Origin of the sequence: Phyllobacterium sp. YR531 (assembly GCF_000282595.1) — a bacterium.
Taxonomy (GTDB): Bacteria; Pseudomonadota; Alphaproteobacteria; order Rhizobiales; family Rhizobiaceae; genus Phyllobacterium.
The window spans coordinates 1-57,127 of the sequence record NZ_AKIZ01000040.1 but is presented as its reverse complement, the minus strand read 5'-3'; the positions used below and the strand labels follow the sequence as shown (position 1 = coordinate 57,127).

General features: G+C 53.2%; 58 protein-coding genes (1 of these 58 cut by a window edge). 43 read left to right on the top strand and 15 right to left on the bottom strand.

The features are described from left to right. The 3 genes from clpA to PMI41_RS23455 all read left to right on the top strand — a co-directional run. Positions 1-828 carry the final stretch of an ATP-dependent Clp protease ATP-binding subunit ClpA gene (gene clpA / locus PMI41_RS23465; protein ID WP_008129071.1) on the top strand. Its footprint begins 1,641 nt before the window's first position, so 828 of the gene's 2,469 nt are visible here — the last part of the coding sequence; its start codon lies off the left edge, out of view; it ends in the stop codon at positions 826-828. A 115-nt stretch (positions 829-943) separates the two neighbouring features. Then, positions 944-1,666, top strand: a complete 723-nt coding sequence (locus PMI41_RS23460; protein WP_040856674.1) for an AzlC family ABC transporter permease — start codon at positions 944-946, stop codon at positions 1,664-1,666. Then, positions 1,663-2,007, top strand: coding sequence for an AzlD domain-containing protein (locus PMI41_RS23455; protein WP_008129068.1), 345 nt, complete (start codon positions 1,663-1,665; stop codon positions 2,005-2,007). The genes PMI41_RS23460 and PMI41_RS23455 overlap by 4 nt, the downstream gene beginning before the upstream one ends. Here PMI41_RS23455 and PMI41_RS23450 read toward each other — a convergent pair. The 4 genes from PMI41_RS23450 to PMI41_RS23435 all read right to left on the bottom strand — a co-directional run bounded on the left by PMI41_RS23450 (position 2,002) and on the right by PMI41_RS23435 (position 4,992). After that, positions 2,002-2,433, bottom strand: a complete 432-nt coding sequence (locus tag PMI41_RS23450) for an HIT family protein (RefSeq protein WP_008129066.1) — start codon at positions 2,431-2,433, stop codon at positions 2,002-2,004. The genes PMI41_RS23455 and PMI41_RS23450 overlap by 6 nt on opposite strands. Positions 2,434-2,514: 81 nt before the next feature. After that, on the bottom strand, positions 2,515-3,699 hold the full coding sequence (locus tag PMI41_RS23445; protein ID WP_008129065.1) for a GNAT family N-acetyltransferase: 1,185 nt from the start codon (positions 3,697-3,699) through the stop codon (positions 2,515-2,517). 106 nt (positions 3,700-3,805) lie between these two features. Then, positions 3,806-4,525, bottom strand: a complete 720-nt coding sequence (locus PMI41_RS23440) for a glycerophosphodiester phosphodiesterase (protein WP_008129063.1) — start codon at positions 4,523-4,525, stop codon at positions 3,806-3,808. Positions 4,526-4,527: 2 nt separating this feature from the next. Further along, a complete protein-coding gene (locus tag PMI41_RS23435) occupies positions 4,528-4,992 on the bottom strand; it encodes a RidA family protein (protein ID WP_008129062.1) in 465 nt (154 codons plus the stop codon). 157 nt (positions 4,993-5,149) lie between these two features. On the opposite strand from PMI41_RS23435, the gene PMI41_RS23430 reads away from it, so the two are divergent. From PMI41_RS23430 to lpxB, 14 genes are all read left to right on the top strand, one after another. Then, positions 5,150-5,935, top strand: coding sequence for a cell envelope integrity EipB family protein (locus PMI41_RS23430; RefSeq protein WP_244424000.1), 786 nt, complete (start codon positions 5,150-5,152; stop codon positions 5,933-5,935). 177 nt (positions 5,936-6,112) lie between these two features. Then, the gene (rpsB, locus tag PMI41_RS23425) at positions 6,113-6,910 is read left to right on the top strand and encodes a 30S ribosomal protein S2 (RefSeq protein ID WP_040856672.1); all 798 of its coding nucleotides are present in this window, start codon (positions 6,113-6,115) and stop codon (positions 6,908-6,910) included. A gap of 218 nt (positions 6,911-7,128) precedes the next feature. Further along, positions 7,129-8,052, top strand: a complete 924-nt coding sequence (tsf, locus tag PMI41_RS23420) for a translation elongation factor Ts (protein WP_008129056.1) — start codon at positions 7,129-7,131, stop codon at positions 8,050-8,052. 98 nt (positions 8,053-8,150) lie between these two features. After that, a complete protein-coding gene (gene pyrH / locus PMI41_RS23415; RefSeq protein ID WP_008129054.1) occupies positions 8,151-8,873 on the top strand; it encodes a UMP kinase in 723 nt (240 codons plus the stop codon). A gap of 36 nt (positions 8,874-8,909) precedes the next feature. Beyond that, positions 8,910-9,470 carry a ribosome recycling factor gene (gene frr / locus PMI41_RS23410; RefSeq protein WP_008129053.1) on the top strand — a complete coding sequence of 187 codons (561 nt, stop codon included), beginning with the start codon at positions 8,910-8,912 and terminating at the stop codon, positions 9,468-9,470. A gap of 40 nt (positions 9,471-9,510) precedes the next feature. Continuing rightward, positions 9,511-10,230 carry an isoprenyl transferase gene (locus PMI41_RS23405; RefSeq protein ID WP_008129051.1) on the top strand — a complete coding sequence of 240 codons (720 nt, stop codon included), beginning with the start codon at positions 9,511-9,513 and terminating at the stop codon, positions 10,228-10,230. 17 nt (positions 10,231-10,247) lie between these two features. Next, positions 10,248-11,054, top strand: coding sequence for a phosphatidate cytidylyltransferase (locus PMI41_RS23400; RefSeq protein ID WP_040856669.1), 807 nt, complete (start codon positions 10,248-10,250; stop codon positions 11,052-11,054). Between the two features lie 59 nt (positions 11,055-11,113). Further along, positions 11,114-12,250, top strand: a complete 1,137-nt coding sequence (gene rseP / locus PMI41_RS23395) for an RIP metalloprotease RseP (RefSeq protein WP_008129047.1) — start codon at positions 11,114-11,116, stop codon at positions 12,248-12,250. Between the two features lie 230 nt (positions 12,251-12,480). After that, positions 12,481-14,886: an outer membrane protein assembly factor BamA gene (bamA, locus tag PMI41_RS23390; protein ID WP_008129042.1), complete on the top strand. Its 2,406-nt coding sequence runs from the start codon at positions 12,481-12,483 to the stop codon at positions 14,884-14,886. 54 nt (positions 14,887-14,940) lie between these two features. Continuing rightward, positions 14,941-15,996 (top strand): UDP-3-O-(3-hydroxymyristoyl)glucosamine N-acyltransferase, encoded by a 1,056-nt coding sequence (gene lpxD / locus PMI41_RS23385; RefSeq protein ID WP_008129041.1) that lies wholly within the window; start codon positions 14,941-14,943, stop codon positions 15,994-15,996. Further along, positions 15,989-16,474, top strand: coding sequence for a 3-hydroxyacyl-ACP dehydratase FabZ (gene fabZ / locus PMI41_RS23380; RefSeq protein WP_008129040.1), 486 nt, complete (start codon positions 15,989-15,991; stop codon positions 16,472-16,474). The genes lpxD and fabZ overlap by 8 nt, the downstream gene beginning before the upstream one ends. After that, entirely contained in the window at positions 16,474-17,298 is an 825-nt protein-coding gene (gene lpxA, locus PMI41_RS23375; protein WP_008129039.1) for an acyl-ACP--UDP-N-acetylglucosamine O-acyltransferase, read from the top strand. The genes fabZ and lpxA overlap by 1 nt, the downstream gene beginning before the upstream one ends. Then, positions 17,285-18,175 (top strand): UDP-2,3-diacylglucosamine diphosphatase LpxI, encoded by an 891-nt coding sequence (gene lpxI / locus PMI41_RS23370; protein WP_008129038.1) that lies wholly within the window; start codon positions 17,285-17,287, stop codon positions 18,173-18,175. The genes lpxA and lpxI overlap by 14 nt, the downstream gene beginning before the upstream one ends. Beyond that, on the top strand, positions 18,175-19,344 hold the full coding sequence (gene lpxB / locus PMI41_RS23365; protein WP_008129037.1) for a lipid-A-disaccharide synthase: 1,170 nt from the start codon (positions 18,175-18,177) through the stop codon (positions 19,342-19,344). The genes lpxI and lpxB overlap by 1 nt, the downstream gene beginning before the upstream one ends. Before the next feature lie 65 nt (positions 19,345-19,409). On the opposite strand, the gene gltA is transcribed toward lpxB, so the two are convergent. Then, positions 19,410-20,702 (bottom strand): citrate synthase, encoded by a 1,293-nt coding sequence (gene gltA / locus PMI41_RS23360; protein WP_008129035.1) that lies wholly within the window; start codon positions 20,700-20,702, stop codon positions 19,410-19,412. A gap of 147 nt (positions 20,703-20,849) precedes the next feature. Further along, positions 20,850-22,274 (bottom strand): glutamate--tRNA ligase, encoded by a 1,425-nt coding sequence (gltX, locus tag PMI41_RS23355; protein WP_008129034.1) that lies wholly within the window; start codon positions 22,272-22,274, stop codon positions 20,850-20,852. 111 nt (positions 22,275-22,385) lie between these two features. On the opposite strand from gltX, the gene PMI41_RS23350 reads away from it, so the two are divergent. Next, positions 22,386-24,815 (top strand): ComEC/Rec2 family competence protein, encoded by a 2,430-nt coding sequence (locus PMI41_RS23350; protein WP_008129033.1) that lies wholly within the window; start codon positions 22,386-22,388, stop codon positions 24,813-24,815. Positions 24,816-24,858: 43 nt separating this feature from the next. Here the strand turns inward: PMI41_RS23350 and lexA are convergent, their stop codons facing one another. Continuing rightward, complete coding sequence (gene lexA / locus PMI41_RS23345; protein WP_008129030.1) at positions 24,859-25,575, bottom strand: transcriptional repressor LexA; 717 nt, start codon at positions 25,573-25,575, stop codon at positions 24,859-24,861. A gap of 140 nt (positions 25,576-25,715) precedes the next feature. Beyond that, positions 25,716-26,738 carry a substrate-binding domain-containing protein gene (locus PMI41_RS23340; protein WP_008129028.1) on the bottom strand — a complete coding sequence of 341 codons (1,023 nt, stop codon included), beginning with the start codon at positions 26,736-26,738 and terminating at the stop codon, positions 25,716-25,718. 278 nt (positions 26,739-27,016) lie between these two features. On the opposite strand from PMI41_RS23340, the gene PMI41_RS23335 reads away from it, so the two are divergent. The 6 genes from PMI41_RS23335 (at position 27,017) to PMI41_RS23310 (ending at position 33,160) form a co-directional block, all read left to right on the top strand. Next, complete coding sequence (locus tag PMI41_RS23335) at positions 27,017-28,279, top strand: ABC transporter substrate-binding protein (protein WP_008129027.1); 1,263 nt, start codon at positions 27,017-27,019, stop codon at positions 28,277-28,279. 109 nt (positions 28,280-28,388) lie between these two features. Beyond that, positions 28,389-29,336, top strand: a complete 948-nt coding sequence (locus PMI41_RS23330; protein WP_008129026.1) for a sugar ABC transporter permease — start codon at positions 28,389-28,391, stop codon at positions 29,334-29,336. Next, positions 29,336-30,163, top strand: a complete 828-nt coding sequence (locus PMI41_RS23325; RefSeq protein ID WP_008129025.1) for a carbohydrate ABC transporter permease — start codon at positions 29,336-29,338, stop codon at positions 30,161-30,163. Before PMI41_RS23330 ends, PMI41_RS23325 begins: the two co-directional genes overlap by 1 nt. Positions 30,164-30,190: 27 nt before the next feature. Continuing rightward, positions 30,191-31,198: an ABC transporter ATP-binding protein gene (locus PMI41_RS23320; RefSeq protein WP_008129023.1), complete on the top strand. Its 1,008-nt coding sequence runs from the start codon at positions 30,191-30,193 to the stop codon at positions 31,196-31,198. Positions 31,199-31,231: 33 nt separating this feature from the next. Beyond that, the gene (locus tag PMI41_RS23315; RefSeq protein WP_008129021.1) at positions 31,232-32,014 is read left to right on the top strand and encodes a trehalose utilization protein ThuA; all 783 of its coding nucleotides are present in this window, start codon (positions 31,232-31,234) and stop codon (positions 32,012-32,014) included. Between the two features lie 87 nt (positions 32,015-32,101). Further along, positions 32,102-33,160: a Gfo/Idh/MocA family oxidoreductase gene (locus PMI41_RS23310; protein ID WP_008129020.1), complete on the top strand. Its 1,059-nt coding sequence runs from the start codon at positions 32,102-32,104 to the stop codon at positions 33,158-33,160. Here the strand turns inward: PMI41_RS23310 and glp are convergent. From glp to PMI41_RS23285, 5 genes are read right to left on the bottom strand one after another with little or no spacing between them, the layout of a single operon-like run. Further along, a complete protein-coding gene (glp, locus tag PMI41_RS23305) occupies positions 33,152-34,360 on the bottom strand; it encodes a gephyrin-like molybdotransferase Glp (RefSeq protein WP_008129018.1) in 1,209 nt (402 codons plus the stop codon). The two genes, PMI41_RS23310 and glp, sit on opposite strands and share 9 nt — an antisense overlap. After that, the gene (gene moaC / locus PMI41_RS23300) at positions 34,361-34,861 is read right to left on the bottom strand and encodes a cyclic pyranopterin monophosphate synthase MoaC (protein ID WP_008129017.1); all 501 of its coding nucleotides are present in this window, start codon (positions 34,859-34,861) and stop codon (positions 34,361-34,363) included. Next, positions 34,858-35,673 (bottom strand): indole-3-glycerol phosphate synthase TrpC, encoded by an 816-nt coding sequence (trpC, locus tag PMI41_RS23295; protein ID WP_008129016.1) that lies wholly within the window; start codon positions 35,671-35,673, stop codon positions 34,858-34,860. Before trpC ends, moaC begins: the two co-directional genes overlap by 4 nt. Before the next feature lie 2 nt (positions 35,674-35,675). Further along, entirely contained in the window at positions 35,676-36,695 is a 1,020-nt protein-coding gene (gene trpD / locus PMI41_RS23290; protein ID WP_008129014.1) for an anthranilate phosphoribosyltransferase, read from the bottom strand. A 13-nt stretch (positions 36,696-36,708) separates the two neighbouring features. Next, complete coding sequence (locus tag PMI41_RS23285) at positions 36,709-38,598, bottom strand: SurA N-terminal domain-containing protein (protein ID WP_008129012.1); 1,890 nt, start codon at positions 38,596-38,598, stop codon at positions 36,709-36,711. A 161-nt stretch (positions 38,599-38,759) separates the two neighbouring features. On the opposite strand from PMI41_RS23285, the gene tpiA reads away from it, so the two are divergent. From tpiA to PMI41_RS23190, 19 genes are all read left to right on the top strand, one after another. Continuing rightward, the gene (gene tpiA, locus PMI41_RS23280) at positions 38,760-39,524 is read left to right on the top strand and encodes a triose-phosphate isomerase (RefSeq protein WP_008129010.1); all 765 of its coding nucleotides are present in this window, start codon (positions 38,760-38,762) and stop codon (positions 39,522-39,524) included. An 88-nt stretch (positions 39,525-39,612) separates the two neighbouring features. Continuing rightward, on the top strand, positions 39,613-40,050 hold the full coding sequence (secG, locus tag PMI41_RS23275) for a preprotein translocase subunit SecG (RefSeq protein ID WP_008129008.1): 438 nt from the start codon (positions 39,613-39,615) through the stop codon (positions 40,048-40,050). Positions 40,051-40,255: 205 nt separating this feature from the next. Beyond that, complete coding sequence (locus PMI41_RS23270) at positions 40,256-40,903, top strand: L,D-transpeptidase (RefSeq protein ID WP_008129005.1); 648 nt, start codon at positions 40,256-40,258, stop codon at positions 40,901-40,903. A 146-nt stretch (positions 40,904-41,049) separates the two neighbouring features. Then, on the top strand, positions 41,050-42,678 hold the full coding sequence (locus tag PMI41_RS23265) for a CTP synthase (RefSeq protein WP_008129004.1): 1,629 nt from the start codon (positions 41,050-41,052) through the stop codon (positions 42,676-42,678). A 53-nt stretch (positions 42,679-42,731) separates the two neighbouring features. After that, a complete protein-coding gene (locus PMI41_RS23260) occupies positions 42,732-43,628 on the top strand; it encodes a VOC family protein (RefSeq protein WP_008129003.1) in 897 nt (298 codons plus the stop codon). 1 nt (position 43,629) lies between these two features. Then, the gene (kdsA, locus tag PMI41_RS23255; RefSeq protein WP_008129001.1) at positions 43,630-44,460 is read left to right on the top strand and encodes a 3-deoxy-8-phosphooctulonate synthase; all 831 of its coding nucleotides are present in this window, start codon (positions 43,630-43,632) and stop codon (positions 44,458-44,460) included. Between the two features lie 102 nt (positions 44,461-44,562). Further along, positions 44,563-44,925, top strand: a complete 363-nt coding sequence (locus PMI41_RS23250) for a PRC-barrel domain-containing protein (RefSeq protein ID WP_008128999.1) — start codon at positions 44,563-44,565, stop codon at positions 44,923-44,925. A gap of 146 nt (positions 44,926-45,071) precedes the next feature. After that, the gene (gene eno / locus PMI41_RS23245) at positions 45,072-46,349 is read left to right on the top strand and encodes a phosphopyruvate hydratase (RefSeq protein ID WP_008128998.1); all 1,278 of its coding nucleotides are present in this window, start codon (positions 45,072-45,074) and stop codon (positions 46,347-46,349) included. 209 nt (positions 46,350-46,558) lie between these two features. Beyond that, on the top strand, positions 46,559-46,891 hold the full coding sequence (locus PMI41_RS23240) for a septum formation initiator family protein (RefSeq protein WP_008128996.1): 333 nt from the start codon (positions 46,559-46,561) through the stop codon (positions 46,889-46,891). A 128-nt stretch (positions 46,892-47,019) separates the two neighbouring features. Continuing rightward, complete coding sequence (gene pdhA / locus PMI41_RS23235) at positions 47,020-48,051, top strand: pyruvate dehydrogenase (acetyl-transferring) E1 component subunit alpha (RefSeq protein ID WP_008128994.1); 1,032 nt, start codon at positions 47,020-47,022, stop codon at positions 48,049-48,051. A 13-nt stretch (positions 48,052-48,064) separates the two neighbouring features. Further along, complete coding sequence (locus tag PMI41_RS23230) at positions 48,065-49,468, top strand: pyruvate dehydrogenase complex E1 component subunit beta (RefSeq protein ID WP_008128992.1); 1,404 nt, start codon at positions 48,065-48,067, stop codon at positions 49,466-49,468. Positions 49,469-49,484: 16 nt separating this feature from the next. After that, positions 49,485-50,861 (top strand): pyruvate dehydrogenase complex dihydrolipoamide acetyltransferase, encoded by a 1,377-nt coding sequence (locus tag PMI41_RS23225; protein WP_008128990.1) that lies wholly within the window; start codon positions 49,485-49,487, stop codon positions 50,859-50,861. Positions 50,862-50,869: 8 nt separating this feature from the next. Beyond that, complete coding sequence (locus tag PMI41_RS23220) at positions 50,870-51,508, top strand: SGNH/GDSL hydrolase family protein (protein ID WP_008128989.1); 639 nt, start codon at positions 50,870-50,872, stop codon at positions 51,506-51,508. Positions 51,509-51,526: 18 nt separating this feature from the next. Continuing rightward, positions 51,527-52,972: a dihydrolipoyl dehydrogenase gene (gene lpdA / locus PMI41_RS23215; protein WP_008128986.1), complete on the top strand. Its 1,446-nt coding sequence runs from the start codon at positions 51,527-51,529 to the stop codon at positions 52,970-52,972. Positions 52,973-53,068: 96 nt separating this feature from the next. After that, positions 53,069-53,266, top strand: coding sequence for a hypothetical protein (locus tag PMI41_RS25535; protein ID WP_081497189.1), 198 nt, complete (start codon positions 53,069-53,071; stop codon positions 53,264-53,266). 15 nt (positions 53,267-53,281) lie between these two features. Further along, positions 53,282-53,563 carry a GlsB/YeaQ/YmgE family stress response membrane protein gene (locus PMI41_RS23205; protein ID WP_008128983.1) on the top strand — a complete coding sequence of 94 codons (282 nt, stop codon included), beginning with the start codon at positions 53,282-53,284 and terminating at the stop codon, positions 53,561-53,563. A gap of 8 nt (positions 53,564-53,571) precedes the next feature. Further along, positions 53,572-54,537: a lipoyl synthase gene (gene lipA / locus PMI41_RS23200; protein ID WP_008128981.1), complete on the top strand. Its 966-nt coding sequence runs from the start codon at positions 53,572-53,574 to the stop codon at positions 54,535-54,537. Between the two features lie 3 nt (positions 54,538-54,540). Next, positions 54,541-55,014 (top strand): type II toxin-antitoxin system RatA family toxin, encoded by a 474-nt coding sequence (locus tag PMI41_RS23195; protein WP_008128977.1) that lies wholly within the window; start codon positions 54,541-54,543, stop codon positions 55,012-55,014. Between the two features lie 12 nt (positions 55,015-55,026). Beyond that, the gene (locus PMI41_RS23190; protein ID WP_008128974.1) at positions 55,027-55,455 is read left to right on the top strand and encodes a GNAT family N-acetyltransferase; all 429 of its coding nucleotides are present in this window, start codon (positions 55,027-55,029) and stop codon (positions 55,453-55,455) included. Here PMI41_RS23190 and PMI41_RS23185 read toward each other — a convergent pair. Both PMI41_RS23185 and PMI41_RS23180 read right to left on the bottom strand, forming a co-directional pair. Further along, positions 55,442-55,945 (bottom strand): CinA family protein, encoded by a 504-nt coding sequence (locus tag PMI41_RS23185; protein ID WP_008128971.1) that lies wholly within the window; start codon positions 55,943-55,945, stop codon positions 55,442-55,444. The genes PMI41_RS23190 and PMI41_RS23185 overlap by 14 nt on opposite strands. Further along, the coding region (locus tag PMI41_RS23180; protein WP_008128969.1) for a bifunctional 2-C-methyl-D-erythritol 4-phosphate cytidylyltransferase/2-C-methyl-D-erythritol 2,4-cyclodiphosphate synthase at positions 55,942-57,127 on the bottom strand (1,186 nt) is incomplete at its 5' end. The genes PMI41_RS23185 and PMI41_RS23180, both read right to left, overlap by 4 nt.

Below are 57,127 nucleotides of genomic sequence, written 5' to 3'. Positions count from 1 at the left end.
GCACCTCCCGGTTATGTCGGGTTTGACCAGGGCGGCCTTTTGACTGATGGCGTCGATCAGCATCCGCATTGCGTGCTGCTGCTGGATGAAATTGAGAAGGCGCATCCGGACCTGTTCAACATCCTGTTGCAGGTTATGGATCACGGTAAGCTGACTGACCATAACGGCAAGCAGATTGATTTCCGCAACGTCATTTTGATCATGACGACGAATGCGGGCGCTTCCGATGCGGCAAAGGCAGCTATCGGGTTTGGCTCTTCGCGTCGCGAAGGCGACGACATGGAGGCCATCAACCGCCTGTTCACGCCGGAATTCCGCAACCGCCTCGATGCAATCGTTCCATTTGGTCCGCTGCCTGTTCCGGTTATTCATCAGGTGGTTCAGAAGTTTGTTATCCAGCTCGAGGCACAGCTTGCCGATCGCGGCGTGACATTTGATCTGCAGCAGGAGGCAATCGCCTGGCTGGCTGACAAAGGCTATGATGATCGCATGGGTGCACGCCCGCTGGGCCGTGTCATTCAGGAATACATCAAGAAGCCTTTGGCCGATGAGGTTCTCTTTGGGAAGCTCAGAAAGGGCGGTACCGTCAGGGTTTCTGTTGCCGAGAAGGCGGACGGAACTCGTGGTCTGGTACTCGACTACATAGCTGATGAGGTTGTGGTAAAGCCGAAGAAGGAAATTCCGGTCGAGAAAAAGCCGCTGGCACGAAAGAAGCCCGCAGCAAAGAAGCCGGTCCTTGAAAAGGCATCTGCAGGTGCGGTCAGCGATGAGCGGTCCGCTCCGGTAACGCCCAAGGCCTCGGTGCCGAAGGTGCCACGTAAGAAGTAACCAAAAGGCCACCTTCGGGTGGCCTTTTTCTTGCTGCCAATAGAGTTGCGATTAAAGCCTTTCCTGTTCAAATAGACGCATGGCTGATTCCGGAATCCCTACTGAAGAAACCCAGATGCCAGAACGCAGCCCTCTCGGCTGGTTTCTGGCTGGCGCTTCTTTGATTGGAAGCATTCCGGCGCTCATTCTCATGACTGCTCACGTGGGATTTGCCGGTTTTGCCAGTGAAAATGGCGTCACCATGCTGCAGGCGACATTCATGGTGGCTTCAATTTGGGCGCTGCCTGCCAATATCGTCTTGATCGGGGCTATTTCCGGCGGCTACTCGGTACTTGCCACGGCAATTGCAGTTGGTCTGTCGTCAATACGGCTGATGCCCATGGTTGCTGCTTTCATACCGGAAGTGCGGGGACCAAGAACCAAAAAGAGAGTTCTCATTCCACTCGCTCATTTCATCGCGATCACTGCCTGGGTGGTTGGTATGGAAAAGCTCAAACATGTGCCGCGCGACATGCGTCTGACATTTTTTGCCGGGCTGGGTATCACCCTCACTTCGGTTAACACGCTTGTTGTTGCGCTCGTTTACTGGCTGTCGGCAAGCTTCCCACCTCTTGTCTTTGCGGCCCTGTTTTTTCTGACACCCATGTACTTTCTCTCATCACTTTGGGGATCGGCGCATGATCGCTCCGTGCATGTCGCCATGGTTTCAGGGTTGCTGCTGTTTCCGCTGATCCACTATATCGCCCCTGCTTATGATCTGCTTTTGACGGGCTTTGTCGGTGGTTTGGTAACACTGGCCTATGTGCGGATAATGCGTATGCGGAGCAAACCATCATGACCTGGCAAAGTCTTTCAGACTGGTGGTGGCCATACGTCTTTATCTTGCTAGGCGGAGCTTTCCCTACCTATATATGGCGCTTCATCGGCGTATTTATCGGAGGACGTGTCAGTGAAGATTCCGAAGCACTCATTATTGTGCGTGCCGTTGCAACGTCACTCGTCGCAGGCGTTATCGCGCAGCTGATCCTTTATCCTAGCGGAGCTTTGGCCGAGTCATCCGTGTATTTGAGAATAGGCGCGGCCCTGGCCGGATTTCTCGCCTATCTCTACCTTGGTAGACGCGTCATTATCGGCGTTGTCGTCGGAGAAGCCATTTTGATCGCAGGACTGCTTTTATAGGCTTCCCAAAGCTGTCCGGATCTTTTCCGCATTGGTTGCAAGCACCGCATTGTCTTCCATCGTATTGTTATGTGGCTTGAGTGCTATCCCGTCAAAACGCGGGATGATATGAAAATGCAGGTGGAAAACCGTTTGTCCGGCAGGAGCTTCGTTGAACTGAGCGATGCTGACACCATCGGCATTGAAAGCCTTGATCACGGCTTTCGCAAGTTTCTGTACCGTTGCAACGGCTGCGGCAAGATCACTCGCGCCGACATCCAGAATATTGCGACTTGTTGATTTGGTCAGAACAAGGCAATGGCCTTTGCCCTGCGGCATCACATCCATCAATGCAAAGGTGCTGTCGTCCTCATAAATTTTATGGGAAGGAATTTCTCCGCGTAGAATTCGCGCGAATATATTGTTGTTGTCGTATTGCTGGCTCATGCTGCGCTGTCCCTACAAAGTAATGGCTGATGTTTTGATCATGCCGACATGCGGGTCAAGCATATTTCAAATGGCCTGCGCTTATTGTCCGGATTTTTTGAACGGCGCATGCTCATTCAGCACGTCACTCATGAGCGCAACGTCGGTGCGTTCATGCCGCAGAAAATCATTGACTGCGCGCCGCAACCCCTCATGGGCGATGTAATGCACCGAATTGGTAATGACCGGAAGATATCCGCGGGCCAGCTTGTGTTCGCCTTGTGCACCCGCTTCAACCACCCGCAACTTGCGTTCAATGGCGAAATCAATGGCCTGATGGTAACAGACCTCGAAATGCAGGAAGGGGTGATCTTCGATACAGCCCCAATTTCGGCCGTACAACCTGTCGGCTCCAATGAAATTGATCGCTCCAGCGATATAGCGGCCATCGCGGCGAGCCATGACCAGCATGATATCGTCAGACATACGCTCGCCGATCAACTGATAGAACTTACGGTTCAGATAGGGGCGGCCCCATTTGCGGCTGCCGGTGTCCATATAGAACGCATAGAAATCGTCCCAAATCTCTGAAGTTAGCTGGCCGCCGGTGAGCCGTTCGACCGTGATGTCGTTTGCCAGTGCCTCGCGTCGCTCTTTCTTCAATGCCTTGCGCTTGCGTGAGGCAAGGCTATCGAGGAATTCATCGTAACTTGCATAATCATCATTGATGAAGTGGAATTGCTGGTCGATGCGATGCAGAAATCCCGCCTCACTGAATGATACAAGATCTGTTTCATCAACGAAGGTCGAATGTGCCGATGAGACCTTGAGCTGTATGGCAAGCTGCTGGAGACCATTGGCAAGTGCTGCGCGCACTGCATCGCCATCCCAATCGCCATTGACCAGCAAACGCGGTCCGGTGGCGGGGGTAAAGGGTATGCTCGCCTGCAACTTCGGATAGTAACGCCCGCCGGCACGTTCAAATGCGTCCGCCCAGCCATGGTCAAATACATATTCGCCCTGGCTATGGCTTTTCAGGTAGCAGGGAACAGCGCCTACCAGCGTGCCGCACTCATCTTCAAGTCTCAGGAACTGCGGCAGCCATCCTGCTTTCGTTGCAACGCAACCTGAATCCTCAAGCGCTGAGAGGAAGGCATGGGAAATAAACGGATTATAATGGGGCTGGTCACGGGATGTTCCTGCCAGCCCTGACCATTCCAAAAGCGTGAAAGCGCCAATGCCTTCGCAGACACGCAAGGTAAAATTGCCTTGTTCGAGATTTTGCATCGGCAGGGTGTGCTTTCCGTCAGCGAAAGTGAACCGAAAGCAGCGCTCCCGGTCCCTAACCCTAAGCTAGGTAATTGATCCGCTGATACAAGAGGCCGGATGGGCCTTATGCTATGCGCGGATCAAAGCCTTCAAATGTGATCTGGTCAGCCAGAGCATCGCTTTTGGCCTTGTCGTCAGCGCTGCGGACCGTCCATGAGATAACCGGCAGATCAAGATGTGAGCGAACGAACTCCAAAAAGCGATTTTCCAGATGGTGTACATTGTAGGAAACGAAGTCGATTTCATAGGCGAGCATTGAGAAATGCGCTTCAATATCCTCATCACGCAGGCCTTCTGCCGTGAGCCCGGCTGGAATGCCGGGTGCATCCTTGCCGAACAGGCGAATAAGATGATGATCGAAAGACATGATGGCGGCCTGACCATCATAGGCGGCGAGGTCGCTGGCAACAGCTTTCACCAGCCCATCATCCCGCCCGGCAATGCCCTTCAACTCGATGACAATAGGCACGCGGCCATCAATGAGTTTTAGCGAGTCGGCCAAAGTGGGAATGCGATCTTTCGTTCCGCCTATGCGGATTTCGCCAGCCTGCTGCGCGGTCAACTCATCAATATTGCCTTTTTGACCGGCAACGCGGTCCAGTGTGCCATCGTGGAATACAACGGCCTTGCCATCGGCTGAAAGATGCACATCGCATTCGATGGCATAGCCAGCGCTTGCGGCAGCATCGAAGGCGGAAAGGGTATTTTCCCAGCGCTTGTTGTTCAGATCATGCAGACCACGATGGGCTATCGGCGTTTTCGTCAACCAGTCAATCGATGGCATGTTCAGCGAACCTCAATGATGGCTTCGATTTCAACCGGAGCATTAAGGGGCAGGGCAGCAGTACCAACTGCAGAACGTGCATGGCGCCCGGCATCACCCAGCACTGCAACAAGCAGATCGGAAGCGCCATTGGCAACAAGGTGCTGTTCCGTGAAGCTTGGGGTCGATGCGACAAATACTGTGATTTTCACGATGCGGACAATTCTTTCAAGATCGCCAAGTGCGGCCTTTGCCTGAGCCAGAATGTTGACAGCACATGCCTGCGCACAAGCCTGACCCTGCGCCACATCAAGATCCAAACCGACCAGTCCCGTGTGGACGAGCTTGCCGCCGACCAATGGCAGCTGGCCTGATGTCAGCAAAAGGTTTCCCGTTTGCATGAAGGGCACGTAATTTGCGGCTGGAGCAGCGGCAACCGGCAGGGTTATGCCGAGCTCGCCAAGGCGGGATTCGATGGGATTGCTCATGATTTGTTATCCTTGTGTTTCGGAATCGCAATTGATTGTGATGGAAGTTGCGATTTTTGCCTCGCTTCCGCCAAGAGTTTTTTTAATATGCACGTTCAAATAGTGGAGAATCTTGTCGATGCGCGTATTACCCGTCCTTATTTGCAGTCTCGGCGTCATGGTTCTGAGTGGCTCTACCATGACATTTGCTGCCGGAACTGCAACGCTGGTTCCTCATCGCGCGATTTATGATCTGAAACTGGACAATGCACAGGATTCCAGCGGCATCACAGGATTGACCGGCCGCATGGTCTATGAGTTCAACGGCTCGGACTGCGAGGGCTATACAACCAATTTCCGGTTTGTGACGCGGGTGGATATGGAAGAGCAGCCGCAAAGGGTGACAGATCAACAGACCACGACCTTTGAGACTGCAAATGGCGAGAAGTTCCGCTTCGTCAACAAGACATTCGTTGATCAGAGCCTGACGAAAGAAGTGCGCGGCGATGCATCGCTGCTGAAGGACAAGACGGAAATCTCCCTGACCAAACCTGTTGCTTCCAAGGAGGATCTTGATCTTTCGCAGTTTCCGACGCGCCACATGCAGCAATTGATCGAGAAGGCTGTCGCCGGCGAGGTTTTCTACCAGACCAAGCTTTTTGACGGCTCGGAAGATGCCAACAAAATCATGGCAACGACCGTTGTCATCGGCAAATCGGGCGTGACCGAACCGGACGATGAAATCAAACACATGGGGCCACTGGCCAAAGATGCGACCTGGCCAGTCTCGATTGCCTATTTTGACGAGAAGGAAAAGGCAGAAGGATTGCCGAGCTATCGCATCAACTTCAAGATGTATCGCAATGGCGTAACACGCGACCTGAAAATGGATTACGGCGATTTCTCCATGACCGGCAAGCTGGTAAATCTGGAGCTGTTCGATGCGCCCAAGTGCAAGAAGTAGGGCAGGGCTGAAGTCTTTTATGTCGGACGCCCTTGCGTTTGCCGCGATTATCCATTAACAGCCGCTTCATTCCACACACGGGATTTGGGTTGATATCGGGAGAAATCCGATATGGCCTCCGGTGGCGGGTTTCCCGCCTCTTCCCGTGGAGGTTCAACCGGAAAAGGAAAATACAAGATGGCATTGCCTGATTTCAGCATGCGTCAGCTCTTGGAAGCTGGCGTTCACTTCGGCCACCAGACACATCGCTGGAACCCGAAAATGGCACCATACATTTATGGTTCCCGCAACAACATTCACATTCTTGACCTTGCCCAGACCTATCCGCTGCTCAACACAGCGCTGAAGAAGGTTTCGGACACCGTTGCCCGTGGCGGCCGCGTTCTGTTCGTTGGCACCAAGCGTCAGGCTTCGGACATCATTGCCGACGCCGCTACACGTTCTGCCCAGTACTATGTCAACGCCCGCTGGCTCGGCGGCATGATGACCAACTGGAAGACGATTTCGAATTCCATTCAGCGTCTGCGCAAGCTTGACGAACTTCTTTCCGGCGAAGCACAGGGCTTCACCAAGAAGGAGCGTCTGAACCTTGACCGTGAACGCGAGAAGCTCAACCGCGCTCTCGGTGGTATCAAGAACATGGGTTCGGTTCCGGACCTGATCTTCATCATCGATACCAACAAGGAAGCGATTGCAATTCAGGAAGCCAAGCGTCTTGGTATTCCGGTTGTTGCAGTGATCGATTCCAACTGCGATCCGGACCAGATCGATTTCCCGATCCCCGGCAATGACGATGCTTCCCGCGCTATTTCGCTTTATTGCGACCTGGTTGCCAAGGCAGCTCTCGACGGCATTCTGCGCCAGCAGGGTTCGCTCGGCATCGACGTTGGTGCGCAGGAAGAAGCTCCTGTTGAGCCAGCTCTCGAAGCTTCAACAGAAGAAGCTCCTGCACAGGAAGGTGAAGCCTCAGCTTGAGGCTTCATACACCCGTCTTATCGGGTGGTTAAAAACGATTCGACTGGCGCTTGATGCGCCGCAAGGTTGGCATGCTGGTTCACCAGTATGCCTTCGTTTTTAAAGTGGTTTTGGTACAGATAGCTTCTGAAGCCACTTTATCTTTTTGTTTTCACGCAGTTTCGAACGGAAAGACGCTCCGTGTTTTCCCGGGATTGCTTTGAGAAGAGGCGATTAGAATGAGCATTACCGCAGCACAAGTAAAAGAACTTCGCGAAATCAGCGGCGCTGGCATGATGGATTGCAAGACAGCCCTGACCGAAACCAATGGTGACATGGAAGCCGCCGTCGACTGGCTGCGTGCGAAGGGTATTTCCAAGGCTGACAAGAAGGCTGGTCGTACAGCTGCCGAAGGTCTGGTTGGCGTTGCAACGAACGGCAAGAAGTCGGTTGTTGTAGAAGTGAACTCGGAAACAGACTTCGTTGCCCGCAACGATGCGTTTCAGGACATCGTTCGCAATGTTGCAAATGTTGCGCTGACGACAGACGGCTCGACCGCCGCAGTTGCTGCCGCAAGCTATCCTTCGACAGGCAAGTCTGTCGTTGACACGATCAAGGATGCCGTTGGCACAATTGGCGAAAATCTATCGTTCCGCCGCTCGACTGCGTTGAGCGTTGGTGAAGGTGTTGTCGCAACATATATCCACAATGGCGTTTCGGACGGCCTCGGCAAGCTCGGCGTTCTCGTTGCTATCGAGACTACAGGCAATGCCGATGCAGCAAATGCATTTGGTCGTCAGGTTGCAATGCATGTTGCCGCGACCAACCCGCTCGCATTGACTGCAGCCGAGGTTGATCCTGCTGCTGTTGAGCGCGAAAAGGCTGTATTCACTGAATCCGCCCGCCAGTCCGGCAAGCCAGACAACATCATCGAAAAGATGGTCGAAGGCCGCCTGCGCAAGTTCTACGAAGAAGTTGTTCTGCTTTCACAGGCTTTCGTTATCAACCCTGACCTGACTGTCGAAGCCGCGCTCAAGGATGCGGAAAAGGCAATTGGTGCGCCAGCAAAGATTACGGCATTTGCCCGCTTTGCTCTGGGTGAAGGCATCGAAAAGGAAGAAACAGACTTTGCAGCAGAAGTTGCAGCAGCTGTTAAGAAGTAATATTCGACGACTTAAACCGGAGGGCATCGCGTGACAACGCGGTGCCCTTCGTGTATCCGGAATTTGCATTCAATTTAAAATGACCCTGAGGAGGCTCCATGGCTGGTACGGCTGTCTACAAACGCGTTCTGCTGAAAGCCTCTGGTGAAGCTCTTATGGGCGACCAGGGATTTGGTATCGATGTTGCGGTGGCCGACCGCATCGCCAGCGACATTGCCGAAGCGCGGGCACTGGGTGTTGAGGTTGGTGTCGTCATCGGGGGCGGCAATATTTTCCGCGGCGTCGCGGTAGCGTCCAAAGGTGGTGATCGCGTTACCGGTGATCACATGGGCATGCTGGCCACTGTCATCAACTCGCTGGCCCTTCGTACCTCCCTTGTGAAACTTGGTATTGATACAGTGGTGCTTTCTGCCGTTGCCATGCCGGAGTTCTGCGAGACCTTTTCGCAAAGGCTTGCGACCGCCTATATGGATCAGGGCAAGGTGGTGATTTTTGCCGGTGGTACGGGCAATCCATTCTTCACAACCGATTCTGCTGCGGCGCTGCGTGCTGCCGAAATCAGCGCGGATGCCCTGTTCAAAGGGACGCAGGTTGATGGTATTTATTCAGCAGACCCGAAAAAAGACCCGAACGCAGTGCGATTTGATCATCTGACCCACAAGGATGTGCTTGATCGCGGCCTCGCTGTGATGGACACAACCGCTGTTGCCTTGGCACGCGAGAACAATATTCCGATTATCGTCTATTCAATCCACGAAAAAGGTGGTTTTGCAGAAGTGCTGCAGGGTAAAGGACGCGCAACAGTCGTGTCCGACAGCTAATTTGCCGGATCGCCCGAGAATATAGGAGCATTGAGTATGAGTGATGCACTCGATTTGAACGATTTGAAGCGCCGTATGGATGGTGCCGTGCAGGCACTGAAGCATGATCTTGGCGGTCTTCGTACAGGCCGTGCTTCGGCAAGCCTGCTTGAGCCAATTACTGTTGAAGCCTATGGCTCGCAAATGCCGCTCAATCAGGTTGCCAACATCACTGTGCCTGAATCACGAATGCTGTCCGTATCGGTCTGGGACAAGTCGATGGTCGGCAAAGTGGAGCGTGCCATTCGCGAATCCGGGCTCGGCCTCAATCCCATTACGGACGGAAACAATCTGCGCATACCTCTTCCCGAGCTTAATGAGCAGCGCCGCAAAGAACTCGTAAAGATTGCTCATCAGTATGTTGAGCAGGCTAAGGTTGCAGCACGCCATGTTCGCCGCGACGGCATGGATGAATTGAAGAAACTCGAAAAAGACGGTGACATCAGCCAGGATGATAACCGTGTACTGTCTGAGAAGGTTCAAAAGCTGACAGATGACACAATTTCCGAAATGGATAAGGTTGTCGCTGTTAAAGAAGCGGAAATCATGCAGGTTTAGAACTATAGTTTAGTTCTAACATCTATCGGAGGTTCAACCCATGTCCAACCCGCGTCACATTGCCATCATCATGGATGGAAATGGCCGTTGGGCAAAGGCTAGGGGCCTTCCGCGTGCTGCAGGGCACAAGGCTGGTGTGGAATCGTTACGCGAGACAATCCGCGCCGCCGGCAAGATGGGTATGCCCTTTCTGACGCTTTTTGCCTTTTCCTCGGAGAATTGGTCTCGGCCCCGTTCGGAGGTTTCCGATCTCATGGGGCTTTTAAAATTGTTTATTCGCCGTGATCTTGCGGATCTGCACCGCGAGAATGTTCGCGTTCGCATCATTGGCGAGCGTGAAGGATTGGCGAAAGATATTCTCGGACTTTTGAGAGAGGCCGAAACGCTTACGGAAAAGAACCAGGGCCTGACGCTGGTAATCGCCTTCAACTATGGCTCGCGCAATGAGATAACCCGTGCCGTGAAGCAACTGGTTGACGATGTTACGGCCGGGCGCGTGGATGGCAACGATATCACGCCCGAAGCCATATCGGCACGCCTCGACACTGCGGACATGCCGGACCCGGATATGATTATCCGTACCAGCGGCGAAATGCGGCTTTCCAATTTTCTGCTTTGGCAGGCGGCTTACTCGGAATTCATGTTCCTTCCGTGCTATTGGCCGGATTTCCGCCCGTCACATCTGGCCGAGGCGATAGAGACATTTCAGTCGCGAGAACGCCGTTTTGGCGGAGTAACAACACAGGAAATCGCCCTGTGATTCTTTCCGGCAATGGGCTGTCCAATCTGCAAAAGCGCATATTGAGTGCGATTGTTCTGATAGCCGTTGCCGTTATTCTCACTTGGGCGGGTGGTTTTGGTTTTGGCCTGCTTTCCAGCGCCATAGGGCTGGGCATACTGTTTGAATGGCTGTCCATGTCCAGGGACAGGACCAGCAGCCTCACGGGGGGACTGTCCTGGGCAGTCCTGATTGCAACATTGCTGGTGCTACTGTTCACGCAACATGTATTGACGATGTTCGCCATTTTGTTCGTTGGTGCTGCCGTGATTGCCGTGCTCGGAGGACGGGAATCGGGGTATTGGCCCGCTGCCGGGCTGATCTATGCAGGCTTTCCCGCCATATCGCTGACGCTGCTGCGTGGTGATACAGGGGATGGCTTTGCCGCGATCCTGTTTTTGTTTGCAGTCGTTTGGGCGACCGACATCTTTGCCTATTTCAATGGCCGGGCACTTGGGGGGCCAAAACTAGCCCCTAGGTTTTCACCCAACAAGACGTGGTCCGGCGCTATTGGCGGCACAGCGGCTGGCGTTGCCGCCGGTGTTGCCTGCGCGTCATTCATCACTCCCGGGGGCGGAGTGTCTTTGCCTTTCATAGCGCTGCTGATCTCAATCATTGCCCAAATGGGTGACCTTGGTGAATCCTGGATGAAGCGCAAGTTCGGAGCAAAGGATTCTGGCACTTTGATTCCCGGTCACGGTGGCGTGATGGACCGTGTTGATGGGCTTGTGGCTGCTGCTGCATTGCTATACGTCATCGGGGCAATTCTGGTAACGCCAGAAACGCCTTACGACATACTTTTCTAGACGGCTGAGCTTCCGGAGCCTTTGGGCTTATTGATTGAGTTGCGGGCCCGGAGGATACTTTGACAGATCTGTTGCACACGGTTTTTGGTACTCAAAGCGTGCTTGTCGGAACGATTGTGCCGTTCCTTATCGTTCTTACGGTTGTCGTTTTCGTTCACGAGATGGGTCATTATCTCGTGGGGCGATGGTGCGGTATCGGCGTGAGAGCGTTTTCAATCGGATTTGGGCCAGAACTGATCGGTTTCAATGATTCCCGGGGCACACGCTGGAAACTTTGCGCCATTCCCCTTGGCGGATATGTGAAATTTGCCGGGGATGAAGATGTAACCAGCTCTGCTGCCGCCGATGTTAAAACCATGACAGATGCGGAACGGGCGGTTGCATTCCACACGCAGCCAGTCTGGAAGCGTGCGGCAACGGTGTTTGCCGGTCCGGCGTTCAATATTTTGCTCACGGTTGCGATCTTCTCCGTATTTTTTGCGCTTTATGGAAGAATGATTTCCGATCCGACTGTTGCTGAAGTGCGCGCAGGGGGACCCGCAGCAATTGCAGGTTTCCAGCCGGGAGATCGTTTTGTCAGCGTCGATGGTGACAAGGTGGTTACCTTCGCCGACGTGCAGCGCCATGTTTCAGCAAGGGGCGGGGATGCGCTGACCTTTGTTGTTGAGCGGGCCGGTAAAGAAATTGAGCTTACCGCGACACCCGAACTTTCCGAGCAGGAAGACGCCCTTGGCAACAAGGTGAAAGTTGCAGTCATTGGCGTTGTTACCAATTTGCAGGCGGGAAATGTCCGCCGCATCGAATACGGTCCTATCGAATCGGTTGGTCAGGCCGTCCGGGAAAGCGGCTTTATCATTGCGCGCACCGGGCATTTTTTCAGCAGGTTCTTTGCCGGCCGGGAAGACAAGTGCCAATTGGGCGGTCCTGTGAAGATCGCAACCATGGCAGGTCAGGCAGCCAGTCAGGGAATCGACTGGCTGATTCAGCTGACGGCCATGTTGTCTATTGGTATAGGACTGCTTAATCTGTTCCCATTGCCCCCTCTGGATGGAGGGCATCTCGTATTTTATGCCGCCGAAGCGGTGTTGGGGAAGCCTGTAAGACCCGCGGTACAGGAGCTGTTTTTCCGTGCAGGGTTCCTTTTGGTGCTCGGATTCATGGGATTCGTTATCTTCAACGATCTCTTCGCATGCTGATGCGAAAATTAAACATTAGTGAAAATTTGAGGCGTGTTATGGCAAAACGACATGATCTGTTTACTATACGTGCCGAATGGCGTGGCATGGATGCCACTGTTATGTGGGAAGTAAACAGTTTTTAACCGTAAGCCTTGCGTGTATATAAAAACCGGCTATGACGGTGTACGAGTAATGCTTAGTCCGGGATCTCGCCCGGGTACAACGAGAAACGAAGGTTCATAAGGCCTATGGCGGCAAGTTCAAAATTTGTAGGTGCAGCGTCGGCGCTCGCCATTTCAGCAGCACTCGTCGGTTCGGGTGCGATCGTAACAACGGTCGCAGGCGTGACTGCAGCGCAGGCAGCTACTGTCAGCCGCATTGAAGTGCGTGGCAATACGCGTGTTGATGCACAGACGGTGCGTGACAATGTCGGCATTACGCCGGGCAAGTCATTTTCCAATGCGGATATCGATGCTGCTACCAAGCGCCTTTTCGCTACTGGCTTGTTCAGTGACGTGCGTATCAGCCAGTCAGGCGGTTCGCTTGTTGTCACCGTCAATGAAAATCAGGTTGTGAACCAGGTTATTTTCCAGGGCAACAAGAAGATCAAAGACCCTGCATTGCAAAATGCCGTGCAGTTGAAGCCACGCGCAGCTTTCGATCAGGCAACACTTGATGCTGATACCGAGGCAGTCCGCGCAGCCTACCGCAATGTTGGCCGTAGCGATGCAACTGTAAGTTCGCGCTTGATGGATCTTGGCGAAGGCCGCGTAAACGTTGTTTTCGACATCAATGAAGGCGACCGCACGAAGATTGCCAAAATCAACTTCGTTGGAAACCAGGCATTTGGTAATCGCCGTCTAAGCGATGTGATTTCGACCAAGAAGTCCAATCCGCTGTCATGGCTGACCCGTAACGACGTTTACAGCGAAGATCGCCTGCGTGCGGACGAAGAAGCGCTGCGTCGTTTCTATTACAATCGCGGTTATGCGGATTTCCGCGTTGTTTCCTCATCTGCCGATCTCGATCCGGCGACCAATGATTATACAATCAACATCACCGTCGAAGAAGGTGAGAAGTATACATTTGGCGGCGTGCAGATCGAAAGCTCGGTTGAAGGCGTTGATACAGCGCAGCTCAACGGTCTCGTGAAATCACGCGAAGGCGACACTTACAGCGCCAAGGAAATCGAAGATTCCATCATCAAGGTCTCCGAAAAGGTTGCCGGTCAGGGCTATGCTTTTGCGAAAGTAGAGCCTCGCGGTGATCGTAACTTCGAAAACCACACGATTTCAGTGACATATGCAATCGATCAGGGTCCTCGCGCCTATGTCGAGCGCATTGAAATCCGTGGTAACGAAAAGACCCGTGACTTTGTTGTTCGCCGCGAATTTGACGTCAGTGAAGGCGATGCGTTCAATCAGGTTCTAATTCAGCGCGCCAAGCGTCGTCTCGAGCGCCTTGAGTTCTTCCAGACTGTCAATATTTCCACTGCTCCCGGCTCGCAGCCTGATCAGGTTATTCTGGTTGTAGACGTTGTTGAGAAGCCGACAGGTGAATTCTCCATCGGCGGTGGTTATACGACTGGTGGTGAAAGCCCCGGTCCGACTGTAGAAGGCTCGATCACAGAGCGTAACTTCCTCGGTCGCGGACAGTATATCCGTATCGGTGCCGGTGGTGGTCTCGACAATAACCGTACTTACTCGCTTTCGTTTACCGAGCCTTACTTCCTCGGTCAGCGCATTTCTGCCGGTTTCGATATCTTCAAGCGCCAGTCAGGCGTGAAGGATAAGTACGATACCGATGTGACTGGTGGTACAATTCGTTTTGGTCTGCCTATTACAGAAGAATTGACTGCTGGCGTTGCATACAATCTCTCACAAGAAAAATATGAGATTGATGATGATGCAATGATGACGGATCCGAGTAATCCTAACGGGCCAAAGATTCCTGATCTTGACGAGATTTCTCAGGCTTTCGTGGATGCGGCAGAAAAAAGTCCGTGGATCAAGTCGTCAATCAGTTGGTCGCTTACCTACAACACTATTGATGACCTGAAGAATCCGCGTGATGGTATCTACGCCAAGTTCAATCAGGAATATGCTGGTATTGGTGGCGATGCGAACTTCCTGAAGACAACCGTTAAGGCGAGTTATTACAAGACACTTCTGGACGAGCTGGACGTTGTCGGTTTGGTCAACGTGGGTGCGGGCCATATCGAAGGGTTTGGCGGGGATGATCTGCGTGTGTTTGATACGTTCAAGAACACACAGGACATGATTCGCGGCTTCAAATATGCCGGCATTGGTCCTCGGGACGGAAATACGGACGACAAGAAGGGCAGTTTCCTTGGCGGCAACACCTACCTTAACGCCAGTCTCGAAACTCAGTTCCCAATTCCTGTGATTCCGGAAAGCCTCGGTATCCGTGGCGCACTCTTTGCTGACGCAGCGACGCTGTTCGGAAGTGATTTGAAGGGCGACGACGATATCGACGTAAAGGGCGAGAAGATGGAATGGCGCGCGTCTCTCGGTGCCAGCATCATGTGGGCATCGCCATTTGGACCGTTGCGCTTCGATTATGCCGTACCGGTCAAGAAAGTTGATGGCGATCAAGAGCAGAATTTCAACTTCGGCATGTCGAGCAAGTTCTGATAGATTGCTGACCTCCCGGGGGGAGCAAGTTTCCCCGGGGGAGAAAGTTAGTCGATGGCCGATCCGATCTTTTATGAGCCACTGTCAAACGTAACTATTGGTCAGATCGCGGATCTGGCCAATGGCGTTCTTGTGGACAGCTCTTTGGCCAACCGGCCCGTTTCCCGCCTGGCTTCATTGAATGATTCAGGCCCGGATGCGCTTGTTTTCATAGAGAGCAAGAAACTTGAGCTTGATCTAAGCGGGCTCAAAGCAGCTTGCGTATTGTGTACGGAAGCACTGAAACCGAGCATTCCGAAAAGCGTTGCCATTATTGTTGTGCGCCATCCACAGCAGGCTTTTGCCGCCGTTGGCCGCGCGCTCTATCCCAATGCGGTCAATGCGCATTTGTGGAGCGGGCAGACAGGCATTTCGCCCCATGCGATTGTGCACGAAACGGCAGAGATCGAGAGTGGTGTTACGATTGAGCCCGGTGCCATTATTGGCAGCCATGTTTCCATTGGGTCCAATACGGTAATTGCTGCCAATGTGGTCATTGGTAATGGCTGCAAGATCGGCCGTGATTGCTATGTCGCTCCTAGTTGCTCGGTTCAGTATGCATTTCTAGGCAATAGGGTGCTTCTGCATCCGGGTGTGCGCATCGGTCAGGACGGATTTGGTTATGTGCCGGGCAAAGCGGGTCTCGACAAGATGCCCCAGCTTGGCCGCGTTATCATTCAGGATAATGTCGAGATAGGCGCAAATACGACTGTGGATCGTGGTGCTTTGGCGGATACTGTCATTGGCGAAGGTACAAAAATTGATAATCTGGTCCAGATTGCTCACAATGTTCAAATTGGCCGTCATTGCGTTATTGCTGCGCAGTGCGGTATCTCCGGCAGCGTAATTCTTGGCGATATGACACGGCTTGGCGGCAGTGTCGGTATCAAGGATCATGTGACGATCGGGGCCAGCGTTGAAATTGCTGCAGCAAGCGGCGTTATGAATGATATTCCGGATGGTGAGAGATGGGCCGGAGCGCCCGCCCAACCGTTCAAGCAGTGGTTCCGTGAGATCGCCAGCGTACGCGCCATGACCCGGACCAAGAAGGAGAGCAGTGGAGATGAGTGATAACCTGAAAGCGGAAAGCCTCGGCGTTGCGGATATCCAGAAGCTACTGGCCAATCTGCCTCATCGCTATCCATTCCTATTGATCGACCGGATTGTTGATATTGATGCGGACAGATCAGCGACGGGCATAAAGAATGTCAGCATTAATGAGCCGCATTTTGCCGGTCATTTTCCTGAACTGCCGATCATGCCGGGCGTACTGATCATTGAGGCAATGGCGCAGACAGCTGGCGCAATCGTTCTTTTCAACAATGGTAGCGGAAAGCCTGGTCAGGTCTTCTTCATGACCATTGACAACGCCAAGTTCCGAAAGCCCGTTGTGCCGGGCGATCAGCTGAAGCTTCGTGTGACGAAGCTGAAGCAACGCGGCAACATCCATAAATATGGTTGCATCGCTGAAGTGGATGGCGTGAAGGTTGCCGAGGCGGAAGTAGCGGCAATGGTCAGTTTCCCGGACGAAGAAGTGACCGGGGCTTGATGTCGAGCATTCATCCTACCGCCATCATTGAGCAGGGCGCCAGGATTGGCGCTGGCGTCGCCATCGGCCCGTTTTGCCACATAGGGTCTGAAGCCGTTATCGGTGATAATGTTACGCTTTTGAGCCATGTCGTGATCATGGGGCTGACAACGCTTGGTGACGGATCAAAAGTCTATCCGAATGCCGTGCTTGGTGGCGATCCGCAGAACACGAAACATAAGGGTGGGCCCACCACGCTTGTGATCGGCAGAAATTGTGTTATTCGCGAAGGTGTCACGATGCATCGCGGAACGGATGGCAGCCGGGGCATGACGACTGTTGGCGATAATTGCATGTTTCTTGCTTATTCGCATGTCGCTCACGACTGCATTATCGGCGACAATGTTACGTTCTCAAACAATGTGATGATCGGCGGCCACGTCACTATTGGCAACAATGTGATCATTGGCGGTGGCGCGGGTATCCATCAGTTTGTGCGTGTTGGTCATCATGCCTTTATTGGCGGCCTTGCTGCCTTGGCCAGCGATCTGGTGCCTTACGGCATGGCAATCGGCAATCATGCTTATCTTGGCGGCTTGAATATCGTTGGTATGAAGCGTTCAGGAATGGCCCGTCCGGAAATTCATAATTTGCGTCATGCTGTGCGTATGCTGTTTGACCGCACGAAATCGATCAAAAGCCGTGCTGAAGATGTTCGCATCGCATTTCCGGAATCGCCTGCGGTGGCTGATCTGATTGACTTTATCAGCACCAACACGAAGCGCGCCTTTTGCACACCGCCACTCGATTCTGCAATCGAGATCAGTGACAGTGACGCAAGCTAGCCGCACGTCACAGGAAACAGCACAGTTGCCTATCGCGGGCCGCACCGCCATTGTCGCAGGTAACGGTTCTTTGCCGGTCGCTGTGGCAGCGAGCTTGCGTGAACAGGGCAGCAATCCGTTGATCGTAACGATCAAGGGTGAAGCCGACCCGGAGCTTTATGCGGGCGATCATGCTGAGATATCCATCGTAGAACTCGGTGGCCTGATGAAGATTCTCAAATCCGAAAACATCACCAATGTTGTGCTGGCGGGTGGTATCAAGCACCGGCCCGAGTTTCGGGCTGCGCTGAAACCCGGCAATGGTAATCTGGTCGCACTGTATCGCTTTATGAGAGCCTTTCGGCTAGGCGATGATGGTCTGCTTCGCGCGGTTGTCGCAACGATAGAATCCTATGGGTTCCGGGTGCTTGGTGCCCATGAAATCGTGCCCGATCTTCTTGCGCCTGCGCCGGGGACGATAACCCGCAAAAAGCCGACACAGGAAGGTATCGAGAACATTCAAGCTGCGCGAAAAGCAGCGGTTTTGATAGGCTCGCTCGACATAGGTCAGGCCGCTATAGCAATAGGTCGCCGTGTTGTTGCACTTGAAGGCGTAGAGGGTACTGATGCGATGTTGCAGCGTGTTGCCGACCTGCGTCAGGCAAAGCGTATAAACCGTAAGGGTGGCGTGCTCGTCAAATGTGCCAAGCCGCAGCAGGAAGTCAGGGCGGACCTGCCTGCAATTGGTGTAAGCACTGTTGAAAATGCTGTGAAAGCAGGACTCAGCGGCATTGCTGTCGAGACGGGGCGGACCTTGATTTTAGGCTATGGTGAAACCATTGCTGCTGCCAATGCAACTGGCCTATTCATCCAGACTTTCGAGCAGGAGGAAAGCTGATGACTGGCAAAACGCTGCGGTTGGCCATCATAACGGGTGAAGAATCCGGCGACCAATTGGGCGCTGATCTCGTCCGTGCACTCCGCAGTCGCTATGACGGAGAAATTACACTGACTGGTGTTGGCGGTGACCACCTTGCAGCGCTTGGTCTGGACAGCCTTTTCGACCAGCACGAGATAGCGCTTGTTGGCTTGAGTGCTATCGTACGAAAGCTTCCTCAACTCATTCGCAGAATATCGCAGCTTGCAAAGTCGATTGTTGCTGCCAAGCCGGACTGTCTGGTTATCATAGACAGTCCCGATTTTACCCACCGTGTCGCGCGCAAGGTGAGGGCGGCAGACCCCTCGATACCCATTGTGAATTATATCAGTCCTTCGGTCTGGGCATGGCGGCCGGAACGCGCCAAAGCGATGCGATCCTATATAGATCATGTTTTGGTCATCCTGCCATTTGAAGTGCAGGCTTTGAAGGATCTGGATGGTCCGGCATCGACCTATGTCGGGCACAGGCTTGTTTCCTATGCACCCTTGCTGGACGCCTCAGAGAAGAACCGGGCGCGAAATGCCGGGCTTGCCGATCGCGCGGTTAAAAACCTTTTGATCTTGCCCGGCTCACGCCGCTCGGAAATCACCAGTCTTATTGATGCTTTTGGCGAAACGGCAGAACTGCTTGTGAGCCGGGGCAATCAGATCAATGTGACCATACCGACATTGCCGCGTGTTGAATCGATGGTTCGTGAATTAACTGCAAAATGGAAGGTGCGACCCAACATTGTTGTCGGTGAAGCCGAAAGATTGCGGGCATTTGCAGAGGCCGATGCTGCGCTTGCGGCTTCGGGCACAGTATCATTGGAACTGGCATTGGCCCGTGTTCCGACGGTGCTTTCCTATAAGCCGGATTTGCTGGCGCGGACTTTCCTCGCTCCACGCATAAAAATCTGGAGCGCAGCGCTTCCTAACATCATAGCTGATGAGCCGGTGGTGCCTGAATATTTCAATGTGTTCGTTCGGGCTGGATCACTCGCACGGCAATTGGAACAATTGCTCAAGCCAGGATTGCGCCGTGACGCACAATTGCAAAGCTTCGACAAGATCGCTCAACTGATGCATACGGACAGGCCCGCGGGGGACATTGCGGCGGAAAAAGTTCTTGAACTTGTAAGGCTTTGAATATCGAACATTCAACTAAACAAAAAAGGCGCCATCAGGCGCCTTTTTTGTTTTGCAAGTTCCGCTTATTTGCGGCTCTCGACGTTTACATAGTCACGCTGCGTCGCGCCGGTATAAAGCTGGCGTGGACGGCCAATCTTCTGCAACGGGTCTTCAATCATTTCTTTCCACTGCGCGATCCAACCTACGGTACGTGCGACGGCAAACAGAACAGTAAACATCGTGGTGGGGAAGCCAAGCGCCTTCAATGTAATGCCGGAATAGAAATCGACATTAGGGTATAGCTTCTTTTCGATGAAATATTCGTCTGTTAGCGCGATTCGTTCAAGTTCCATCGCAACGTCGAGCAATGGATCATCCTTGATGCCCAGTTCTGCAAGAACTTCACGCGTTGTCTGCTGCATGATCTTGGCGCGGGGATCGTAGTTCTTGTAGACGCGGTGACCGAAGCCCATCAGGCGGAACGGATCGTTCTTGTCTTTGGCGCGTGCAATGAATTCAGGGATACGGTCAACCGTACCGATTTCACCAAGCATGTTCAGTGCAGCTTCATTGGCACCGCCATGGGCAGGCCCCCAAAGGCAGGCAATGCCAGCAGCAATACAAGCGAACGGATTTGCACCGGAAGAACCAGCAAGACGTACAGTTGACGTTGAAGCATTTTGCTCATGATCCGCATGCAGGATGAAAATACGGTCCATCGCGCGGGCAAGAACAGGATTTGGAACATAATCTTCACAAGGTACAGCAAAGCACATGTGCAGGAAGTTGGTTGCGAAATCGAGATTGTTCTTTGGATAAACGAATGGCTGGCCGATATGATACTTATACGCCATGGCAGCGAGGGTAGGGATTTTCGCGATCATGCGGATCGAAGCGACCATGCGCTGATGCGGATCGGAAATGTCTGTTGAGTCGTGATAGAACGCGGACAGAGCGCCAACGCAACCAACCATGACAGCCATGGGGTGCGCATCGCGGCGGAACCCGCTGAAAAAGCGCGACATCTGCTCATGCACCATCGTGTGGCGCGTTACGCGGAAATCGAAGTCCGCCTTCTGGCTCTTTGTCGGCAATTCGCCGTAAAGCAGCAGATAGCAAGCCTCGAGAAAATCGCCATGCTCGGCAAGTTGTTCAATAGGATAACCGCGGTGGAGCAGAATGCCCTCGTCACCATCGATATAGGTAATTTGCGACTCGCAGGAAGCCGTGGATGTGAAACCCGGGTCATATGTGAATGCGCCGGTGTTCTTGTAGAGAGTCCCAATGTCTACGACATCCGGTCCGATGGTCCCCTTTTTTATGGGTAAAGCGAATTCGTGACCATTGAGATCGATGTTTACGCTGTTCTCAGACATTGCCGTTCCTTTCTTGCTTTACTTGCGCTGAACCAGCGCAAAAGCACCTTCCTCGAATGAGGTTATTTCCGTGATTTTTGCAGGCAGTGCACCGTACCCGAAAGGCACAATGTTGCAATGCAAAAATGCAATCAAACTTGCGTGCTATCACCCTTTTAATTGATCCTCGATGCGTCCGAGCGATTCATCCCGCCCAAGCACTGCCAGTACGTCAAAAACGCCCGGTGACGTTGCTCTTCCCGTTAATGCAGCACGCAAGGGTTGAGCAATCTTTCCAAGTTTAAGGCCGGTTTTCTCAGCATGTATGCGGACTGCTGCATCAAGAGCTTCAGCTGTCCAGTCGGTGACGCCAGCCAAATCGGGCAAAACACCTTGTAGGACAACCAAGCCTTCTTCATTGAGCAGGCCAGCAGCTTTTTCGTCAAGCGGCAGTGGCCGTTCGGCGAACAGATACTTGGCGCTATCAGCGAGTTCGACAAGTGTTTTTGCGCGCTCCTTCAGGCCGGGCATGGCGGCGAGAAGCTGCGCTTTGGTGGTATCATTCAGGCGAGCGGCTATCTCGGCCCCGCCTTCAATCTCGGGAAGCACATCGATCAGGGCTTTGACCAGATCGGCATCTTCAGAAATTCGCATGTAATGGCCGTTGATTGCTTCCAATTTCTGGAAGTCAAAACGTGATGCGCCCCGATTGATATCAGATATTTCGAACCATTGGATCATCTGCTCGTCCGACATGATCTCGTCATCGCCGTGGCTCCAACCAAGGCGGACAAGATAATTGCGCAAGGCAGCGGGCAGGTAACCCATGGCGCGGTAGGCCTCAACGCCGAGTGCACCATGACGCTTGGACAGTTTTGCGCCGTCAGCGCCATGAATAAGGGGGATATGGCCCATGACAGGCACATCCCAACCCATGGCGTTATAGATGACAGTCTGGCGCGCCGCGTTGGTCAGATGATCGTCGCCACGAATAATGTGTGTTACGCCCATATCATGATCATCGACAACGACCGCGTGCATATAGGTCGGATTGCCGTCGGAACGCAGGATGATGAAATCGTCGAGATCCTTGTTGGGAAAGCGAACATCGCCCTGCACCTGATCGCGCACCAAGGTTTCGCCTTCCTGCGGTGCCTTGATACGAATGACAGGTTTTACACCTTCCGGTGCCTCTTTCGGATCGCGATCACGCCAACGGCCGTCATAACGGGGCGGGCGGCCCTCGGCGCGTGCTTTTTCACGCATTTCTTCCAGCTCGGCCTGCGAGGCATAGCAATAATAGGCCCTACCCTTTGTGACCAGTTCTTCGGCCACTTCTCGATGGCGGGGCGCGCGCTCAAACTGTGAAACGACATCGCCGTCCCAATCGAGACCGATCCATTTCAGCCCGTCAAGTATGGCGGCAACAGCTGCTTCAGATGAACGTTCGCGATCAGTATCCTCGATGCGCAGCAACATTTTGCCGCCAGTGTGCTTGGCATAAAGCCAGTTGAACAGAGCTGTACGAGCGCCACCGATGTGCAGATAGCCGGTGGGTGAGGGAGCGAAACGGGTAACGACAGAAGATGACATAGGGTCTCCAGGGCAGTTCGGTCTATTAGTCGAACGTCCAATCGAATTGATTTGGCGTTGATGTACCATAGCGGTGCTGTCGTGCAAGGGCATAGGCAGAAATGGGGATCAATGATAGAGCCGTCAACCGACGAGAAAACGAGAGAAACGCACTTCTGGGTTCATCCGGAAAATGCAGGCCAGAAGCTTGTCAAAACGTCTACGGCAGGTTCAATCGACTTTAGCCGTAGTGGGGTCAGCAATAGGCTGGCTTTCTTCAAGCAAGTTGTCGAATTGAGAGTTCTGGCTGGCTTGAAAGCAGTGCCGGTGGCATTTGATAATGAACTGGCGCGGGGTACAAAATTTCTTTTCCTCCCGGTATTTGCAGGGGCTGGCGCTGTAACCTATTTCAACGCCGCCGCCGAACCGCGTCTCAGCCCGATTGTCCTTGGAATTACAGCGATCGCAGGCTGTTACCTGCTGGCGCAGAACAGAACCGCAATAAGGTTCGTTTTGCTGTTTCTGATTGCATTCGCCATAGGCCTGCTTTGCGCAAAGCTTGAAACGATAAGGGCTGCAACACCAATGCTGGGCTCTGAAGTGACGACCCGGGTGACGGGACGCATTTCGGCCCTTTCCAGAGATGCAAAAGGAGGATGGCGTGTTGTGCTTGACGTTATCGCCACAGAGCGTCCCTCTCTGCGTTTTGGACCGGACCGGATCGCAGTTTCCGCGCGCCACCTGCCGCGGAACCTCAGCATAGGGGATGGCTTGAAAGCACTGGTGCATTTACGCCCGCAATCGGGACCGGTTCGCCCGGGCAATTACGATTTTGCATTCTATAATTACTATCGCGGTATTGGTGCTAATGGATTTTTTCTCGGTATGCCCGAAAAGGTGAATGTGGAGCCAAAATCGGGAATATTGGCCGCCGGTTTTCTGGTGGTCAGTAATGTTCGCCAGCAACTGACACAGCGCATTTTGCAAAACATCAAGGGCGAGCCCGGTGATATTGCAACGTCACTGGTGACAGGGCAGCGCGATGGAATAAGTGACGAGACCAACAATGCCATGCGTATGAGCGGCCTGTCGCATATTCTGTCGATATCCGGACTTCATATGGCCCTTGTGGCTGCGATTATTATCGGGACACTACGAACCATATTTGCGCTCTTTCCGGGCGTGTGCGCGCGCTATCCGGTCAAAAAGCTGGCGGCGGTTGCCGCGCTGTGTGGTTCCGCCTTCTATCTTACGCTTTCTGGTGCGGACGTTGCTGCACAGCGCAGTTTTGTCATGCTTGCGGTCATGTTGCTGGCAATGGCAGTGGACCGGGCGGCGATATCAATGCGCAATCTTGCCATTGCAGCCTGTATCACCATTGCTGTTTCGCCCCATGAAGTGCTGGGGCCGGGATTCCAGATGTCGTATTCTGCCACGGCGGCGCTCATCGCCTTTTATGGGTGGTGGTCCCATCGACGAACGAAAAGTGGCCTGCGCAATCGGCCCGGATTGTGGTTTCTTCCATCGAAAGCGGCGGGATATATAGGCGGTATTGCCATGACCTCGTTGGTTGCAGGCAGTGTCAGCTCGATCTTTGCCGCCTATCACTTCAACAATACAGCGCCTTTTGGTCTCATTGGCAATGCGATCGCATTGCCGGTCGTTTCGATTGTTGTAATGCCATTCGCAGTTTTCGGCCTGCTTGCAATGCCATTTGATCTCGAATGGTTACCCTTTACGGTCATGGGCTGGGGCATTGAAATGGTTATAGTCATAGCGAAAGCGGTGACATCGCATTCTCCAAGTGGAAATTTTGGCTCAGTGTCCGGGGTTTCGCTTGCTTTCATGACGGTAGCGCTTGTGCTGCTCCTGTTCCTTTCAACCCGGCTGCGCTTGCTGGCATTGCCGTTTATTGTCGCTGCAGTGGTTATGACAGGTCACATCTCTGAGCCAGTAATAATGATTTCCGAAGACGGAAAGCTTGTTGCCATACGTACCGAGGACGATCAGCTGGCCATTAACCGCCAAGCTGGAAGTGTGTTCAATCTGAATAACTGGCAGCAGGGGTACGCGGCAACGCAGATCGTCAAACCTGCGGGAAGAGGCGATATTTCGAGTGGCTCGCAATTTGAATGTATCGACGGGTTTTGTACCGCCCGCGAACCCGGCGGACTGGTTGTCGCCTATGCGGATGATGCAAAACGAATGGCAGATGCGTGCGACGAAGGCGATATTGTCATTCTGGCTTTTGCTGCGGAGGTGCTTGGTTGCGCGAATGAAACAGCAATCGTTCTTTCCAAACGTGATCTGGCACTTAAAGGTGCAGCAGAAATCAGGTTTGACAGCTCCAAGCTTCATTCTCCCAAAGCTGATCCCCCACTCTCAGGAATTGCCTTGGCGACAGATGCACTCTCAAAACGACTGGCTTCGGTCGAGATCAGGCATGCCATTGGCGTACCAAACCGACCGTGGAACGCATACCGCATATACTCACGCAATGCGCGCAACCTTGACGAACGTCGGCGAGGTAAAAAAGACCCACAGGCGACCGAACCAATGTAATTCGGCTTTGGTGTTCTCAGGCGTCTTGCGCGCTTATGGCTTTCTAGTAACGACGGATCAGGCCTACCAGCTTACCCTGTACCTGAACGCGATCCGGCCCGAAAATCCGGGTTTCATATGCTGGATTTGCCGCCTCAAGAGCAATTGACGCGCCTTTGCGCCGGAAGCGCTTCAAAGTGGCTTCTTCATCATCCACCAGTGCAACCACTATTTCACCGGGACTTGCCGTATCGCCGCGCTTGATAACGACTGTATCGCCATCAAAAATGCCCGCTTCGATCATGGAGTCGCCTTTGACTTCCAAAGCATAGTGCTCGCCATTACCGATCATATCCGGCGGGAGGTTGAGCATATGGGTCTGGTTCTGGATCGCCGCAATCGGCACACCGGCGGCGATGCGTCCCATAACGGGAATGCTGATCATATTGGCAGCGACAATATCTGCGGCGCTAGGCTGCGGGCGAGGCGGCGCAACATTGCGGCCGAGACTACCCTCAATAACACTTGGAGAGAACTTGCGCTGGCTGTTCAGACCGGGCGCTATCGAATCCGGCAGGCGGAGCACTTCCAGCGCGCGCGCCCTGTTTGCGAGGCGGCGAATGAACCCCCGCTCTTCCAGAGCGGTAATCAGGCGATGGATACCGGATTTGGATGCCAGATCCAATGCATCTTTCATCTCGTCGAATGAGGGAGGGATACCCGTTTCTTTCAACCGTTCATGGATGAAAAGAAGAAGTTCATGTTGTTTGCGCGTGAGCATAGGGCGATCCTTACGTGGAATCGGAAAAACAAAACCAGAACAAACACTATATGTTCCAGTTGTGTTCCACAAGGATTAATATCTGGTATAAACCAGCTACTTAAGGCGCAAGACTTTTGAATTAAGACGAAAGAAGCGGGTTAACGACTCACTGGAGGGCCGCTCGACTGCCTTACAATGAGTTCAACAGGCCATAACTCGTGAATTTTATGGAGTGGCTCGCCATCGAGAACCCGAACCAGTATTTCTGCAATCCGGGTGGCGGCAGAGCGCATGGATGAGCGCGTGGTTGTCATCGAGGGAACCATGTTGCTCGCATTGAGATAGGGAAAGACGTCATCATGCGTGATGAGGGAAATCTGCTTGCCCAGCTGATATCCATTGTTGCGCACTGCACGGGCAACGCCGAGAGCAGTCATCATCGACCCCGCAATGATTGCCGTTGGTTGCGGTGTGCAAGCCAGCAGGCGTTGGGTTTCGCGAAAGCCGATCTCATCAGAAAAGTAGTCGTGCACTATAAAACGCGGATCGATCTCAATACCGCGCTCGCCCAATGCCTGCCGATACCCCAATTCGCGATGCTCGGAAAATGTGAAGCCGCGCAATCCGTCAATCATTGCGATATGCCGGTGTCCCAGATCGATCAGATGGCTTGCCGCTTGGTAGAAGGCGCCCTGATTGTCTATGTCCAGCCAGGCATGGGGTTTCTCAATGTTTGTGCGGCCATGCAGAACAAAAGGAAAGTTGGCGTCAAGCAGCATGGAAACGCGCTCGTCGACCAAAACCGGGCCAGAGACGATGATCGCGTCTACACGTTTGCTGGAGATGAGGCGCTTATAGACTGAAATTTCATCATTATCGACAATCGGGCTTAGCAGGAAATCGATCTCATCCCGGGCGAGGCGCTCTGCAAGGCCTGCGAGAAATTCTGCAGTATGCGGCCCGAAACGCTGACTGGAATCTGCCGGAATAACCAGGCCGATGGCACCCACACGGCCCATGGCGAGACGCCGTGCATTCGCATTCGCGCTGTAGCCAAATTTCAGCGCAGCCTTGTTTACGCGCTCACGTGTTGCCTCGTTGACTTCGGGATAACCGTTCAAGGCGCGGCTAACCGTCGTTTGCGAAAGGCTGAGTTTTTCAGCGAGTTCCTTCAGTTTCATGCTGGATGGTCCAACTTGTCTTCCGATCAGTACGTCAACGTTATTCTGCTTAATACAACCATACTTCAAAGCGCTTTAAATGAAATGCACAATTTTAATTGTCTTATTAATGGCGTTCATAAACTATTTATTGACAATCGATTTACGTTTTGACACTTTTCATCCAAAGCGCTTTGGATTGGTTAATTTGAACCCCGTTGCGCTTGAGGAGGGGTTTATCGATTGGGATTGCGTGCCGTCCGGCAGGGGTGATCCATCAAATATTTCTGGGAGGATTTATGAAAAAGAGTTCAATTCTTGCAGGTGCACTTTGTGCGACTCTGTTGTCTTCTGGTGCCTATGCGGCAAATCTTTCAATTGTTTACAGCTCGACGGGTAATGAGACTGCTGAACTGCGCAAGCAGCTTGACCGGTTTGAGAAGGAGACCGGAAATAAAGTTTCGATTGTTGCAATGCCGTCCAGCAGTTCAGACAATTTCGGGCAGTACCGTCTATGGCTGGCGGCCGGAAACACTGACATCGATGTCTACAAGACCGATGTGGTTTGGGCGCCTCAGCTGTCAGAGCAATTCCTTGATCTGACAGAAGCAGCAAAGGGCGTGATTGACCAGCATTTCCCATCGATCATTGAAAGCCAGACGGTTGATGGCAAATTGGTTGCCCTGCCTTTGTACACGGACGCCCCGGCGCTCTATTATCGCAAGGACCTTTTGGAGAAATACAAGAAACCAGTTCCCAAGACCTGGGATGAAATGGCTGCGACCGCCAAGGAAATACAGGATGCGGAGCGCCAAGCGGGAAACAAGGGAATATATGGATTTGTATTTCAGGGAAATGCCTATGAGGGCCTGACCTGCAACGCGCTTGAATGGGTAAAATCATCAGGTGGCGGCCAGATTATTGAGGCCGATGGGACGATTTCCATCAACAATCCGGAAGCCATTGCAGCGATTGACCGCGCCAAGGGTTGGATAAATACCATTTCACCCAAGGGTGCGCTTGCCTATCAGGAAGAAGAATCGCGTGGTGTTTGGCAGACGGGCAATTCTGTATTCATGAGAAACTGGCCCTATGCCTATTCCTTGAGCCAAGGTGCAGACAGCGCCATCAAGGGCAAGTTCGACGTTGCACCGCTACCCGTCGGCAAGGAAGGCGAGAAATCCGCCGCAACGCTTGGCGGCTGGAATCTCGCGGTTTCTAAATACTCGAAATCGCCGGAAGAGGCTGTGAAGCTGGCCTTGTTCCTGACAGCGATAGAGCAGCAAAAGGAGATGGCGGTAAACATTTCCCATCTCCCAACGATCAAGTCGCTCTATGATGACAAGGATATCGCCGCAGCTCAGCCACTGATCCCGCTTTGGAAACCTGTTTTCGAAACAGCTGTGCCAAGGCCATCCGCTCCGACGAAAGTCAAATATAACGAAGTGTCATCCATGTTCTGGAGCGCCGTTCACGACACATTGTCGGGCAACGGTACTGCAGCTGAAAATATCGAGATACTTGAAGCCAAGATCGCTGAGCTTCAGGGAGGTAGCTGGTAGGTTTCTGCCAGCTTAAGGGCACGGTGCAAGTGATTGGAAGCCTCCTGACAATTACTTGCACCGATTGCCTGAGTTCAAATCCCCGTTTCTCCAGGGCAGGAATTCAAACATGACCTCAACAGTATTGCGATCAGATTTGTTGCGCCAGCGGACACGCTCGGCCCAGCTTTTTCTCATACCGATGATCATTGCCCTGGCCATTGTTGCCGGGTGGCCGTTGATCCGGACCATCTATTTCTCTTTTACCGACGCTTCGCTGACCAATATGGGCGCGGCCAAATGGGTGGGGTTCAAGAATTACCTTTCATGGGTACAGCTGAAAAGCGGCCGGACCATTTACTCCGGCCTGCTGGTTGACCCCGCTTGGTGGAATGCCGTCTGGAATACAGTGCGCTTTGCCGTCATTTCCGTGGCGCTTGAGGCCTTTTTCGGAATGATCATTGCGCTGGTGCTTAACGCTGAATTCAAGGGCAGGGGCATTGTTCGTGCTGCAATCCTTATTCCTTGGGCAATACCGACCATCGTTTCAGCCCGCATGTGGGGCTGGATGCTCAATGATCAGTTCGGCATTTTGAATGACCTGTTCATGCGGCTTGGCTTTATCGATAATCCGATAGCGTGGACCGCAAGTTCTGACACTGCGATGATCGCAGTTTTGATCGTGGATGTGTGGAAGACAACGCCGTTCATGGCCCTGCTGATCCTTGCCGGCCTGCAAATGGTGCCAAGTGACGTTTACGAGGCTGCCAAGATTGACGGCGTTCATCCGGTAAAACAGTTTTTCCGCATTACGCTGCCGCTTGTCAGGCCCGCCCTGATGGTTGCGGTTATCTTCCGCCTGCTTGATGCCATGCGAATTTTCGACCTGATTTATGTTCTGACACCCAACAGTGCGCAGACAAAAACCATGTCAGTACTGGCGCGCGAAAATCTCATTGAATTCGACAAGTTTGCCTATGGGTCGGCGCAATCAACGCTGTTGTTCGTCGTGATCGCCTTCATGACCATTCTGGCTATCTGGATTGGCCGCGTTCGGCTGGATGGGGGAGACCGCTGATGCCTGTAGCTATCAAAAACACAGCATTCTATGGACTAGTTGCTCTCATCGTCCTGTTCGCCGTGTTTCCGTTCTATTACGCGATCATCACGAGCCTCAAAACAGGCAGCGCGCTCTTTACGATAGAATATTGGCCGACATCTTTCTCGCTGGCCAATTATGTGAGTGTCATAGAAACGGGGAGCTTTCCCCGCAATCTCCTCAATTCGCTTGTCGTATCCGGGTTGGTGGTTGCGTTGTCACTGCTCATGGCGGTTACAGCCGCTTTCGCGTTGGCGCGAGTGCGATTTCGCGGGCGCTCGCTATTACTCTTGACCATTCTTTCGGTCTCGATGTTTCCGCAAATTGCGGTGCTGGCCGGTTTGTTCGAAGTGATCCGCTTCCTCGGGCTATATAATACGCTCTGGGGGCTGATCTTCTCCTATACGATCTTCACTCTGCCTTTTACTGTCTGGGTGCTGACGACATTCATGCGGGACCTGCCGATTGAAATTGAGGAGGCAGCCATCGTTGACGGTGCAACGCCATGGGTGATTATCACCAAGGTTTTCCTGCCATTGATGTGGCCGGCACTGGTAACAACAGGGCTTCTGGCATTCATCGCCGCATGGAACGAGTTCCTGTTTGCGCTGACGTTTACCTCGTCCACAGAAACCCGCACAGTGCCTGTCATCATCGCACTTTTGTCCGGCAACAGCGCTCACGAAATTCCGTGGGGTCTGATCATGGCTGCATCCGTCATTGTTACGGTGCCGCTGGTGGTCCTGGTGCTCATTTTCCAACGTAAGATCATTTCCGGTCTCACCGCCGGCGGCGTCAAAGGCTAGAGCCTCGCGCTCAGGGGAGTTTCAAAAATGACAGTTATTCGCTTGAACAATGTCCGCAAATCCTTCGGTACCTATGATGTGATCAAGGGTGTGGATCTGGAAATCAATCCTTGTGAGTTCATGGTGTTCGTGGGGCCGTCAGGCTGCGGAAAATCCACACTCCTACGGCTGATAGCCGGACTGGAAGATATAACTTCCGGCACACTGGCCTTTGACGACAAGGTTGTGAACAGTCTTACCCCGTCACAACGCGGTATTGCGATGGTGTTCCAATCCTATGCGCTTTATCCGCACATGACCGTTTACGACAATATGGCTTTCGGTCTGAAGCTGGCAAAAGGCGGGGCTGACGAGATCAAGCGCAGGGTAAATGAGGCGGCGGAAATGCTGCAGATTACCGGCTATCTGGACAGGTTGCCAAAGCAGCTCTCCGGCGGGCAAAGACAGCGTGTGGCCATTGGCCGTGCCATTGTGCGCGATCCGAAGGTATTCCTCTTCGATGAGCCGCTTTCAAACCTCGATGCCGCATTGAGGGTGCAAACACGTCTTGAAATCGCCAAGCTCCACGCGAAAATGCACGAGACAACAATGATCTATGTGACGCACGATCAAGTCGAAGCCATGACCTTGGCCGACCGCATCTGTGTCCTTCGTGACGGCAATGTCGAGCAGGTCGGCACGCCGATGGAACTGTACGAGAAACCGCAATCCACCTTTGTTGCCGGATTTATAGGATCTCCGAAGATGAATTTCCTGACGGAAAAATTTGCCGATGCCTATAGGGCGCATACGCTTGGTGTACGCCCGGAACACCTTGAAATTCGCGATAAAGCAGGAACCTGGAATGGGAAGCTTATCCTTTCCGAGAATCTGGGTTCGGAAAGCTATCTCTATATCGATATTGGCGCGAAAGACCCACTCGTTGTCCGTCAGGACGGGTCGGCGCGCCAGCAGCCGGGCGATCTACTGCATGTTTCGCCCATTAATGACAATGTCCACCGCTTCGACCAAACGGGTCATCCGGCCCAAGCATGAAGCAAACACACAGCATAAAGTAAGGAAATGACCATGCCTATTCGTACGCTCGTCTGGGGTGAGAACGTTCACGAGCATATCAACAAGACCGTTGCCGAAATCTATCCCGAAGGCATGCACAACCAGATTGCCAAGCTGATCGGCAAGGACAGCAATATTACCGTGAAAACCACGACGCTGCAGGAACCGGAACACGGGCTGACCGACAAGGCGTTGGAAGAAACCGACGTTCTGGTGTGGTGGGGGCACCGTGCCCACGGCGATGTTGCTGATGAGATCGTTAAACGCGTGGCCAAACGCGTTTGGGAAGGTATGGGGTTGATTGTTCTCCATTCCGGGCACTTTTCAAAGATTTTCAAGCGTTTGATGGGTTCGCCATGCGCGCTGAACTGGCGTGAGGCGGGAGAGCGTGAACGGCTTTGGGTAGTCAACCCCGGACATCCGATTGCCAAGGGATTGCCTGCCTATTTTGAGCTTGAGAATGAAGAAATGTACGGTGAGCCGTTTTCGGTTCCAGAGCCGCTGGAAACGGTTTTCGTATCATGGTTCCAGGGCGGCGAAGTGTTCCGATCTGGACTGACATACCGCAAGGGCGCGGGCAACGTTTTCTATTTCCGCCCGGGTCATGAAACCTATCCAACCTACCATGACGAGACGGTGGGGCTGGTACTGCGCAACGCGGTAAACTGGGCATATAATTCAAACCGCTTCCCACACATTACAGAAGCTCCCAATGTGCCAGTTGAGAAGGCGTTGGAGCCTATTGAAGCGCGTGGTGGCAGCTTGCATGAGGCGGGCGAAGAAGGTTTCCGCTAAAGCCCAGTCTAGAATACTGAACGATTATATTGATATCGCGGCGCTGGCACTCAAGGGAGTGCAGCGCGCGTTTAAAGGACCGCAAGAATGCGCTTACTGATCCTCGGAACCGGCAGCATGGCCAACGCTCATGCAAAAAACTTCTCTGAAATTGAGGGTGTGACACTGGCAGGCGCGGTCGACGTGAATATTAGCAGCGTCGAGGCCTTCCGGGAAAAGTACGGGATCGAACGTGCTTTCACTTCACTGGATGATGCGCTCGCATGGGGTGATTTCGATTCCGTTGCCAATATCACCCCGGACAGCATCCACTACGCGACAACCATGCAATGTCTGAAAGCCGGCAAGCACGTATTTTGCGAGAAACCGCTTGCGGTCAATCATCATGATGCAATGGAAATGGCTGACACTGCCGAGGCAGCACATCTGGTTGGCATGGTCAACCTTACATACCGAAATGTCGCGCAGTTGCAGGCCGCGCGCAAACTGGTGACTGGTGGTCAGATCGGCAAGGTCAAGCACATTGAAGCCTCGTATCTGCAAAGCTGGCTCGTAGCAAAAATGTGGGGCGAATGGCGCACTGAAAGCCGCTGGCTTTGGCGCTTGTCGAAGAAACATGGCTCGAACGGCACGCTTGGCGACGTTGGCGTGCACATACTGGATTTTGTGGTCTATGCGACCGATACGGAAATCGACGAGATTTTTTGCCGGTTGAAAGCCTTTGACAAGGCGGACGGCAACAAGATCGGCGAATATGACCTTGATGCCAATGACAGCTTCACCATGACTGTCAGCTTCACCAATGGTGCGCTTGGCGTAGTCCACTCCAGCCGCTGGGCTACAGGGCATGTGAACGAGTTACGACTGCGCGTGTATGGCGACAAAGGCTCGCTTGAAATTCAACATCGCCACGACGGGTCAAAACTCATGGTTTGTCTGGGCGATGATGTGGAAACAGCGACGTGGAAAGAGCTTGAAGTCGAGCCTGTTTCCACAAACTATCAGCGTTTTGTTGAAGCGGTTGCACAGGGCAGAACGCTTGAACCATCATTCCGGCATGCAGCCAAGCTGCAGAAGGCAATCGACCTTGCGACGATAACGGAAAGCGATCGTAAAGAGCACCAACTTGAAGCAAATCTAGCGTAGCATCATGACCTTGCAGATCGTCCCCGCCTTGATGGCGGGGGCGTGAGGCTCGCGAATGATAAGGCACTCGGCGTCGCTGAGAAATTTGAGCATCGACGAATCCTGTATCGGATATGGCGTGGCTACAAGTGTACCGTCCGAGTTCCGTTCAAGCGTCGCGCGAACATAATCCTGGCGCTGGTCGTTGATGCCCATATCATGGCTTAAAATCGCCGCGCGCAAATCCGGATAATGTGTCAGGCCGAGCATTGCCCGAATGAGAGGAACCAGAAAAATATGCGCGCATATCAGGCTGGAAACGGGATTGCCCGGCAAGCCAAGAATGTTCATATTTTTCAGATGGCCGAACATTAGCGGTTTGCCGGGGCGCAGGGCAATCTTCCAGAAGGCCAGCTGCATGCCCTTGGCCACCAGTGCGGGTTGCACCAGATCATGGTCGCCAACTGAAGCGCCACCAAGTGTAACCAGAATATCGGCCTTGGCGCTGACAGCGTGGTCAAACGCGTCACTCAAGGCTTCCAGCCTGTCTTCTACAATGCCCAGATCAATTGGAAGTCCACCAGCCAGCCGAACGATTTCCATCAGACCAAAGCTGTTGGAAGCGATGATCTGGTCAGGGCGAAGTTCTTCACCGGGATTTACAAGTTCATCGCCCGTGGCAAGTATCGCCACCCGAGGCTGCCGATAGACCGGAACCTGCGGATAATTGGCCGCTGCCGCAAGCGCGAGCGCCGATGGGTCGAGCACCCGTCCAGCCTTGAGCAGTAAGTCACCCTGATTGAAGTCCAGCCCGGCTTTGCGAATGTTCTTCCCGAGGTCGAGGTTCTCGTTGATTTTGATTTCAGAACCACTCGCAACGGTATTTTCCTGAATTACGACACTATCCGCTCCGGCGGGAACTGGCGCTCCTGTGAAAATACGAACTGTCTCGCCAGTACCTACGGAACCTGAAAAGGCATGGCCAGCGGCAGACTGGCCGATCAATTTCAAGGTAACAGGTGCTTCAGCAATATCCGCTGCACGAACGGCATAGCCATCCATGGCCGAGGCGGCAAATGGCGGCTGTTGACGCTTTGCATATAAGTCTTCAGCGAGAACGCGTCCTCCGGACTTGCTCAGTGATACTGTTTCAACATCTGCTTTTACGGCGGCACCAAGAATACGGGAGAGGGCCTCGGCGACAGGAAGGAGTCCGCTCATTTAATGACCGCCAGCAGCTATATTGGCGGTCCAGTCGCCAGATTTTCCGCCGGTTTTTTGCAAAAGCCGGATGTTCTGGATGGTCATGGCTTTATCCACTGCCTTCGCCATATCGTAAATCGTCAGGCAGGCCACCGAAACTGCGGTGAGTGCTTCCATTTCAACACCGGTCTTGCCGGTCAGCTTGACAGTTGCCGTAACGTGCAGCCCTGGCAAAGTTTTGTCGGCTTCAACGTCAATGGATATCTTGCTCAGAAGCAGAGGATGGCAAAGCGGAATGAGTTCGTGAGTTTTCTTTGCCGCCATAATACCGGCAATGCGGGCGGTGCCGATAACATCACCTTTCGCAGCATTGCCGGTTTGGATAAGTTCCAGCGTCTCGGGCAGCATCGTAACGAACCCTTCGGCTGTGGCCATACGCACGGTTTCGGTTTTATCGCCAACATCAACCATGTTGGCAGCACCTGTCGCATCGAGATGGGACAGCTTCGCCGATGTCATGCGGCATCCGTTTGTGAGGCGTTGCCAAAAAGCAGGGATTTTGTCGCCGCCGTCACATCGGCCTGCCGCATCAGGCTTTCGCCGACAAGGAATGAGCCGATATTTGATTTCGCCAGACGCTGGCAATCATCATGGGTGAAAACGCCGCTTTCACTGACAAGGAACTTCGATTCCGGCACCATTTCAGCCAATCTTTCCGAGACAGCCAAATCGACTTCGAATGTACGCAAATTACGATTGTTGATGCCAAGAAGAGGCGATGCGAGCTTCAATGCACGTTCCATCTCGGCTTCATCATGCACTTCTACGAGCACATCCATTCCAAGTGAAAAGGCTGCTTCTTCTAGCGCCTTCGCCAGGTCATCGCTTACACTTGCCATGATGATCAGGATGCAGTCAGCCCCCCAGCTGCGGGCTTCGTAGACCTGATAGGTGTCGAAAAGGAAGTCTTTACGCAGGGCAGGGAGTTTAACAGCGTCACGAGCCGCTTTCAGAAACTCCGGTGCACCCTGAAAGGATGGGCCGTCAGTGAGAACGGAAAGGCAGGCAGCGCCACCAAGCTCGTAGGCTTTTGCCAATGCTGGTGGATCAAAGTCTGCCCGGATCAACCCTTTTGACGGACTGGCCTTCTTGATCTCGGCAATCAGCGCAAATTCACGCTTTGCACGTTTTGTTTTCAACGCATCGAGAAAGCCGCGCGGGGCATCCTGCTCGAGGATGTGCGCCTTAAGATCATCCAGAGAGACGGCTGCTTTTGCAGCAGCAATTTCCTCGCGCTTATACGCCTCGATCTTGCGAAGAATATCTACCATGCTCAGGCTATCCCGCTATTTGAAACTTGAACCAGCTTCTTTAGCACATTTCGCGCCGCACCGCTGTCGATAGAATGTGCGGCCATCTCAATGCCTGCTTTCAGGTCGCTTGCTGCGCCGGCTATAACGAGCCCTGCACCGGCGTTGAACAAGGTGATATCACGATAAGCACCGTGTGCACCGTCCAGCACGGAGAGCAGTGAGACCGCATTTTCATCAGCAGTCCCGCCTTTCAGATCCTGTGGATCAACGCGAGCCAATCCGAAGTTCTCCGGCTCAATCTCGAAAGTGCGGATCGCGCCATTCTCCAATGCTGCAACCTTGGTTACGCCCGCGGTGGTGATTTCATCAAGGCCGTCACCATGAACGACCCAAACGGACTCAGAGCCCAAATTCTTCAGCACATGGGCGATTGGCTCTACCCATTCCGGCGCAAAAACGCCGACCAGCTGGCGTTTTACACCGGCAGGATTGGTCAGTGGACCTAGCAGGTTGAAAATGGTGCGTGTCCCAAGTTCAACGCGCGCGGGCCCCACATGTTTCATCGCCGGATGATGCATCGGGGCGAACATGAAACCGATACCGGCTTGCTCAATGCAGGCAGCGATCAGGTCCGGTCCTATCTCAATATTGATGCCAAGAGCCGCCAATGTATCTGCGGCACCTGAGCGGGAAGAAAGCGCGCGATTGCCGTGTTTGGCAACGGGAACACGAGCTCCCGCTGCAACAAAGGCAGCACAGGTCGAGACATTGTAAGACCCCGATTGATCGCCGCCAGTGCCAACAATATCAATCGCGTTAACCGAAGTCCTGACTTTGAGCATCTTCGAGCGCATGGCAGCGACAGCGCCGGTAATTTCATCGATATTCTCGCCGCGTACACGCAGCGCCATAAGCAATGCGCCAATTTGTGCGGGCGTTGCCTGCCCGGACATCATGATGTCAAAGGCTTCAACGGCCTCATCTTGCGAAAGTGCCTTGCCTGAAGCGGCAATACCAATGAAACGCTTTAGCTCAGCCATTATTCACTCATTTTTACCGGGAAAGCGCCTGATTGATAACGGTCTGGTTGACAGTTACCGGATAGACGGTCTGCAACTGCACGACCAACTGATCGAGAAGATCATCGGCAAGACGCGAGCCGAATGCGTCCTTTTCTGCAGTGGTCAGTGAATCCGGACCCACATTTGCAGGCTCGACCGCCTCGGTAACCTTGAAGATGAGCTTTGAACCATCATTGGCCGATTCAGTCATGCCCACAATACCCTGTGGCCCATCGAAAACCGAATCTACACCACCCTGACCAAGATCGGCATCTTTGCTTTCACGGGTAATGCCGCGTTTGGTTTCCTTGGTGAATTTAAATTCATTTGCGATTGCATCCAGCGAAGTACCGTCAGCAACCCGCTTACGGACTTCTTCGGCCTTTGCATTCAGCTGCTTTTCCAGCTCCGCAGTCTTCCAGTTCTCGATGACTTTGGCCTTTACCTCATCCAGCGGGCGTTGACGTGCTGGAGTGACACTATCGACATCATACCAAAGATAAGCATTCGTACCGAGGCTGAACGCCTCGTTGTCGAAGCCGACGTCTGCCTGGAAGATTGCTGCCATCTGATTTTCATCAAAGGGAAGATTGGCAACGTCCTTTTCATCAGGTGCACGACCATTCTGGTCAACGGCATCAATGGTGACAACCTTCAGATTTTGCTTTGCAGCCGCTTCAGCCATGGATTCGCCGTCGGCGCGAGCATTTTCGTAAGCGTCATGAACGTCAGCAACGGCGTTCGCTGCTTGAGCAAGAGCAATATTCTCACGAATTTCTTTTTCTACCTCAGGCAATTGCTTGATTACTTCCGGCGTCACGGCAGTCACGCGGACGATAACCGGACCGAACGTGCCCTTGAGAACGTCGCTTGTGCTGTTTGCCTGAAGGGCGGAAATTGGTTCAGCAATTGACTGATCGGGCAGGCCAGTTTTAGGGAACGTCCCAAGATGGACATCCTGCATCGTCTTGCCCTCGGCCTTTACCAGATCTTCAAAGCTTGTGCCGGATTTGAGCTTTTCCAAACCAGCCTTTGCTGCAGCTTCGTCAGCAAATGACAATTGTTCAATCGTACGCGTCTCCGGCGTGGAGTAACGGTCGATGTTCTTGTCGTACTCGGCTTTGATTTCTTCCGGCGTTACGGTCGCTGCATTTGCGATATCCGCAGCTTCGAGTTTTACGTAGCTGATCTTACGATATTGCGGCGCGCCATAGACGTCCTTGTTTGCTTCAAAATAGGTTTTCAAGTCTGCATCGCTGGGGTCGGTAACACTTGCTACAAAGTTCTTTGGCATAGCCACGTACTCGATGGTGCGCGATTCGCCTTTGAAGATCGCAATGGCTTTGATCAGTGTTTCCGGAGCTTTTATTCCATCAGCAACAGCCTCGACGATCTGCTGGCGGCGTGCCACTTGTGCGCGATTGTCGAGATAATTTTGCGGTGTCATCCCAGCGTTACGTAGAACGGCATCAAATTGCACATTGCTGAACCGGCCATTTGCGCCCTGAAATGCCGGGTCTTCCGCAGCAAGTTGTGCAAGCCGATCTTTGGAAAGGCCGAGGGACATGGTGCGTGCCTGCTCATCCAGCACGACGCCGGCGACCAATTGACCCTGCACCTGATTGTTGATGCCGATAGCGTCAGCCTGTTCGCGGGTGAGGCGCTGGCCAAAACGCTGGGACAGTGATGCGAGCTGGCGATCATAGGCCAGGCGGTAATCCACCGGAGAAACCTCCGAATGCCCTGCCTTGATGGCGGCATTACCATTGATTGCGCCGAGAACAGTGCTCGAAACGCCCCAGCCCACGAAGCTGAGACCGAGAAGGCCGAGGAGCAACTTGGCTACCCACGTCTGGGCAACATTGCGGAGAGAGTCGAGCATATTAAAGTCACCGTATCAAAAGAACGCAGTTGAATCCTAGCGGGAATAGCGTGATGCAAAGCTTGTGTCGATTGCTTTATCGAGTGAATTTGCTAGTCAGGCAATGAAAGACTTCAGAAAATCGCCCAAACCATGGCTTTCGTGACCTTAAGGAAGAGAAGATGACCCCGGATATTCGCCCTCTCGTCGCCGGTAACTGGAAAATGAATGGCGTCGGAGATCAGCTTGATGAACTTCGTGTGATCGTCAATCGGCCCAACTCTGCAATTGGTGAAAAGATCGACGCTTTGATTTGTGTACCCGCAACGCTTGTCTTCCGGGCTGTTCAGTCCGTTGAGGGCGAGCGGTTAAGTATTGGCGGTCAGGATTGCCATTCCAAGCAGTCCGGCGCGCATACGGGTGACATTGCCGCCACCATGCTTAAAGATGCCGGCGCATCGCATGTCATTGTTGGTCATTCTGAACGCCGGACGGATCACGCTGAAACTGACGCAATTGTGAGCGCGAAGGCACGCGCGGGCTGGGAGGCTGGACTATCTGCCATCATTTGCATCGGAGAAACCGAACTGCAACGCAAGGCGGGTTCGACACTCGAGATCATCGCGACACAGCTTGCCGGATCTATTCCTGAAGGCGCAACTGCCGCCAATACCATTATTGCCTACGAACCGGTTTGGGCGATTGGAACCGGTCTCACCCCAACTGCCGAAGATGTGCGCGAGGTTCACGCCTCCATTCGTGCGGCCCTGAGCAAGCGCTTTGGCGGCGAGGGCAATAAAATGCGCATTCTTTACGGCGGCTCTGTCAAACCCGCCAATGCCGTTGAACTTCTCGGTATAGATAATGTTGATGGTGCATTGGTTGGCGGTGCGAGCTTGAAAGCGCCTGACTTCCTCGCCATCTGTGAAGCATATCATTCGCTTTAGCCTTAAAACTGTTGTCTGACGGGCTTGGTTTATCAGCCGATACGGTGTAAAGAGCCGCGTCCGACACTTGAGAAGCAGAAAAATACCCATGCAAACCGTCGTTATCGTGATTCATCTTCTGATTGTACTTGCCCTGGTTGGGGTCGTGCTCGTGCAGCGCTCCGAAGGCGGCGGTCTGGGTATCGGCGGCGGATCGGGTTTGATGACGGCACGCGGTGCTGCAAACGTGCTGACGCGCGCAACGGCTATTCTGGCGACCGGATTTTTCATTACATCCCTGGCGCTCGGTATCATGTCACGCTTTAGCGAAACACCGACTGACATTCTCAATCGTATCCCGACAACGACGGGCAGCCAGCCTGCCGGTCAGCCGCCTGCAAGCGGTGGTATCCTCAACCAGCTTGGCGGCGAATCATCGAATGCGCCTGCAACACCAGCTGCACCAGCACCCGAATCGTCCGCGCCAGCTCCAGCGACCCCGGCCGCTCCTGCGCAGCCTGCTAATCCGGTTCCGAATTCGCAGTAATCCTATCGGGTTACACAATTACGCGGAACCGCACCAATGTGTTGCGGTTCCGCAACTTCTTGCGTGCATCGATAGCTTGTATGGAACGATCACATCGATTTGCATTGAGAAGAATCCCGTCTTCAGTTATCGCAATATCAAGTTGGCCTAGAGGCCCAAGCAAGCGTCGATAGGACGTTTTGCAATCTATGCGGGAATACACATCATGTTGTCACGTCGCTCATTGCTCATAGGGATGTCCGTTCTGGCGTTGGCCGGCCCTGCATCTGCCGAGCCGATCCTCAAGAAACTGACCAAGCCATTTACCGGGGAACGCGATGCGGCCAAGCCGGTAGAAGTTGCCGAGGCCCGCGCGCCGGCTCGTCCGAAGAAGACGAAATACGGCTTTGATCCGAAGTATATGCCACAGGAAGTGGAATTTTCCGGATACAAGACAGGCACGATCGTTATCGATCCGCAGGCGAGATTCCTCTATCTTGTTGAAAGCCCTTACACTGCCCGTCGCTATGGAATTGCGGTTGGCAAGGAAGGCCTTGAGTTCAAAGGCACTGCCGTTATCCAGACCAAGCGCGAATGGCCGCGCTGGATACCGACCAAGGATATGATCAAGCGCGAGCCTGCTCACTATGCCAAGTATGAAAACGGCATGGATGGTGGTCCGGGTAATCCTCTCGGTGCGCGGGCGCTCTATCTGTCTCAGGGCAACAAGGACACGCATATACGTATCCACGGAACGATTATCCCTTCCAGCATTGGCAGCTCGGCATCAAATGGTTGCTTCCGCATGGTGAATGACCATGTGATCGATCTCTATGACCGTGTGAAAATCGGCACGGAAGTTATTGTTCTGTAATAACTAAATCGCCAAGTGATTGAACGGCCAGACTTTACGTCTGGCCGTTTTGTTTGAAATGAAGAAAAGATTTGTGCGGGAAAACGGCATTATTGCCGAATTTTTTTGTGGCCAAATCACTTGCAAAGGACTAACGAGATAAGCCCATGGCCCGATATGTTTTCATCACTGGCGGCGTGGTTTCTTCCCTCGGAAAAGGCATCGCTGCAGCCGCTTTGGCGGCACTCCTCCAGGCTCGTGGATACCGTGTACGGATTCGCAAGCTCGATCCTTATCTCAACGTCGACCCCGGTACGATGTCGCCTTATCAGCATGGCGAAGTGTTCGTAACTGATGACGGCGCTGAAACTGACCTTGATCTGGGTCATTATGAGCGCTTCACGGGGCGTCCTGCGAACAAGCAGGATAACATCACGACAGGGCGGATTTACCGCAATATCATCGAAAAAGAACGCCGCGGCGATTATCTCGGCGCGACTGTACAGGTAATTCCTCACGTAACCGACGAGATCAAGAACTTCATTGTCGAAGGCAATGAGGATTATGATTTCGTACTTTGCGAAATCGGCGGCACGGTCGGCGATATTGAGGCAATGCCATTCCTTGAGGCGATCCGCCAGCTTGGCAATGATCTGCCACGTGGCAGCGCGGTTTATATCCACCTGACCCTGATGCCCTATATTCCGGCAGCGGGCGAACTCAAAACCAAGCCGACGCAGCACTCAGTCAAAGAGTTGCGCTCAATCGGTATTGCTCCTGACATTCTTCTTATTCGCGCTGATCGCGAGATTCCGGAATCCGAACGTCGCAAGCTTTCGCTATTCTGTAATGTGCGCGCTTCGGCGGTTATTCAGGCGCTTGATGTTGATACAATTTATGATGTGCCCATGGCCTATCATGAAGAAGGTCTGGATTCGGAAGTCCTGGCCGCATTCGGCATTGATCCAGCGCCGAAGCCTCGTATGGAGCGTTGGGACGAAGTCAGCCAGCGTATTCATAATCCTGAAGGCGAAGTGACAATTGCCATCGTTGGTAAATATACAGGCCTCAAGGATGCATATAAGTCGCTGATTGAAGCGCTGCATCATGGTGGCATGGCCAACAAGGTTAAGGTCAATCTGGACTGGATCGAGTCCGAGATATTCGAGCAGGAAGATCCGGCTCCCTACCTGCAGAAGGTGCACGGCATTCTGGTGCCGGGTGGTTTTGGTGAGCGCGGTTCTGAAGGCAAGATACTTGCGGCGAAATTCGCACGCGAAAAGAAGGTGCCATATTTTGGTATCTGCTTTGGCATGCAGATGGCTGTGATTGAAGCAGCACGCTCATTGGCGGGTGTCGAAAAGGCATCCTCTACCGAGTTCGGCCCGGCAAGTGAGCCGGTTGTGGGTCTCATGACTGAATGGCTCAAGGGCAATATGCTGGAGAAGCGGGCACAAGCTGGCGATCTTGGCGGTACCATGCGTCTTGGTGCCTATGAGGCGCTGCTCAAATCCGGCACCCGGATAGCTGATATTTACGGTTCGACCGATATTTCCGAGCGTCACCGTCATCGTTATGAGGTGAACATTGAGTATAAGGACCGGCTTGAAGAGTGTGGTCTGGTGTTCTCAGGCATGTCACCGGATGGTGTTTTGCCGGAAACTGTTGAATATCCGGACCATCCCTGGTTTATCGGCGTTCAATATCATCCGGAACTGAAGTCACGCCCGTTTGAGCCACACCCATTGTTTGCATCGTTCATCAATGCGGCAATGGCGCAAAGCAGGCTGGTTTGATTGGCGAGGGTGTGACTTGAATTGCAATCCGCATTGAGGCACACCCTTTCATCATGAACACATCTTCACCACGCACGCCCCGACCTGTTGATCATCTGGTTTTGCCCACGGCGGAGCTGGAAATTGCCCGTAGCCGTCTGGGACAGCTTGGATTTACGGTTGCGCCAGTAGGTATCCATCCATTTGGTACAGAGAATGTATGTGTCTTCTTCAGCGATGACACGTTTCTGGAAGCACTGGCTGTAGGTCAGCGCGAAACCTGTGAACAAGAGGCCCGGGCGGGCAATGTATTTGTTGCGCGCGATCACGCTTATCGGTTCCGGAACGGACAAGAAGGCTTTTCAGCGCTCGTCATGGGCAGCAAAAATGCCAAGGCCGATCATCAGACATTTATCGAGGCCGGGATTTCAGCGGGCAACATTCTGGATTTCTCCCGGCCATTCATTTTGCCGGATGGAAAAGAGGACAGGGCCGGTTTCCGTCTCGCCTTTGCGGCTGATCTTCGTGCGCCTGACGCATTCTTCTTTACGTGCGAGCGCATAAATTCGCCAAAGGTTGATCGAAGCGCTTTGCAATCGCACGCCAATGGCGCTGTGGCTCTGCGAGAGATTGTACTCTCGGAGATCAATCCAACGGATTTTCAGTATCCCTTGCAGGAAGTGCTTAATCAGCGCGATGTGAATGCGCATTCATTCGGCATGGATATCACTGCGGCTAACGCAAATATTACAGTGCTTACGCCGTCCGGCTTACTGGCATTTTTCGGCATAGAAGCCTCAACGGCTGAACGTGGTTTGCGTCTGCAGGCTTTTGTTCTTGCGGTGAGTGATCTTGCCGCCGTTGAATCTTTGCTCACCAACAACAATATTCCCATCGAAAAGCGTGGCTCCCGCCTGATTGTGCATAAGGCACCGGGGCAGGGTGCCGCCATCGCATTTGAGGCTCTTTGATATGTCCCAGAATTCCACTGTTTCTGCTGGTAATGTTGCATTTTCCAACAGCGGCAAGCTCGCGCTTATTGCCGGTCCCTGCCAGATGGAAAGCCGTCAGCATGCCTTTGACATGGCTGGCGCGTTGAAGGAGATAACAGAGAAGCTTGGCATCGGCCTCGTTTACAAATCAAGCTTCGACAAGGCAAACCGCACTTCGCTTTCAGGCAAGCGTGGCTTTGGTCTTGAAAATTCATTGCCGGTCTTTGCCGACATCAAAAAGGAATTCGGTCTTCCTACCCTGACGGATGTTCACACGGAAGAGCAATGCGCTATCCTCGGCGAAGTGGTCGATGTTTTGCAGATACCTGCCTTTTTGTGCCGCCAGACAGACCTTTTGCTTGCTGCTGCCAAGACGGGCAAGGTTGTTAATATCAAGAAGGGCCAGTTTCTTGCGCCATGGGACATGAAGAATGTTGCGGCGAAGGTGACAGAAAGTGGCAACCCGAATGTAATGCTGACAGAGCGTGGCGCTTCATTTGGTTATAATACTCTTGTTTCAGACATGCGTTCACTGCCGATCATGGCAGGCTTCGGCGCGCCGGTGATTTTCGATGCAACGCATTCGGTGCAGCAGCCGGGCGGACAGGGGGGCTCGACGGGGGGGCAGCGTGAGTTTGTCGAAACCCTGTCGCGTGCAGCGGTCGCCGTGGGGGTTGCTGGTTTGTTTATCGAGACGCACCAGGACCCCGACAATGCGCCTTCCGATGGTCCAAACATGGTGCCGCTTGATCAGATGCCGCGCCTGCTTGAAAAGCTTCTTGAGTTTGATCGGATAGCAAAATCCGTTTAACTATCAGCGGAATTGTTCCACGATTAAAATTAAAGTTTTTTGCAACTCATGGGCTGGTTTGCCCATTAACTCTTCATGCCAACGCAAGAAGGAGAAAGCAAAATGCCAACCAGTACAGGACATACAACTGCTATTCGCGCCTCACGTGTCATCGGCACCAATGTATATAATACTGCTGGTGAAAAGATGGGCGAAATTGAAGATGTGATGCTCGACAAAACGTCGGACAAGATCATGTTTGCGGTGATCGGCTTTGGCGGGTTCCTGGGAATTGGCGAGAAATATCACGCCGTACCTTGGTCGCTACTCGATTATGACAAGGAAAATGGCGGCTATGCTGTCTCGCTGACCCGTCAGCAGCTTGAACAGGCTCCTGTGAACACGATCAGTGAGCTTACAGAAAACGATGGCCGTAAGGTCAGGGACATGTCGTTCTCCTATTATAAGGTCGATAAGGCGGCTTAATGTCGCTTAACTTCGAAAAAGGCCGCTCTCCAGCGGCCTTTTTTTCGTTTTAACGCACAAATCGCCTTGTCAGGGTTTTCCTTGTCATCTTCATTCGCTATTCAGTTGCCAGCTTATGCTGTCCCACGTTTTCAAAAGGAAATCCCATGACTGCGATCGTCGATATTATTGGCCGTGAAATTCTGGATAGTCGTGGTAATCCGACTGTTGAAGTCGATGTCATTCTTGAAGACGGCTCGATGGGCCGTGCTGCTGTTCCTTCCGGTGCATCCACAGGCGCGCACGAAGCTGTTGAGCTTCGCGATGGCGGCCAACGTTATTTGGGCAAAGGCGTGCAGAAGGCCGTCGATGCGGTCAATGGCGAACTGTTCGATGCTATTGGCGGCCTTGAGGCCGAAAACCAGATTCACATCGACCAGACAATGATTGATCTGGACGGTACGCCAAACAAGAGCCGTCTCGGTGCGAACGCTATACTGGGCGTTTCACTTGCTGTTGCGAAGGCTGCTGCCGAAGCTTCGGGTCTGCCGCTTTATCGCTACCTCGGTGGTCCAAACGCACATGTTCTGCCAGTGCCAATGATGAACATCATCAACGGTGGTGCGCATGCAGACAATCCAATCGACTTTCAGGAATTCATGATCCTTCCTGTTGGCGCATCTTCTTTGGCAGAAGCTGTACGCTATGGCTCTGAAGTGTTCCACACACTCAAGAAGCGCCTCAAGGATGCAGGTCACAGCACAAATGTCGGCGATGAGGGCGGCTTTGCACCAAACTTGAATTCGGCTGAGGAAGCTCTCGACTTCATCATGGAGTCGATTGAAAAAGCCGGCTTCAAGCCGGGTGAAGAAATCGCTATCGGTCTTGATTGCGCCGCAACGGAATTCTTCAAGGGCGGCAATTACGTTTATGAAGGCGATAACCAGACGCGCAATCCAAAGGCCCAGGCTGAATATCTGGCCCAGCTCGTTGGCAACTATCCGATTATCTCTGTTGAAGACGGCATGTCGGAAGACGATTGGGAAGGCTGGAAGCACCTTACCGATCTTATCGGCAAAAAATGCCAGCTCGTCGGTGATGATCTTTTCGTGACCAATTCCGCGCGACTTCGTGATGGCATCAAGATGGGCGTCGCCAATTCGATCCTCGTCAAAGTCAATCAGATCGGTACACTTTCGGAAACTTTCGATGCTGTCGAAACCGCACATCGCGCCGGATACACTTCAGTGATGTCGCATCGATCCGGCGAGACCGAAGATTCAACGATTGCTGATCTGGCAGTTGCGACGAATTGCGGACAGATCAAGACCGGCTCGCTGTCACGTTCCGACCGGATCGCGAAATACAATCAGCTGATCCGTATCGAAGAAGAACTCGGCCCGCAGGCGAGCTATGCTGGCCGCGGTGTTTTCCGCTTTCTTTGATAGCTGACCTTCAGAAATCGAAAATGGCGGGTCTTGTACCGCCATTTTTTATTGGGAGGGCTCAAGATCGGAAATAGTCCGATAAACCGACACAAGTGAGCTCCGGGTTTTCGCGCCTTGGTAATCGCCTGTTAAGCAAAACATTGTTTTATGAGCGAACAAACAATCGGGCCATTGTGACCTGATTCCGTAGCGATCCGGATAAAGCAATGTGGACAAAACAGAGACGTAAAACCAGGCGAGGGCGTTTGATAGTCCCGCTGCTTGCTGCACTGTTTTTTGCTTATTTCGGGTTCCATGCCTACCACGGCGAATACGGGCTATACTCCACCATCAAGCTGCAGGAACGCACCCAGCTTTTGCAGGCTCAACTTGCTGCCGTTGTCGAGAATCGCAAGGAGCTTGAACGGCAGGTAAAACTTATGCATGATGGGACTATTGAGAAGGATATGCTGGACGAGCAAGCTCGCAAAGCACTGAACGTTTCCCGCCCGGATGAAGTCACGATAATGCGTGGTTCCGGGGATTTAGCTATTAACTGATATCCGGTTAATAGCTGTTTTATTGTGTATTTTGAACGTCTTATTTGCATAGCACTTATTCGATTCTGCGTATTGTAAGTTCTGTCCCTGCTGCTATTCTCTTGCGACCAAGTCACAGGGAGTGAGATATGGCCACGAGGGCGAAAAAAAGCCCTGCGCGTTCCGCGCAGACTTCTGCTGTAAAAGCACCAAAACCAATCGAATTCACCAAAGAACAGGAGCTGGAAGCCTACCGGCAAATGCTGCTGATCCGCCGTTTCGAAGAAAAGGCCGGACAGCTGTATGGTATGGGGTTCATCGGCGGTTTCTGTCACCTCTACATCGGACAGGAAGCAGTCGTTACCGGCATGCAGATGTCGTTGAAGGAAGGTGACCAGAATATCACCGGTTATCGTGATCACGGTCACATGCTTGCTTGCGGCATGAGCCCGCGCGGCGTGATGGCTGAATTGACCGGACGTCGCGGCGGCCTTTCCAAGGGCAAGGGCGGCTCCATGCACATGTTCTCCAAGGAAAAGCATTTCTATGGCGGCCATGGCATCGTGGGTGCGCAGGTTTCGCTTGGAACTGGTCTGGCATTTGCCAACCGATATCGCGACAATGGTAATGTTTCGCTCGCATATTTCGGCGATGGCGCTGCCAATCAGGGGCAGGTTTATGAAAGCTTCAACATGGCATCGCTGTGGAAGCTTCCTGTCATCTACATCATTGAAAACAATCGTTATGCGATGGGTACTTCGGTTTCCCGTGCATCAGCCGAGACTGATTTCTCCAAACGCGGCCTGTCGTTCAACATTCCCGGCATTCAGGTGGACGGTATGGATGTTCGCGCTGTTCATGCTGCGGCTGAGGAAGCAACAGCTTGGGCCCGCACGGGCAAAGGCCCGATGATCCTTGAAATGCAGACCTACCGGTATCGTGGTCACTCCATGTCGGACCCGGCCAAGTACCGTTCGAAGGACGAAGTGCAGAAGATGCGCTCCGACCATGACCCAATTGAGCAGGTGAAGAACCGGTTGATCGAGAAAGGATGGTCCACAGAGGACGATCTGAAGAAGATCGACAAGGACGTTCGCGATATCGTTGCAGATGCTGCCGATTTCGCCCAGTCCGATCCGGAGCCGGATGCATCCGAGCTTTACACCGACATTTTGCTCTAAGGGAGGCGCTACCATGCCTGTAGATATTCTTATGCCAGCGCTCTCGCCGACTATGGAAGAGGGCAAACTTTCCAAATGGCTGAAAAAAGAAGGCGACAAGGTTACTTCCGGTGACATTCTCGCAGAAATTGAAACCGACAAGGCAACGATGGAAGTCGAAGCCGTTGACGAAGGCACAATCGGCAAGATTCTTATCGCCGAAGGCACTGATGGCGTGAAAGTTAACACCGTGATCGCCGTGTTGCTGGGTGATGGTGAAAGCGCTGACGACGCCGCTGCGCCAAAGGCTGAAGCTCCTGCCAAGGCAGAAGAAGCGCCTGCAAAGGCCGAGGCTGAAGCTCCGAAACAGGAAGAAGCGTCTGAAAAGGCTAAAGTTCCTGCTGCCCCGAAGACCGAAGTTGCTGCCGATCCAGATATTCCGGCGGGTACGGAAATGGTTTCGACGACAGTTCGTGAAGCCTTGCGTGATGCAATGGCCGAAGAAATGCGCCGCGACGACTCAGTATTTGTCATGGGTGAAGAAGTTGCCGAATATCAGGGTGCCTACAAAATCACCCAGGGACTGCTCGATGAATTTGGCCCGCGCCGCGTGGTCGATACGCCAATTACCGAGCATGGATTTGCCGGTGTCGGTGTCGGTGCTGCGATGACGGGTTTGCGTCCAATCGTCGAGTTCATGACCTTCAACTTCGCGATGCAGGCAATCGACCAGATTCTGAATTCTGCAGCCAAGACACTTTATATGTCTGGCGGCCAGATGGGCGCTCCAATGGTGTTCCGTGGGCCAAGCGGTGCAGCATCGCGCGTGGCGGCTCAGCACTCACAGTGCTACGCCGCGTGGTACAGCCACATCCCAGGTCTTAAGGTTGTCATGCCTTACTCTGCTGCTGACGCAAAAGGCCTGCTGAAGGCTGCAATCCGCGATCCAAATCCGGTTATCTTCCTTGAAAACGAAATCCTTTACGGCCACTCCTTTGATGTGCCGAAGCTGGATGATTTCGTTCTGCCAATCGGCAAAGCGCGCATCCACAAGAAGGGTAATGACGTTACGCTCGTCTCTTTCGGCATCGGCATGAACTATACGGTGAAAGCTGAAGCGGAGCTGGCGAAGTTGGGGATTGATGCGGAAATCATCGATCTGCGCACCATCCGCCCGATGGATATCCCAACGGTGGTGGAATCGGTTAAGAAGACTGGCCGTCTTGTAACGATTGAGGAAGGCTATCCGCAGTCGTCCGTTGGTACGGAAATCGCGACCCGCGTCATGCAGCAGGCGTTCGATTATCTCGACGCGCCGATCCTTACGATTGCAGGCAAGGACGTTCCAATGCCTTATGCGGCCAATCTGGAAAAGCTGGCACTGCCGAACGTTCAGGAAATCATCGACGCCGTCAAAGCTGTGACCTACACAGCATAAAGGGGAGGAAATCGATATGCCGATCAATATCACCATGCCGGCGCTTTCTCCCACGATGGAAGAAGGCAATCTTGCCAAATGGCTTGTCAAGGAAGGCGATAAGGTTGGTCCCGGCGATGTTATCGCCGAGATTGAAACCGATAAGGCGACGATGGAAGTCGAGGCCGTTGATGAAGGCACCGTGGCGAAGATCGTCGTTCCGGCAGGCACAGAAGGTGTCAAGGTCAATGCCTTGATTGCCATTCTTGCTGCCGATGGCGAGGACGCGAGCGCGGCTGCACAGGGTGGTGGTGACGCTGCCCCTGCCAAGGCCGAGGCAAAGGAAGAAAAGAAAGCTGAACCGGCGGCAGAGGCACCTAAAGCCGATGCTCCCAAGGCAGAACCGGCCAAAGCAGAAGCTCCAAGGCAGGAAACTGCTTCGGCTCCTGCCAGCGTCAAATCGGGCGATCGTCCATTCTCATCGCCGCTCGCCCGTCGTATTGCCAAGGATGCTGGTGTTGATCTCTCGGCAGTTACAGGCTCCGGCCCCCATGGCCGTGTGATCAAGAAGGATGTTGAAGCGGCTATCGCCGGTGGCGGTGCCAAAGCTGCTGCGCCAGCGGCGGCTGCACCGGGTGCATCTGCGCCCGCAGCACCGAAGCCCATGTCTGACGATGCGGTGCTCAAGCTGTTCGCGGAAGGCTCTTACGAGCTTGTGCCGCATGATGGCATGCGCAAGACAATCGCCAAGCGTCTCCTCGAAGCAAAGTCGACAGTTCCGCATTTCTACCTGACTGTCGATTGCGAGCTTGACGCACTTCTGGCCCTGCGCCAGCAGATCAATCTTGCTGCACCAATGCGCAAAACTGATAAGGGTGATGTGCCGGTCTACAAACTGTCAGTCAATGACATGATCATCAAGGCAATGGCTTTGGCTTTGCGGGATGTTCCGGAGGCCAATGTTTCCTGGACCGAAAGCAACATGGTCAAACACAAGCACTCGGATGTGGGCGTAGCTGTTTCCATTCCTGGCGGTCTGATCACGCCGATCATCCGCAAGGCCGAAGAGAAAACATTGTCGGCCATTTCCAACGAAATGAAAGACTTGGCCAAGCGTGCGCGGGATCGCAAGTTGAAGCCTGAAGAGTATCAGGGTGGTACGACTGCCGTATCAAACCTTGGCATGTTCGGGGTGAAAGACTTTGCTGCGATCATCAATCCGCCTCACGCAACGATCCTTGCCATTGGTGCGGGTGAAGAGCGTGCCGTGGTGAAGAAGGGCGAGATCAAGGTTGCTACGGTGATGTCGGTCACGCTTTCAACCGATCATCGTGCGGTTGATGGTGCCTTGGGCGCTGAACTGGCTCAAGCCTTCAAGCGGCACATTGAAAACCCGATGGGCATGCTGGTCTGAGCAACACGATGAAAACAGTCCTTTGTTATGGCGATTCACTCACCTGGGGTTACATCCCGGACGGGTCGGGTCGCCATGCACTGGAGGACCGGTGGCCACAGGTGCTGCAGGCGCAGCTTGGACCTGCTGTTACTGTTGTTGCCGATGGTCTGAATGGGCGTACAACGGCTTATGATGATCATTTGTCGGGGTTTCAAAGGAACGGTGCCAAGACATTGACCAATGCGCTTGGCACGCATTTTCCTCTCGATCTCATCATCATTATGCTCGGCACCAATGATATGAAGACGTTCATCTGCGGCAATGCGCAGGGCACGAAACGTGGTATGCAGCGGCTGATAGAGATCGTGCGTACAACGCCTTACCAACAGAACGCCAAGCCGCCGCAGATCCTTGTCATGTCGCCTCCCGCTTTGGGTGAGACACAGGGGCCGGAGTTTCGTCTGACCTTTGAACAAGGGGTTGAGCAGTCGCGATTGCTCGCTGATTTCTATCGCGATGCGGCAGACTTTGCCGGTTGCGTTTTCTTCGATGCGGGATCGGTTGCGAAAGTATCGCCGCTCGATGGTGTACATCTTGATGCAGAAAATACACGGGCAATCGGTAAAGCCGTTGCACCTATCGTTCGAGACATACTCGATCTTTAATTCAGGAGGAATTTCGTCTTGGCCAATAATTACGACGTGATCATCATTGGTTCTGGCCCCGGCGGCTATGTAACCGCAATCCGTTCTGCTCAGCTGGGCCTGAAGACGGCAATCGTCGAGCGTGAGCATCTTGGTGGCATATGCCTGAATTGGGGCTGCATACCAACCAAGGCTCTGCTGCGCTCGGCGGAAATTTTCCATTACGGCCAGCACGCCAAGGATTATGGCCTCACGATCGAAGGCAAGATTTCCGCCGACATCAAAGCTGTTGTGCAACGTTCGCGTGGCGTTTCTGCCCGCTTGAACGCCGGCATCGGGTTTTTGATGAAGAAAAACAAGGTCGATGTCATCTGGGGCGAAGCCAAGCTTTCCAAGCCCGGTGAGATCGTTGTTTCAAAGACTTCGAAGAAACCTATGGAGCCGCAAAATCCTGTGCCCAAGAATGCACAGGGCGAGGGCACTTATACTGCCAAGCACATTATCCTCGCGACTGGCGCGCGGCCACGCGCGCTGCCTGGCATTGAGCCGGATGGCAAGCTGATCTGGACCTATTTCGAGGCCATGGTTCCACCGGAAATGCCAAAATCACTCGTTGTGATGGGTTCTGGTGCTATTGGTATCGAGTTTGCCTCGTTCTACCGCACGATGGGCGCAGAAGTGACTGTCGTAGAACTTCTGCCAAACGTTATGCCTGTCGAAGATGCGGAGATTTCCGCTATTGCGCGCAAGCAGTTTGAAAAGCAGGGCATGAAGATCATTACGGAAGCCAAGGTAACGAAGGTCGAAAAATCTGCAAATTCCATTACGGCGCATGTTGAAACCAAGGACGGCAAGGTCGAGAAGATCACTGCTGACCGCCTGATTTCTGCTGTTGGCGTTCAGGGCAACATTGAAAACCTTGGTCTGGAAGCGCTTGGCGTAAAGACTGATCGCGGCTGCGTTGTCATTGATGGCTATGGCAAGACTAACGTTCCGGGTATCTATGCGATTGGTGATGTGGCCGGTCCGCCCATGCTGGCACACAAGGCTGAGCACGAAGGTGTTATCTGCGTTGAGAAGATTGCCAATGTCCCCGGCGTTCATCCCATGGAAAAGGACAAGATTCCGGGCTGCACCTATTGCCACCCGCAGGTTGCCTCTGTCGGCTTGACTGAAGCCAAAGCTAAGGAAGGCGGACGTGAAATTCGGGTCGGTCGCTTCCAGTTCGCTGCGAACGGCAAAGCCATTGCACTTGGTGAAGATCAGGGGCTGGTCAAGACAATCTTTGACAAGAAGACCGGTCAGCTGATTGGCGCGCACATGGTTGGTGCAGAAGTGACTGAACTCATACAGGGTTTCGTCGTCGCCATGAATCTGGAGACGACCGAAGAAGAGCTTATGCACACCGTATTCCCGCATCCGACCTTGTCAGAAATGATGAAGGAAAGCGTGCTGGATGCTTATGGCCGTGTACTCAACGCGTAACGTTTAAGCGAACAGGAAGGAACCTACGCTCTGGTAACCATAAAGGACAGTGGACCCTGGATAAAATTCTCGTGGTCGATCCTCAAATGGTCAACCTTGATCGGGATATTGATTGGGTTTGTACCCGCTGCCTTGAGTATGGTTTCGGGTAACACCATATCAGTGAACGGCACGGAAATTTCCGGCTGGACAGGTGTTTGGGTCGTCACTTTTGCCTGTGGCTTGGGTGGCTTTCTTTTCGGTGCTATATGGGCCTTGGTGTTTCGTGCCATAGCGATTGCATCAGGGCGCTAAAAAGGAACAACGAAGATGGATCAACCAGTCGTCGGTATCATGGGTATGCCTGAAGTGGGTTTTTTCGGGATGCTGGTTATCGGTTTCATTGCGGGTTATATCGCCGAAAAGGCGATGAATCGCGACCATGGGCTTTTCACCAATATACTTGTCGGTATTGCAGGTTCGTTTGTTGGGGGAACGCTGGCAGGTCTGGTGAATTTCAATTTCTATGGATTCTTTGGAAATCTGATCGTTGCGACAGTTGGCGCAATTCTCATCCTGTGGGTCTTTGGTAAAGCCAAAGCCGCAAGCTAGGAAGTCTAATGGTAACGGTACTCGACACGATTGATCAAAAACGGCGTCTGCGCCATCCGGAAAAAGCAAATCGTCCGGATACAGAGCTTTTGAAGAAGCCTGATTGGATTCGCGTCAAGGCACCGATTTCCAAAGGCTACTCCGAAACACGGGACATTGTCCGCTCGCATAATCTTGTAACTGTCTGCGAGGAAGCTGGTTGCCCGAATATCGGTGAGTGCTGGGACAAGAAACACGCTACATTCATGATCATGGGCGAAATCTGCACACGCGCCTGTGCGTTCTGTAATGTCGCCACTGGGTTACCAAAAGCACTTGACCGCGAAGAGCCCGACAATGTGGGCAAGGCCGTGCTTAAAATGGGCTTGGAGCACGTCGTTATCACGTCTGTTGATCGTGATGATCTGGCGGATGGCGGTGCGCAACATTTTGCCGATGTCATTCTGGCAATTCGTCGCATATCGCCCGGTACGACAATCGAGATTTTGACGCCAGACTTCCTGCGTAAGCCCGGTGCTTTGGAAATCGTCGTTGCTGCCCGGCCTGACGTTTTCAATCACAATCTTGAAACTGTCCCTTCGAACTACCTCAAGGTTCGTCCGGGTGCACGCTATTTCCACTCAATCCGCCTGCTGCAGCGCGTGAAGGAAATCGATCCGACGATTTTCACGAAATCCGGCATCATGGTCGGGCTTGGTGAGAAGAGGAACGAGGTTTTGCAGCTTATGGACGATCTTCGTTCAGCAGATGTGGATTTCATGACCATAGGTCAATATCTGCAGCCAACCCGCAAGCATCATGCAGTGCTGAATTATGTGACGCCGGATGAGTTCAAGTCCTATGCGACGATCGCCAAAACAAAGGGCTTCCTCGTTGTTGCATCAAGCCCGCTGACACGCTCCTCCCATCATGCCGGTGAAGATTTTGCCAGGTTGAGAGCTGCACGCGAGGCGCTGCACGCAAGTCGCACCTGATCCATGCCAAAGTTCGATACGAACCGTCCGGTTGCACACCGCGCTGAGCAGATGTTTGACCTCGTTGCCGATGTGGAGAAGTATCCGCAGTTTCTGCCGATGTGCGAAAGCCTGAAAGTGCGCTCCCGTAAAGAGCGGGATGGCAAGGTCCTGCTTATAGCGGACATGACAGTCGGCTATAAGCTCATCCGTGAAACCTTCACCAGCCAAGTGCTGTTGAAGCGCGAGGAAAACATCATTGAGACCAAATATATTGATGGTCCTTTTCGCTATCTGGATAACCGCTGGCAGTTCGTTCCGGATGCAAATCCTGAGCGTTCAACCGTGAAATTCTATATTGATTATGAGTTCAAGAGCCGCACCCTTGGATTTCTCATGGGCTCAATGTTCGATATTGCCTTCCGCAAGTTCACCGAAGCGTTCGAAAAACGCGCCGACGCTATTTATGGTGCGGATGGTAAATCGCCAGCAGTTTGAAAAGAGTTTAGCGTGCAACACGAAAATACCGATTATCAACTGAGCGTCGAAACGCCATCTGTAGATGATTATATGCGGTTGCGGGTGATATCGGGATTGAGCCCCAAGAGCCGCGAAGCTGCGGAAAGTGGTCTACCCCATACAATTCATGCCGTGATCATTCGATATCGGGAGCAGGCTGTCGGGATGGGCAGGATCATTGGGGACAATGGTTGCTTTTATCAAGTTGTCGATATTGCTGTCGATCCTGAGCATCAGGGTCAGGGCTTGGGCAAGATGATTGTCGAAAACCTCGTCGACTATGTACAAACCAATGCGCCGGATGGGGCCTATTGCAGTCTGATTGCTGATGGTCCCGCTAAATATCTTTATGAAAAATTCGGCTTTGAACCTGTCACGCCAAAATCAATCGGCATGGCTTTTGTGGTCAAGCGGCTGTAGTTCCCAAGGCAGAGATTGCCATATCAAGTGCAGTATTGACTGCTGCCATGCGGATTGAAGCACGTCCGTGATCTTCGAAAACATGCAGGGCAGCAATCGTTTTCTGGCCTTTGATGGCAAGCCCGAACCAAACCAGCCCAACAGGCTTTTCTTCTGAGCCGCCGCCCGGGCCGGCAATGCCGGTAACGGAGATTGCGATACCGGCGCGGGAATGACCGACTGCTCCCGTTGCCATCGCCAGCGCAACTTGCTCGGATACAGCGCCATATTGCTCGATCAGTTCAGTCGGTACGCCCAGCATTTCATGCTTGGCCTCGTTGGAATAGGTCACGAAACCTCTATCGACAACATCAGAAGAGCCACCAATATCTGTCAGCGACGCAGCTATAAGGCCGCCGGTACAGGACTCGGCCGTTGCCAGCATGATGCCCCTGCGACGGCAGACATTGAGCAGCGCCGTAGCTTTTTCTTCCGCAATCATCACACTCATTCGGGTAATCCGCCGGGATAGATGACTGAGGCGGTCGCTATGGCCGCAATACCTTCTTCACGCCCAATGAAGCCAAGCTTCTCATTGGTTGTCGCCTTTATTGAAATGCGATCTGCGGTAATTCCCAGCATTGCGGCTAAAGCGGCGGTCATCGCCTCGCGATGAGGACCAACTTTTGGGGCCTCACAGATCAAGGTGATATCGGCATTGGCGATCCTTCCGCCAGCCTCTTTCACGATCTTTACGGCGTGTTGAACGAAGATGTGAGAGGCCGCGCCTTTCCATTGGGGATCAGAAGGCGGAAAGTGTGTGCCGATATCCCCAGCACCACGCGTGGCCAATAGAGCGTCGGTCAGGGCATGCAAAGCCACATCTGCATCAGAATGCCCTGACAACTTCTTGTCATGCTTGATAAAAACGCCCGCCAACCATACGCCATCGCCGGGCTCGAAGGCATGGACGTCATAGCCATTGCCAGTCCGTACATCCGGGAAAGCGGATTGCTTCTGCGACAGACGGTCATCGGCCATTTCGATATCCTTTGCCCATGTTAGCTTCGTGTTGTCGGCTGAGCCATCGACGATACGAACGGGTAATCCATGCCATTCGGCAATCGCGGAGTCATCGGTGAAATCAGAGCGGCCCTCGGCGAAGGCGGCATTGTGTGCATCAAGAATTGGTTTGAATGGGAATGCCTGAGGCGTCTGGGCAGCATAGAGCCCGGCACGAGGTACCGTTGCACTGACCATTGCATCTGGACCCGCAGCTTTCAGCGTATCGGACACTGCCAGCACCGGAAGAACGCCGATATGAGGTGTCAGGTTGAAGATTATACGCTCAAGCAGGTCTGCGGCTATGAAAGGTCTCACCCCATCATGAATGAGTACGTGATCGATTTCTGCATTGTTCAAAGCGAGCAAGCCCAAGCGGGTCGATTCCTGCCGGGTCGGGCCTCCAGTAACGGCCTTCACCTTAGCTTTCATATCGCCGAGTGCTTGTACGAACAGTGCATCATCTTCTTTATGGATAACGACAACGATCTCATCGATCATTGAGCAAGCCAGAAAAGCGCGCACAGTATGCATAAGCACGGCTTCGCCGCCGATCCTGCGATATTGCTTGGGGCCTTCGACGCTTTGACCGGCTCGTTCGCCGCGTCCTGCCGCCACGATAACGGCAGGG

Coding starts and splice junctions, on each gene's coding strand:
- PMI41_RS23460 (WP_040856674.1), top strand. CDS start 944: ATGCCAGAACGCAGCCCTCTCGGCTGGTTTCTGGCTGGCGCTTCTTTG.
- PMI41_RS23455 (WP_008129068.1), top strand. CDS start 1,663: ATGACCTGGCAAAGTCTTTCAGACTGGTGGTGGCCATACGTCTTTATC.
- PMI41_RS23450 (WP_008129066.1), bottom strand. CDS start 2,433: ATGAGCCAGCAATACGACAACAACAATATATTCGCGCGAATTCTACGC.
- PMI41_RS23445 (WP_008129065.1), bottom strand. CDS start 3,699: ATGCAAAATCTCGAACAAGGCAATTTTACCTTGCGTGTCTGCGAAGGC.
- PMI41_RS23440 (WP_008129063.1), bottom strand. CDS start 4,525: ATGCCATCGATTGACTGGTTGACGAAAACGCCGATAGCCCATCGTGGT.
- PMI41_RS23435 (WP_008129062.1), bottom strand. CDS start 4,992: ATGAGCAATCCCATCGAATCCCGCCTTGGCGAGCTCGGCATAACCCTG.
- PMI41_RS23430 (WP_244424000.1), top strand. CDS start 5,150: ATGGTTCTGAGTGGCTCTACCATGACATTTGCTGCCGGAACTGCAACG.
- rpsB (WP_040856672.1), top strand. CDS start 6,113: ATGGCATTGCCTGATTTCAGCATGCGTCAGCTCTTGGAAGCTGGCGTT.
- tsf (WP_008129056.1), top strand. CDS start 7,129: ATGAGCATTACCGCAGCACAAGTAAAAGAACTTCGCGAAATCAGCGGC.
- pyrH (WP_008129054.1), top strand. CDS start 8,151: ATGGCTGGTACGGCTGTCTACAAACGCGTTCTGCTGAAAGCCTCTGGT.
- frr (WP_008129053.1), top strand. CDS start 8,910: ATGAGTGATGCACTCGATTTGAACGATTTGAAGCGCCGTATGGATGGT.
- PMI41_RS23405 (WP_008129051.1), top strand. CDS start 9,511: ATGTCCAACCCGCGTCACATTGCCATCATCATGGATGGAAATGGCCGT.
- bamA (WP_008129042.1), top strand. CDS start 12,481: ATGGCGGCAAGTTCAAAATTTGTAGGTGCAGCGTCGGCGCTCGCCATT.
- lpxD (WP_008129041.1), top strand. CDS start 14,941: ATGGCCGATCCGATCTTTTATGAGCCACTGTCAAACGTAACTATTGGT.
- fabZ (WP_008129040.1), top strand. CDS start 15,989: ATGAGTGATAACCTGAAAGCGGAAAGCCTCGGCGTTGCGGATATCCAG.
- lpxA (WP_008129039.1), top strand. CDS start 16,474: ATGTCGAGCATTCATCCTACCGCCATCATTGAGCAGGGCGCCAGGATT.
- lpxB (WP_008129037.1), top strand. CDS start 18,175: ATGACTGGCAAAACGCTGCGGTTGGCCATCATAACGGGTGAAGAATCC.
- gltA (WP_008129035.1), bottom strand. CDS start 20,702: ATGTCTGAGAACAGCGTAAACATCGATCTCAATGGTCACGAATTCGCT.
- gltX (WP_008129034.1), bottom strand. CDS start 22,274: ATGTCATCTTCTGTCGTTACCCGTTTCGCTCCCTCACCCACCGGCTAT.
- PMI41_RS23350 (WP_008129033.1), top strand. CDS start 22,386: ATGATAGAGCCGTCAACCGACGAGAAAACGAGAGAAACGCACTTCTGG.
- lexA (WP_008129030.1), bottom strand. CDS start 25,575: ATGCTCACGCGCAAACAACATGAACTTCTTCTTTTCATCCATGAACGG.
- PMI41_RS23340 (WP_008129028.1), bottom strand. CDS start 26,738: ATGAAACTGAAGGAACTCGCTGAAAAACTCAGCCTTTCGCAAACGACG.
- PMI41_RS23335 (WP_008129027.1), top strand. CDS start 27,017: ATGAAAAAGAGTTCAATTCTTGCAGGTGCACTTTGTGCGACTCTGTTG.
- PMI41_RS23330 (WP_008129026.1), top strand. CDS start 28,389: ATGACCTCAACAGTATTGCGATCAGATTTGTTGCGCCAGCGGACACGC.
- PMI41_RS23325 (WP_008129025.1), top strand. CDS start 29,336: ATGCCTGTAGCTATCAAAAACACAGCATTCTATGGACTAGTTGCTCTC.
- PMI41_RS23320 (WP_008129023.1), top strand. CDS start 30,191: ATGACAGTTATTCGCTTGAACAATGTCCGCAAATCCTTCGGTACCTAT.
- PMI41_RS23315 (WP_008129021.1), top strand. CDS start 31,232: ATGCCTATTCGTACGCTCGTCTGGGGTGAGAACGTTCACGAGCATATC.
- PMI41_RS23310 (WP_008129020.1), top strand. CDS start 32,102: ATGCGCTTACTGATCCTCGGAACCGGCAGCATGGCCAACGCTCATGCA.
- glp (WP_008129018.1), bottom strand. CDS start 34,360: ATGAGCGGACTCCTTCCTGTCGCCGAGGCCCTCTCCCGTATTCTTGGT.
- moaC (WP_008129017.1), bottom strand. CDS start 34,861: ATGACATCGGCGAAGCTGTCCCATCTCGATGCGACAGGTGCTGCCAAC.
- trpC (WP_008129016.1), bottom strand. CDS start 35,673: ATGGTAGATATTCTTCGCAAGATCGAGGCGTATAAGCGCGAGGAAATT.
- trpD (WP_008129014.1), bottom strand. CDS start 36,695: ATGGCTGAGCTAAAGCGTTTCATTGGTATTGCCGCTTCAGGCAAGGCA.
- PMI41_RS23285 (WP_008129012.1), bottom strand. CDS start 38,598: ATGCTCGACTCTCTCCGCAATGTTGCCCAGACGTGGGTAGCCAAGTTG.
- tpiA (WP_008129010.1), top strand. CDS start 38,760: ATGACCCCGGATATTCGCCCTCTCGTCGCCGGTAACTGGAAAATGAAT.
- secG (WP_008129008.1), top strand. CDS start 39,613: ATGCAAACCGTCGTTATCGTGATTCATCTTCTGATTGTACTTGCCCTG.
- PMI41_RS23270 (WP_008129005.1), top strand. CDS start 40,256: ATGTTGTCACGTCGCTCATTGCTCATAGGGATGTCCGTTCTGGCGTTG.
- PMI41_RS23265 (WP_008129004.1), top strand. CDS start 41,050: ATGGCCCGATATGTTTTCATCACTGGCGGCGTGGTTTCTTCCCTCGGA.
- PMI41_RS23260 (WP_008129003.1), top strand. CDS start 42,732: ATGAACACATCTTCACCACGCACGCCCCGACCTGTTGATCATCTGGTT.
- kdsA (WP_008129001.1), top strand. CDS start 43,630: ATGTCCCAGAATTCCACTGTTTCTGCTGGTAATGTTGCATTTTCCAAC.
- PMI41_RS23250 (WP_008128999.1), top strand. CDS start 44,563: ATGCCAACCAGTACAGGACATACAACTGCTATTCGCGCCTCACGTGTC.
- eno (WP_008128998.1), top strand. CDS start 45,072: ATGACTGCGATCGTCGATATTATTGGCCGTGAAATTCTGGATAGTCGT.
- PMI41_RS23240 (WP_008128996.1), top strand. CDS start 46,559: ATGTGGACAAAACAGAGACGTAAAACCAGGCGAGGGCGTTTGATAGTC.
- pdhA (WP_008128994.1), top strand. CDS start 47,020: ATGGCCACGAGGGCGAAAAAAAGCCCTGCGCGTTCCGCGCAGACTTCT.
- PMI41_RS23230 (WP_008128992.1), top strand. CDS start 48,065: ATGCCTGTAGATATTCTTATGCCAGCGCTCTCGCCGACTATGGAAGAG.
- PMI41_RS23225 (WP_008128990.1), top strand. CDS start 49,485: ATGCCGATCAATATCACCATGCCGGCGCTTTCTCCCACGATGGAAGAA.
- PMI41_RS23220 (WP_008128989.1), top strand. CDS start 50,870: ATGAAAACAGTCCTTTGTTATGGCGATTCACTCACCTGGGGTTACATC.
- PMI41_RS23205 (WP_008128983.1), top strand. CDS start 53,282: ATGGATCAACCAGTCGTCGGTATCATGGGTATGCCTGAAGTGGGTTTT.
- lipA (WP_008128981.1), top strand. CDS start 53,572: ATGGTAACGGTACTCGACACGATTGATCAAAAACGGCGTCTGCGCCAT.
- PMI41_RS23195 (WP_008128977.1), top strand. CDS start 54,541: ATGCCAAAGTTCGATACGAACCGTCCGGTTGCACACCGCGCTGAGCAG.
- PMI41_RS23185 (WP_008128971.1), bottom strand. CDS start 55,945: ATGAGTGTGATGATTGCGGAAGAAAAAGCTACGGCGCTGCTCAATGTC.